At 68.4% G+C, this 55,215-nt stretch carries 55 protein-coding genes and 2 pseudogenes (1 of these 57 only partly in view); 31 read left to right on the top strand and 26 right to left on the bottom strand.

Annotated elements, in window-relative coordinates; all coding sequences use genetic code 11:
- The 4 genes in view from MKK55_RS18715 to MKK55_RS18700 are tightly spaced (at most 46 nt apart) and all read right to left on the bottom strand, a layout consistent with a single transcriptional unit that may run on beyond the window.
- A protein-coding gene (locus MKK55_RS18715; protein ID WP_243937089.1) for a hypothetical protein crosses the window boundary here: on the bottom strand, nt 1-170 show its 5' portion. The gene continues 37 nt to the left of window position 1, outside the view; only the first 170 of its 207 coding nucleotides appear in the window; the start codon lies at nt 168-170; its stop codon lies beyond the left edge, outside the window.
- A 1-nt stretch (nt 171) separates the two neighbouring features.
- Entirely contained in the window at nt 172-405 is a 234-nt protein-coding gene (locus MKK55_RS18710; protein WP_243937088.1) for a hypothetical protein, read from the bottom strand.
- A 1-nt stretch (nt 406) separates the two neighbouring features.
- The gene (locus MKK55_RS18705; RefSeq protein WP_243937087.1) at nt 407-817 is read right to left on the bottom strand and encodes a hypothetical protein; all 411 of its coding nucleotides are present in this window, start codon (nt 815-817) and stop codon (nt 407-409) included.
- Between the two features lie 46 nt (nt 818-863).
- Entirely contained in the window at nt 864-1,505 is a 642-nt protein-coding gene (locus MKK55_RS18700; RefSeq protein ID WP_243937086.1) for a hypothetical protein, read from the bottom strand.
- Between the two features lie 313 nt (nt 1,506-1,818).
- Here MKK55_RS18700 and MKK55_RS18695 point away from each other — a divergent pair, with 313 nt between their 5' ends.
- From MKK55_RS18695 to MKK55_RS18670, 6 genes are all read left to right on the top strand, one after another.
- Complete coding sequence (locus MKK55_RS18695; protein WP_243937085.1) at nt 1,819-2,076, top strand: hypothetical protein; 258 nt, start codon at nt 1,819-1,821, stop codon at nt 2,074-2,076.
- 76 nt (nt 2,077-2,152) lie between these two features.
- Nucleotides 2,153-2,701 (top strand): hypothetical protein, encoded by a 549-nt coding sequence (locus MKK55_RS18690; RefSeq protein WP_243937084.1) that lies wholly within the window; start codon nt 2,153-2,155, stop codon nt 2,699-2,701.
- Nucleotides 2,702-2,773: 72 nt separating this feature from the next.
- Entirely contained in the window at nt 2,774-4,405 is a 1,632-nt protein-coding gene (locus tag MKK55_RS18685; protein WP_243937083.1) for an AAA family ATPase, read from the top strand.
- Nucleotides 4,405-4,647 carry a hypothetical protein gene (locus MKK55_RS18680; RefSeq protein WP_243937081.1) on the top strand — a complete coding sequence of 81 codons (243 nt, stop codon included), beginning with the start codon at nt 4,405-4,407 and terminating at the stop codon, nt 4,645-4,647. The genes MKK55_RS18685 and MKK55_RS18680 overlap by 1 nt, the downstream gene beginning before the upstream one ends.
- A complete protein-coding gene (locus tag MKK55_RS18675; RefSeq protein WP_243937079.1) occupies nt 4,644-4,970 on the top strand; it encodes a hypothetical protein in 327 nt (108 codons plus the stop codon). Before MKK55_RS18680 ends, MKK55_RS18675 begins: the two co-directional genes overlap by 4 nt.
- On the top strand, nt 4,970-5,395 hold the full coding sequence (locus tag MKK55_RS18670; protein WP_243937077.1) for a hypothetical protein: 426 nt from the start codon (nt 4,970-4,972) through the stop codon (nt 5,393-5,395). Before MKK55_RS18675 ends, MKK55_RS18670 begins: the two co-directional genes overlap by 1 nt.
- 89 nt (nt 5,396-5,484) lie before the next feature.
- Here the strand turns inward: MKK55_RS18670 and MKK55_RS18665 are convergent, their stop codons facing one another.
- The 7 genes from MKK55_RS18665 to MKK55_RS18635 all read right to left on the bottom strand — a co-directional run bounded on the left by MKK55_RS18665 (nt 5,485) and on the right by MKK55_RS18635 (nt 11,466).
- Nucleotides 5,485-6,027 (bottom strand): hypothetical protein, encoded by a 543-nt coding sequence (locus MKK55_RS18665; RefSeq protein ID WP_243937075.1) that lies wholly within the window; start codon nt 6,025-6,027, stop codon nt 5,485-5,487.
- Between the two features lie 112 nt (nt 6,028-6,139).
- A complete protein-coding gene (locus MKK55_RS18660) occupies nt 6,140-6,940 on the bottom strand; it encodes a phage regulatory protein/antirepressor Ant (RefSeq protein ID WP_243937073.1) in 801 nt (266 codons plus the stop codon).
- Nucleotides 6,941-7,662: 722 nt separating this feature from the next.
- Nucleotides 7,663-8,037: a hypothetical protein gene (locus tag MKK55_RS18655; protein ID WP_243937072.1), complete on the bottom strand. Its 375-nt coding sequence runs from the start codon at nt 8,035-8,037 to the stop codon at nt 7,663-7,665.
- A complete protein-coding gene (locus MKK55_RS18650; protein ID WP_243937071.1) occupies nt 8,034-8,498 on the bottom strand; it encodes a hypothetical protein in 465 nt (154 codons plus the stop codon). Before MKK55_RS18650 ends, MKK55_RS18655 begins: the two co-directional genes overlap by 4 nt.
- Nucleotides 8,495-8,845: a hypothetical protein gene (locus tag MKK55_RS18645; RefSeq protein ID WP_243937070.1), complete on the bottom strand. Its 351-nt coding sequence runs from the start codon at nt 8,843-8,845 to the stop codon at nt 8,495-8,497. Before MKK55_RS18645 ends, MKK55_RS18650 begins: the two co-directional genes overlap by 4 nt.
- Before the next feature lie 406 nt (nt 8,846-9,251).
- Entirely contained in the window at nt 9,252-9,818 is a 567-nt protein-coding gene (locus MKK55_RS18640; RefSeq protein ID WP_243937069.1) for a hypothetical protein, read from the bottom strand.
- A 1-nt stretch (nt 9,819) separates the two neighbouring features.
- Complete coding sequence (locus MKK55_RS18635; RefSeq protein ID WP_243937068.1) at nt 9,820-11,466, bottom strand: hypothetical protein; 1,647 nt, start codon at nt 11,464-11,466, stop codon at nt 9,820-9,822.
- 589 nt (nt 11,467-12,055) lie between these two features.
- Between MKK55_RS18635 and MKK55_RS18630 the strand changes: the two genes are divergently transcribed.
- From MKK55_RS18630 to msrA, 5 genes and pseudogenes are all read left to right on the top strand, one after another.
- Entirely contained in the window at nt 12,056-12,430 is a 375-nt protein-coding gene (locus tag MKK55_RS18630) for a hypothetical protein (RefSeq protein ID WP_243937067.1), read from the top strand.
- A 427-nt stretch (nt 12,431-12,857) separates the two neighbouring features.
- Nucleotides 12,858-13,118, top strand: a pseudogene (locus MKK55_RS18625) (transposase); the annotation flags it as partial.
- Between the two features lie 48 nt (nt 13,119-13,166).
- Nucleotides 13,167-13,565 (top strand): hypothetical protein, encoded by a 399-nt coding sequence (locus tag MKK55_RS18620; protein WP_243937065.1) that lies wholly within the window; start codon nt 13,167-13,169, stop codon nt 13,563-13,565.
- Nucleotides 13,552-14,424 carry a hypothetical protein gene (locus MKK55_RS18615; RefSeq protein WP_243937064.1) on the top strand — a complete coding sequence of 291 codons (873 nt, stop codon included), beginning with the start codon at nt 13,552-13,554 and terminating at the stop codon, nt 14,422-14,424. The genes MKK55_RS18620 and MKK55_RS18615 overlap by 14 nt, the downstream gene beginning before the upstream one ends.
- 34 nt (nt 14,425-14,458) lie before the next feature.
- Entirely contained in the window at nt 14,459-14,959 is a 501-nt protein-coding gene (gene msrA, locus MKK55_RS18610) for a peptide-methionine (S)-S-oxide reductase MsrA (protein ID WP_313898974.1), read from the top strand.
- Between the two features lie 37 nt (nt 14,960-14,996).
- Here the strand turns inward: msrA and MKK55_RS18605 are convergent, their stop codons facing one another.
- Nucleotides 14,997-16,151 (bottom strand): SDR family NAD(P)-dependent oxidoreductase, encoded by a 1,155-nt coding sequence (locus tag MKK55_RS18605; RefSeq protein WP_243937062.1) that lies wholly within the window; start codon nt 16,149-16,151, stop codon nt 14,997-14,999.
- An 89-nt stretch (nt 16,152-16,240) separates the two neighbouring features.
- Between MKK55_RS18605 and MKK55_RS18600 the strand changes: the two genes are divergently transcribed.
- Nucleotides 16,241-17,041: an SDR family NAD(P)-dependent oxidoreductase gene (locus MKK55_RS18600; RefSeq protein WP_243937061.1), complete on the top strand. Its 801-nt coding sequence runs from the start codon at nt 16,241-16,243 to the stop codon at nt 17,039-17,041.
- A 21-nt stretch (nt 17,042-17,062) separates the two neighbouring features.
- Here the strand turns inward: MKK55_RS18600 and MKK55_RS18595 are convergent, their stop codons facing one another.
- The 5 genes from MKK55_RS18595 to MKK55_RS18575 form a co-directional block, all read right to left on the bottom strand.
- Nucleotides 17,063-17,950 carry an alpha/beta fold hydrolase gene (locus MKK55_RS18595; protein WP_243937060.1) on the bottom strand — a complete coding sequence of 296 codons (888 nt, stop codon included), beginning with the start codon at nt 17,948-17,950 and terminating at the stop codon, nt 17,063-17,065.
- On the bottom strand, nt 17,950-18,855 hold the full coding sequence (locus MKK55_RS18590; protein ID WP_243937059.1) for an alpha/beta fold hydrolase: 906 nt from the start codon (nt 18,853-18,855) through the stop codon (nt 17,950-17,952). The genes MKK55_RS18595 and MKK55_RS18590 overlap by 1 nt, the downstream gene beginning before the upstream one ends.
- Before the next feature lie 51 nt (nt 18,856-18,906).
- A complete protein-coding gene (locus MKK55_RS18585; protein WP_243937058.1) occupies nt 18,907-19,989 on the bottom strand; it encodes a catalase family protein in 1,083 nt (360 codons plus the stop codon).
- A 109-nt stretch (nt 19,990-20,098) separates the two neighbouring features.
- On the bottom strand, nt 20,099-20,863 hold the full coding sequence (locus MKK55_RS18580; RefSeq protein ID WP_243937056.1) for an SDR family NAD(P)-dependent oxidoreductase: 765 nt from the start codon (nt 20,861-20,863) through the stop codon (nt 20,099-20,101).
- A gap of 58 nt (nt 20,864-20,921) precedes the next feature.
- The gene (locus tag MKK55_RS18575; RefSeq protein ID WP_243937054.1) at nt 20,922-21,491 is read right to left on the bottom strand and encodes a type 1 glutamine amidotransferase domain-containing protein; all 570 of its coding nucleotides are present in this window, start codon (nt 21,489-21,491) and stop codon (nt 20,922-20,924) included.
- 166 nt (nt 21,492-21,657) lie between these two features.
- On the opposite strand from MKK55_RS18575, the gene MKK55_RS18570 reads away from it, so the two are divergent.
- From MKK55_RS18570 to MKK55_RS18535, 8 genes are read left to right on the top strand one after another with little or no spacing between them, the layout of a single operon-like run.
- Nucleotides 21,658-22,734 carry a catalase family protein gene (locus tag MKK55_RS18570; protein WP_243937144.1) on the top strand — a complete coding sequence of 359 codons (1,077 nt, stop codon included), beginning with the start codon at nt 21,658-21,660 and terminating at the stop codon, nt 22,732-22,734.
- Between the two features lie 14 nt (nt 22,735-22,748).
- Nucleotides 22,749-23,045, top strand: a complete 297-nt coding sequence (locus MKK55_RS18565) for a hypothetical protein (RefSeq protein ID WP_243937053.1) — start codon at nt 22,749-22,751, stop codon at nt 23,043-23,045.
- 25 nt (nt 23,046-23,070) lie between these two features.
- Complete coding sequence (locus MKK55_RS18560) at nt 23,071-23,487, top strand: ester cyclase (protein ID WP_243937052.1); 417 nt, start codon at nt 23,071-23,073, stop codon at nt 23,485-23,487.
- Between the two features lie 47 nt (nt 23,488-23,534).
- A complete protein-coding gene (locus MKK55_RS29075; protein ID WP_279596273.1) occupies nt 23,535-24,143 on the top strand; it encodes an alcohol dehydrogenase catalytic domain-containing protein in 609 nt (202 codons plus the stop codon).
- Nucleotides 24,143-25,831 (top strand): circadian clock protein KaiC, encoded by a 1,689-nt coding sequence (gene kaiC / locus MKK55_RS18550; protein WP_243937051.1) that lies wholly within the window; start codon nt 24,143-24,145, stop codon nt 25,829-25,831. Before MKK55_RS29075 ends, kaiC begins: the two co-directional genes overlap by 1 nt.
- On the top strand, nt 25,828-26,151 hold the full coding sequence (locus MKK55_RS18545; protein WP_243937050.1) for a circadian clock KaiB family protein: 324 nt from the start codon (nt 25,828-25,830) through the stop codon (nt 26,149-26,151). The genes kaiC and MKK55_RS18545 overlap by 4 nt, the downstream gene beginning before the upstream one ends.
- On the top strand, nt 26,148-26,483 hold the full coding sequence (locus MKK55_RS18540; protein ID WP_279596272.1) for a circadian clock KaiB family protein: 336 nt from the start codon (nt 26,148-26,150) through the stop codon (nt 26,481-26,483). Before MKK55_RS18545 ends, MKK55_RS18540 begins: the two co-directional genes overlap by 4 nt.
- Complete coding sequence (locus tag MKK55_RS18535; RefSeq protein ID WP_243937049.1) at nt 26,473-28,263, top strand: ATP-binding protein; 1,791 nt, start codon at nt 26,473-26,475, stop codon at nt 28,261-28,263. The genes MKK55_RS18540 and MKK55_RS18535 overlap by 11 nt, the downstream gene beginning before the upstream one ends.
- 79 nt (nt 28,264-28,342) lie before the next feature.
- Here the strand turns inward: MKK55_RS18535 and MKK55_RS18530 are convergent, their stop codons facing one another.
- The 5 genes from MKK55_RS18530 to MKK55_RS18515 form a co-directional block, all read right to left on the bottom strand.
- Nucleotides 28,343-30,334, bottom strand: a complete 1,992-nt coding sequence (locus MKK55_RS18530; protein WP_243937047.1) for a PAS domain-containing sensor histidine kinase — start codon at nt 30,332-30,334, stop codon at nt 28,343-28,345.
- A gap of 55 nt (nt 30,335-30,389) precedes the next feature.
- Complete coding sequence (locus MKK55_RS29375) at nt 30,390-30,629, bottom strand: type II toxin-antitoxin system ParD family antitoxin (protein ID WP_409566088.1); 240 nt, start codon at nt 30,627-30,629, stop codon at nt 30,390-30,392.
- A gap of 101 nt (nt 30,630-30,730) precedes the next feature.
- Nucleotides 30,731-31,129 carry an MAPEG family protein gene (locus MKK55_RS18525; RefSeq protein ID WP_243937045.1) on the bottom strand — a complete coding sequence of 133 codons (399 nt, stop codon included), beginning with the start codon at nt 31,127-31,129 and terminating at the stop codon, nt 30,731-30,733.
- 54 nt (nt 31,130-31,183) lie between these two features.
- Nucleotides 31,184-31,681 (bottom strand): cupin domain-containing protein, encoded by a 498-nt coding sequence (locus MKK55_RS18520; RefSeq protein ID WP_243937043.1) that lies wholly within the window; start codon nt 31,679-31,681, stop codon nt 31,184-31,186.
- A gap of 66 nt (nt 31,682-31,747) precedes the next feature.
- Nucleotides 31,748-32,215, bottom strand: coding sequence for an SRPBCC family protein (locus MKK55_RS18515; RefSeq protein WP_243937041.1), 468 nt, complete (start codon nt 32,213-32,215; stop codon nt 31,748-31,750).
- Between the two features lie 156 nt (nt 32,216-32,371).
- On the opposite strand from MKK55_RS18515, the gene MKK55_RS18510 reads away from it, so the two are divergent.
- The 4 genes from MKK55_RS18510 (at nt 32,372) to MKK55_RS18495 (ending at nt 39,516) form a co-directional block, all read left to right on the top strand.
- Complete coding sequence (locus tag MKK55_RS18510; RefSeq protein WP_243937040.1) at nt 32,372-32,809, top strand: MarR family winged helix-turn-helix transcriptional regulator; 438 nt, start codon at nt 32,372-32,374, stop codon at nt 32,807-32,809.
- A 183-nt stretch (nt 32,810-32,992) separates the two neighbouring features.
- Nucleotides 32,993-33,817, top strand: coding sequence for a Crp/Fnr family transcriptional regulator (locus MKK55_RS18505; RefSeq protein ID WP_243937039.1), 825 nt, complete (start codon nt 32,993-32,995; stop codon nt 33,815-33,817).
- Nucleotides 33,814-36,999, top strand: coding sequence for a PAS domain S-box protein (locus tag MKK55_RS18500; protein WP_243937038.1), 3,186 nt, complete (start codon nt 33,814-33,816; stop codon nt 36,997-36,999). The genes MKK55_RS18505 and MKK55_RS18500 overlap by 4 nt, the downstream gene beginning before the upstream one ends.
- Before the next feature lie 78 nt (nt 37,000-37,077).
- Nucleotides 37,078-39,516, top strand: coding sequence for a PAS domain-containing protein (locus MKK55_RS18495; RefSeq protein ID WP_243937037.1), 2,439 nt, complete (start codon nt 37,078-37,080; stop codon nt 39,514-39,516).
- Between the two features lie 117 nt (nt 39,517-39,633).
- On the opposite strand, the gene MKK55_RS18490 is transcribed toward MKK55_RS18495, so the two are convergent.
- Nucleotides 39,634-43,038 carry a PAS domain S-box protein gene (locus MKK55_RS18490; protein ID WP_409566090.1) on the bottom strand — a complete coding sequence of 1,135 codons (3,405 nt, stop codon included), beginning with the start codon at nt 43,036-43,038 and terminating at the stop codon, nt 39,634-39,636.
- A gap of 7 nt (nt 43,039-43,045) precedes the next feature.
- Nucleotides 43,046-43,210, bottom strand: a complete 165-nt coding sequence (locus tag MKK55_RS18485) for a type II toxin-antitoxin system ParD family antitoxin (RefSeq protein WP_243937035.1) — start codon at nt 43,208-43,210, stop codon at nt 43,046-43,048.
- Between the two features lie 326 nt (nt 43,211-43,536).
- On the opposite strand from MKK55_RS18485, the gene MKK55_RS18480 reads away from it, so the two are divergent.
- The 4 genes and pseudogenes from MKK55_RS18480 to MKK55_RS18465 all read left to right on the top strand — a co-directional run.
- Nucleotides 43,537-46,707, top strand: a complete 3,171-nt coding sequence (locus MKK55_RS18480; protein ID WP_243937033.1) for a PAS domain-containing sensor histidine kinase — start codon at nt 43,537-43,539, stop codon at nt 46,705-46,707.
- Between the two features lie 216 nt (nt 46,708-46,923).
- A complete protein-coding gene (locus tag MKK55_RS18475) occupies nt 46,924-47,772 on the top strand; it encodes a GGDEF domain-containing protein (RefSeq protein ID WP_243937032.1) in 849 nt (282 codons plus the stop codon).
- A gap of 127 nt (nt 47,773-47,899) precedes the next feature.
- Complete coding sequence (locus MKK55_RS18470) at nt 47,900-50,911, top strand: PAS domain S-box protein (RefSeq protein WP_243937031.1); 3,012 nt, start codon at nt 47,900-47,902, stop codon at nt 50,909-50,911.
- Between the two features lie 183 nt (nt 50,912-51,094).
- Nucleotides 51,095-51,532: pseudogene (locus MKK55_RS18465) on the top strand (sensor histidine kinase); the annotation flags it as partial.
- A gap of 54 nt (nt 51,533-51,586) precedes the next feature.
- Here the strand turns inward: MKK55_RS18465 and MKK55_RS18460 are convergent.
- Nucleotides 51,587-52,138 carry a PAS domain-containing protein gene (locus MKK55_RS18460; RefSeq protein ID WP_243937029.1) on the bottom strand — a complete coding sequence of 184 codons (552 nt, stop codon included), beginning with the start codon at nt 52,136-52,138 and terminating at the stop codon, nt 51,587-51,589.
- 499 nt (nt 52,139-52,637) lie between these two features.
- Nucleotides 52,638-52,871 (bottom strand): hypothetical protein, encoded by a 234-nt coding sequence (locus MKK55_RS18455; RefSeq protein WP_243937028.1) that lies wholly within the window; start codon nt 52,869-52,871, stop codon nt 52,638-52,640.
- A gap of 597 nt (nt 52,872-53,468) precedes the next feature.
- Here MKK55_RS18455 and MKK55_RS18450 point away from each other — a divergent pair.
- The 3 genes from MKK55_RS18450 to MKK55_RS18440 form a co-directional block, all read left to right on the top strand.
- Complete coding sequence (locus tag MKK55_RS18450) at nt 53,469-53,690, top strand: hypothetical protein (RefSeq protein ID WP_243931997.1); 222 nt, start codon at nt 53,469-53,471, stop codon at nt 53,688-53,690.
- A 141-nt stretch (nt 53,691-53,831) separates the two neighbouring features.
- On the top strand, nt 53,832-54,656 hold the full coding sequence (locus MKK55_RS18445) for a cytochrome b/b6 domain-containing protein (RefSeq protein ID WP_243937142.1): 825 nt from the start codon (nt 53,832-53,834) through the stop codon (nt 54,654-54,656).
- Nucleotides 54,653-55,215 (top strand): molybdopterin-dependent oxidoreductase (locus MKK55_RS18440; RefSeq protein WP_243937026.1); only part of this gene is annotated, 563 nt, incomplete at its 3' end. The genes MKK55_RS18445 and MKK55_RS18440, both read left to right, overlap by 4 nt.

Below are 55,215 nucleotides of genomic sequence, written 5' to 3'. Positions count from 1 at the left end.
CTGGTGCGCGCCATGTGGGTGGCGGTCTCGGCATCGCAGCGGGCCTGAGCCGTACGGGCGCGCTCCCGGACGAGCTCGTCGTGGAGCTCCAGCACGCGGCGGGCGAGCTCGCGCTTTTCGAGGGAGAGCAGGCCCTTCAGGTCGGGCTTGGAGATCGAGAGGTTGGCCATGTCAGGCTGCCAGCTTGGTCTTGAGAGTGAAGGACACGACGTCGCCGAGCAGTTGGTATCCCCACGGCGGCAGTAGGCCCGCCTTCCGCTTGCCACGCAGGCGACGCCGGCGACGGCGGCTCATCTTGGGATCGGGCGGTACGATGGGGCGGACGAACGCCTGCCCGTAGACGATGCTGTAGGGGCTTGATTCGACGGCGACGTAATCGATGTCCGGGACGACCTCGGGCTCCATGTCAGGCGGCCTTTCCGAACAGGCGGTCGAGGATCGAGGGCTTAGATTTCCGGGCGGCCTGGTGGCGAGCGAGGGCCCTGTAGGCACCCATCTTCGTCTCCCAGACCTCGTCCTCGCGCTCGCGGCGCTTGTCCGTGAGGGCCTGCATGCGCCGGTTGAGCTCGCGGCTCAGGTCTCTGCGCTCCTGTTCGGGCACAAGGCGGATGACTTGGTGGAAGAACAGCACCGGGTTCTGGTTGACGCCCAGGTCACCGAGCATGTCGCGACCGACCTCGGCCACGCGGTCGAGGAAGGCGTCCCACGAGCCGTAAATCGCCTCCACATCAGACCGGAGGCGGATGTCGTGGCCATCGAAGCCGAACAGTACCGGCGGCCTGAGCGGGCGGCGGGGCGGCGTGGGCGGGAGCGGCATGGCGAGCCCTCGGGCCCGGCGGACGCGTTGCCAGTGGAGGACCATGTCAGGCGGCCTCCTCGACCATCGAGAGGTTCACCGCCGCGTCCATGATCAGCCGGTCCGACACCGCGATGAAAGTCTGGTCCGGCGGATCGGCCAGCTTCGGAATCTGGCCCACGATTCGGCGGAGGACTTCTTCGAGGGTGACGTGCGCCGACCGGAGGCGCCGGAGGTCGGCTCGCACGAACCCGGCGTCCCGGAGGACCTGCAGGGCGGTTGCCGCCTCGTAGTCCCAGGCCCCCGGGGCGGCCTGTGAGAGAGCCTCGTTGACGACTTGGATGTCGTCCATCGCTCCGAGGTCGACCTTGCGCTTGGCATCCACGGCGATTGCGTTGGCGTCCTCGACGGCGCGCTCGGCCTTGTAGCGGCGCACCCAATCCTCGTGCCGGGCGATCTGGTCCGCGGTCATGCCGAGGTAGAGGCGCGCCTTGGATTCGTATGCCCGGAGGACCTCCGCCTGCTCCGGTGTCGCCACGCGGGCGCGCTGCCCGTGGACCAGCGGCGACGGCGCGCCCACGGGGACGGAGGCGTGCTCGGTCGTCGGGTCGGCCAGCAGCGCCGTCAGGGCCTCTTCGTCCTCGGCGTAGAAGCCGGGCGCGATCCCGTCGGGGCCGCATCCCTCCGGTACGTGCCAAACCTGTCCCACGGGCCACCTCGAATCGTCGTCTTCGAGGATGATCGCGAGCGACCAGGTGAAGAGAAAACCCCGGCGATTACTTCAGCCGGCTAAACACAACCCGTATAGGAGTCATTTCGCCTTTAAGTGCGGTCATCGACCCTTGTGTAGGTCGCGTCCCGAGGCGGAGGGCGGGCAATCTGGGGACGGCGTGACCTGGCCGCAAAATCCCGCTTGACGGGAACCCGCCGAGTCTCACTTATAGCGACACGGACCCTTCGGGCTAACTCGGGGGGGCCCCTCGCCTTGCTACAGCAGGGCGCTGTTCCTGGAGGACACGTACATGGATGAGTATCCGAAGCTGCAGAGCTACGACCGCAAGTTGATCTTCAAGTCCGCCTGGGATGGCGCGCGAATGCTGGAGGGCCTCTTAGGCATCCCGGCCAGCGAGCTCATCGGCACCGCACTGAAGACGACTTGGGCGATGCATCGCAATATGGTCCTGGCGGATCGGGAGCGGGAGTTCTTGAAGCTGCGCGTCGAGATGGGCTTAGGGCTAATCCGCCGCGCCATGGAAGCCCGCGACAAAGCCATCGCCTAACTCCCTGCCAACCGCCGATCAGAACACCGGGGCGTCCTCAGAATGGGGGCGCCCTTTAGATTCCGGGAGCCCTCCAGTGCGCATCGTCCTCCACCAGAACATCAAAGATGGGACCCCCCACGTCGGGCAATTCGTCGGCACCATCGACGGCAAGTTGCTCAGCTTCGTCGAGCGTGTCCCCTACATCGACGGCGAGCCAGCGACGCAGGAGCACATCGCCCTGGCTTTGAGCGATGCCGTCACGGATGCCGCGAGTCAGGTATTCGGCGGCGAGTGGTCGACCGATCTAGCCCGGGTCACCGGCCTCAACCGGAGGACCGTCACGAAGGATCGGATCGAGCGCTACGGCCTCGCACCCTGGGTTCTCGCCATGCTGGGGCGATGGGCGACGTCGACGTGCCCGAGGGCGCGGGGTTACCTGCTCCTCGCCGGTGCTGAGCTGATCGACCGGGGGCCGTACGCAAAGAACACCGGCGAACCGTACGCCGGTGCAACCAAAGAGCAGCACCATCACCTCTGGACCATCGGCGAACGCGAATTAAATCGGTCCATGGATGACGTGGATTATTCACGTCGCGAGACCTACAAGTACAAGAAATCAAAGTCTGCGGTAAGCAACGCTTAACACTTTACCTGTACACCCGACTCCCTACGCGTCTGCGGTCTTAACCCGGGCGCCGGTCAAAGGACACCGATCATGAAGCCAGCGCTCACCCGCGGCCTAGCGGCCGCCCTGTCGCTCGACGCCTACCTGCGCGGCGAGCAGAACCCGCCAGCCCGCCACGAGAGCCCTTTCCGGGCGCTCGCCCGCGTCGTCTACGCTCGGTGCCCGGAAGGCCGCCCGCGCCGGCGCGATGCCGGCCGCTTCGACGACGACGGTGTCCTCGCCCTGTGGCAGGCCGCGTGGACGACGGTCGAGGAGGTCTCGCTCGAACGGTGGCGCGACGTCAACGCCGCCCAGACAGGGCGCATCCGGGCCTCCGCGCTGCTGGATGAGGTCGAGCGCCGGACGCGCGAGCTCGACCTCGACATGACCTTCGATGCCGACGACATCGAGTACGCCGCGGGCCTGCGGCAGGACCTCGACTCGCTCGCGACCGCCGCGTTGGTCCTATGCGAGATGGGCGACCCCCGTGGGCGGGAGTCCTGCCGCCGGCGCGCGCTCGACAGGCTGCAGCACGCCCCGGACGGTTACTCCTACGCCCGGGCGTTCCTCGGCCTGAGCATGATGAACCCCTACGCCTGGCTCCCGGGCAACGCGGCGCCGGGCATCCTCGCACACGCCCTCGAACAGGGCGTGGAGGTACTGGCGGACGCCTGGCGGCCCTCCGTCCTGCAGCAAGTGGAGGAGCCTCACGACCGGGCGAGGGAGATCCGTGAGAAGGCCGCCCGGGAAAGCGCGGAGGCGGCTGTGCGGGCGGCCGGGCCGAGCCTCGTCGTCGTCCGGTCCGTCGAGCACCTCCCGGGCTCGGCCGAGGACGGCAAGGGCAAGCCCGGCAAGAGCACGGCGCCGTCGGCCCGTGGCGAGTGGGCGCCCTTCGCTGGGCGTGCCTGGCCGCTCACGCCGGTGCCCGATCTCGCCGCGGCCCGGGCCGAGCTCGTCGCCGAGTTCCCCTACGCCGTTGACCTGATCGACGCCGTGCTGCGTGATCTCGTCGGGCGCCCCCACGTCCAGGTCCGACCGCTCCTGCTCGTGGGCGGCCCGGGCAGCGGCAAGTCGCGATTCGCCCGCAGGCTGGCCGAAGTCCTTGGCCTCGGGTGGCAGGTCTACGGGGCCGCTGGTGTCGCCGATGCCAGCTTCACCGGCACGTCGCGGCAGTGGTCTACCGGGCGGGCATCGGTCCCCCTGCAGATGCTCAAGCGCCTCTCCGCGGCCTCGGGCCTCGTCATCCTCGACGAGCTCGACAAGGCGGGGACGGGCACGAACAACGGCGCGTTGTGGGACGCGCTGCTGCCCTTGCTGACCGCGGACGCCGCGGCGTTCTTCGACCCGTACCTGGAGATCGCGACGGATCTCTCGGCCGTGTCGTACGTCGCCACGGCGAACGACGTCTCGGCCCTGCGTCGGAGCCACCCAGCCCTCGTCGACCGGTTCAGGGTCTACGGCATGCCGGCGCCGCGGTTGGAGGACCTCCCGACCGTGCTCCGGACCGTGATGGCCGACCTTCGGGCCGAGCGGGGCCTCGACGAGGCCTGGTGCCCGGATCTCGACGGCGAGGAAGTGGGCCTGATCGAACAGCACTACCGGGCCGGGGGCAGCCTCCGGCTCGTCCGCCGGCTGGCCGAGACGCTCGTCGCCGGCCGCGACGCCCTGGCTGGGAGGCACTGATGACGTCCCAGCTAGAGCCCGCCACGCCCGAGGCGATGCTCCGCCTCGCTCGCCGTCTCCTGCGCAGCGCCGTCGACCGCGGCGAAGGGGACGGTCCCCTCTGCCTGGAGGGCATCTACTATTGCGGGGCGCTCCTCCGTCGCGTCGAGACCGGCGAGCTCGATGCCGTCCGGACCGCCGACGAGGCGTGCCGCGTCGCCCGGTTCCTGATCGGAACGATGTCCCGGGAGGCCCGGTCATGACGGAGGTCTACCGGAATCTGAACCGGCGGAAGTGGAGCATCCGCGAGGGCGGCCGCGTCGTCGGGCACGTGGACGTCTGCTGCCTCCGGGACGTGAGCTTTCACGTCTCCGTGGCCGCCCGGCAGCGGGCGATCCGCATCGGGCAGCGGGCGGTCATGGCGTGGGCCCGGGGCGTCCTGTGCGAGGCTCACCGCTGGCCCAGCGCCGAGCGCATCCGCTTCAGCCCGTTCGAGGGTCCGAGCTTCATGGCTGGCGAGTTCGAGATCGACAGCGCCAAGCTGGTGTTCTTCGACGCCGACGGCACCTGCTGGGGGATCCTGTAATGCGTACCGCCCTGATCGCGATGGCCCTGCTCGGGGCCGCCCCCGCCGTCGCGGCCGAGAGGTTCCCGACGGCGTCCGACGTTTGGCATTACGAGGGGCGCGCCCCGGACGCCGGCGGCGAGGCGCGATTCCTGCGGCTGGACGCGACCCCCGACGGCAGGGGCGGCTGGGTCACCGTCGTCGTCTGCGGCCGGGTTTCGCTCCGGACCGGGCACGAGGTCATCACGTACACCGGCCGCGGCTCCGCAGCGCGCTCCCGTGGGGGCTGGCTCGGCGGGACGACGACGTTGCCGGGCATGCCCACGACGGGCTGGCTGATCGCCCAGACCGGGGACGGGCTCCTCGACCAGGCTGTCCAGACCGCGGCGCCCGGGGAAGACAGGGTCTGCCCGAACGCCCGAGGCGACCTCAGCAGCGGGGACTGATTTGGCGCGTCACGGGACAGAACGCGTTTTTGGGCGGTGTCAAAGCTCTCGCGGCGGTGTCAAACGGCACGATTCCCGGGCCGTCTGCGTCAAACCTTATGATCGCCGGCCTTCTCCGCCATCCGGGCCGCCTTGGCCGCGCGGCGTGCCTCGGCCTTGGCATCGATGGCCGCCCAGCCGTCTCGGCCCTGCTCGGCGTCGGCCGCCAGCTTCGCGTCGACCTTGGCCGCCGCGGCGCCCCAAGCGATTGCCCCGCGCTCCAGGGCGACGGCTTCCCGCCGTGCGACCACGCGCCCGACCTCGTACGCCAGGTCGTCCTCCCCGACGGCGGCGAGGAGGCGGTGCGCGGTCCGGAGCGCCCACAGCCGCACGTTGCCCTGTTGGCGCTCGCTGGGCGATGCCTCGCCGAGGCGCCACCGCGCGATCTGGCGGGGATGCTCGTGGACCAACGGGGCGAATTTCCCCTCCCAGCGGGGGCCGAAGATCGGGCGGACCATCGCGGCGACGGCGGCGTGGTCGAGGCGCAGGCCGGGACCGCCGTTGTCGCCGGCGGCCGGGGGCGGCGGGTCGGTGGCCACCGAGGTGGCGATGAGTTCCTCGATGTCGATGATCTCGTGGTCGGCGAAGGTCATGGAGGGTCACCTGCAGGCGGAAATCGGATGCCGGCGGCCCGGCTCCCGCGCGCGGGGGAACCGGGCCAAACGGTAGCGAAGGGGGGCATCGCTACCGTTTGCTTGCAGGGGGTCAGATGCCCGGCAGCAGGGCCTGGGACGGTGCCTGGGGAGGCCGGACGCCGAGGGCGTGGGCGTAGTGGACGATGCCCTTGCCGGTGAGGCGGGTCGTGGGTCGGTTATTGTCCCCGAACTTGCGCCAGATCACGATGAACAACCCGCGGTCGATCAGGGGCTGCTTTGGCACCGGCCCACCATCGAGGTTGAACAGGTCGCCTCGGTCGCGAAGCCAATCAACGAACCGGTTCGGGCCCTGGTGAAGCGCCTTGCCAGCGGCCTGGAGGCCCCAGGTGTCGTCGGAATCCGCGAGGGCCTCGCAGAAGTCGACCGCGGGCTGGGCGGCCTCGACCCGGGCCTCGGCGACCTTCGCCCGCTGGGCCATCGTGGCCAGCAGCGGGATCAGCACGTCGACGTCGTAGAGCATCGACATCGGATCGGCCGCGACGGGGAGCGACCGGCGGGCGAGCTCGCTCTCCATGCGGTTGAAGGCGTCGATGTAGGCCAGCTTCCAATGGAACGCCCGCTCGCCGGTGAACCCCATGACGATGAGCCTGAAGGCATCCCGGTCGAGGCGGTACGCCATGACCTCGCGGACGGCGCCGTTGGCGATTGCCACGTCCTCGAACATCGGCACAATTTTGTGCCCAAGCAGATCGGGGCCACGCGCGAGGGCGGTGCGGACCGCGACGAGGACCGCCTTGTGGCTGCGGTCGAAGAACGCGGCGATGTCGCGGGTGTCGGCCACAGCCTTGTCGCCGACGAGGGTAACGGTGGGCGTGGGAGTCGTGGTAGACGTGGTGGCAACCTGGGTCACGGCGCACTCCGAAGATCTAGGCGAGGCCCTCGACGCTCGGTGTCTCACCACCGGCCGAGGGCCGCCCCTCGTGGGGCTCCCCAAGTGTAGCGATTCGTTTTTCGACTACATCGGGTTCGTCCGAGATTTCGGACGTGATCGCGAAAATACTTTCAGGCCGTCGCGTACATACGCAATTGACCAACGATTTAACCAACAGAGTGTTGGTGAAGCCGTTGGTTAAAAGGCGTCCGTTGTTGGGAGCGTAGCGAGGCTTCGGTCAGGCGGTCCCGCGGGTGATGGTTGCCGCCGACAGGCCGAGGACCTCCGCGGCGGCCGGGACGTCCAGCCGGCCCAGCGCGATCCCGTCCCAACCGTGGTGCAGGTAGCGGTGCCGGGCCTTCTCGGCCAGCTTGCCGGTTGAAGGCGTCCGCCCCGCAGCCTGGCGGCCGGCCCGGGCCAGTCGGGTCAGCGTAGTCTCGTCGAGCCAGCCCCACCGCTCCCTTGCGGTCGCCAGCGACGAACTGTCGATCAGGTCGGCGACCCTGCGGGGCGACGGGGTCTGCCGGAACTGCGCCTCGTTCGACGGCCGGCTCCACGGCGGACGGCATGCCGGGTTTCCGACAGCTTGCGGAAGGCGGTCCGGACGTCGGTGGGCGTGTAGCTCGGGATCGTGTCGGCCCGGTAGACGCCGAGACGGAGGAGCGCCGCCGTGACGAGCAGATCGGTGCGGTCGCGGTCGGTCACGCCTCGTACTCCCTGCCGATGCCGCGGAGGTCCTGGTACCGGCGGACCAGGGCGACGAGCTCGCTCGCCCGGGCGCCGACGAGCTGAACGGCGACGGTGCCGTCGCAGGCCCGGTCGCCGGTGATGAGGATGAAGCCGAGCCCGCGGTTGCCGACGACCTGCACGATTCTGTCGGCGGTGTGGGGCGCGCCTTCGGATTCGAGCCACGCCAGGACGGTGGGCACGAGCACGGCCGGGATCTCGGCGACCACGGCGCCGGTCGGGTAGACCGCCTGCAGGCCGGCGATGGTCTCAGGGACCGTGCGGCAGGCCGCGGCCGCCGGCGTCGCCGCCAGCAGCCCGAGGGCGAGGAAGGCGGCGACGCGGTTCATGGCTTGGTCCCCGGGGAGACGATCTCGGGCAGCGGGATGGCGAGCCGGTAGATGCGCATCGGGCTCGGGTAGTAGGCGATCCACGAGACCCGGACGTCGTCGACGGGCACGACACCCAGCGGCAGGGTTAGGCAGTACCGGGTCCGGACGGGGCCCACGGCCGGGGACGCGGAGGCCCTCCAGGGCTGGCCGCTGTCGGCCCGGAACACGGAGGCGACGAACGCCTCGCCCCCGTTGACGCGGACGAAGACGTCCAGGTTGTCCGAGGCCAGTGGGCGGACCTTGCGGCCGCTCCAGTCCCAGCACATCCGCGCGCCGGAACGCTCGATCCGTTCTACGGCCTGGTCGACCCGGACCGGAAGGAATCGTGCCTCGATGCCGGGGCCGAGGTCCTGCGTCAGCGAGAACGCCACGTAGCAGGCGACGCCGACGAGGTAGGCCGGCATGAGGCGCCGCATCATGACATGGCGCCCCGGCGACGGGCCGCGGTGGAACCTGGCGCGGCGTTGAGCAGGCCGACGACCTGCATCGGCACCTGCTTCACGCTGTGCTCAACGTCCGAGATCCGGCTGTTGAGCCGGGTCTCGACTTCCTTCAGGTCGCTGCGCTCGACGCAGTTGCGGTCGACGTGCCGCTGCAGAGTGTCGAGCGCGGCGTCGGTCCTGTCGATGCGCGAGCCGAGACCCTTCGTTGCGTCGCTGGTGGTGGCCGCGTTGGCGCGCAGCGTAAACCAAGCGCCGAGCGCGCCGATGGCCAGCACAAGCAGCGGGATGAGTTGGCCGACGGTGACGTCGGGGGAGAGGCTCATGGCGTCGGCTCCTTTAGCCGTGCCGCGACCGAGCCGAGCTTGCGCCGGCAATCGCGGCCGGCGGCCGCCAGGTCGAGGGCGTAGGGGGCGATGTCGCCCTAGGTGGCTTCGGGACCGAGCGGGGCCGGCTCCGGCTTGCAGTGGAGGAGCGAGGGCGCGACGTGGGTGTGCTCGACGACGACGCGGTCGACGTAGACCGTGTCAGTCTGGCATCCGAGACTTGGGGGCGACCACAACGCTCGGGGACGCGGTGGGTTCGATAAAAATAATGGAAGCCCCGCACCCCGGATTCGGGAAGGCCGGAACAGAACAAAAACACGTGCAGAACGTGTAGCGCGACGGTTTGCTTAAAAAACACAGGCAAACGAGGGGCTTGGAGGCCCCGTAGGACCGTCCAAGCCGTCCTTCAGGTCGCCCAGACGACCGGGGGCGGGTCGGACGTTAGGTCCGTCGCGCCGCACAGGTCGACGCGCCACGACCCCTTGGGCAGGGCTGCGAGCTGGCCGATGAACCGGTCAGCGTAGGCCGGGTCATCGCAGAGGACGTTCCCGGAAATCAGGGATGCGGCCTTCTGGACGAGGGCGTCGGCCCGCTCCCGCCCGTCGTCGTTGGAATCTCGCAGCGCCATGCCCGCCGCCACAAGCAGACGTCGGACGCCGCCGCGGTTGGCGTCGTCGGCCTTGGATGCGGCTGCCCAGACCGGCGTCCGCCACGCCTCCAGGATCGCGCGGAGCCGGGCCTGCCCGACGTCGTGCGGGGGCGGTACTGGCAGCGGGGCCGAACCGGGGTCCGAGTGGAAGATCCGCGGTCCTGGCGTGTAGCGACGGCGACCGCCCGGGGCGCGCTCGATCCGGGCCTTGGACGGCTTGTCGCCAGGCTCGTAGCCGTACCACGTCGCCCGGAGGCGCTCGGCGGCCTCGCGCTGCAGGACCTGCTCAGCGCGCTGTGCGGGTGTCAGGGGGATGCTGGGCATGTCACGCCTCCGCCATGGCAGGAGCCGGACACGTCGACGCCCGCCGGGCCGTGGGGCGCGCAGCGGGCGTCTGTCCTAGAAGAGTGCTGCCCTTCGTCGTGACCCCTTCATCATACGGCGTGGCGAGGATGGCGACAAGCGTGCTCCATTCGTTCTTGCTGATATCCCGTAACACTTCGTGCGTGACCTGGGAGGTGGCAGCGAGAGGGAGGTCGAGGGTGTCGGCGACGTCGTCGACGGTGACCACCACCGGCTCCGGAGCGGGGACGGGATCGGCCTTGGCGGTCACGGTGCCGGCGACGGCGCGGGCGTCACGGAGCGCGTTGTCGAGCCACCGGCTGGAGACGCCGTAGAGCTCGGCCACGGCCTTGACGGTCATGCCCTCGGCGAGGAACTCCAGGGCCTGCTGGCCGACTTCCAGGCGATGCGTCTGCTGGACGCCGCGGGCCTTCACGCCCTTCTCGCGGCGGCCCTTGACCACGCGGCCGACGGCGTTCTCGGACCGGCGCGCCTGGTCGATCAGGATGCGCAGGTCGGCCCGACGCATCTCCCGCGGCGTGACGACGAGCAGGTCCCTGAGGTGCGCGGGGCTCGGCTTGTAGCGGGGGTCGACGGTGAACCCGCGGTACGTCCGGCGGACGCCCCGGGCGGACTCCTTCGACCGGCCGACGATGGAGCACGCCTTGGACCGGGCGGAGGCGTGGTCGAGCCCGAGGCGGTCGGCGGTCTCGATGACGAAACCGTCGAGGTCGGACGCCGGCAGGCGCCAGGACGCCACGTACGTCATGGCGACGAGCCAAGCGTTCCGGCCGGCGCCAGTGTCCTCGCGGGCCGCCGTGTCCTTGATCCCGGCCTTGCCGTGCCGGAGGGCGTAGAGCCGGTCGAGGTCGGAGGCGATTGTGTCCCAGTACGAGCTCCCGGTCAGGCGGGCTCCGTGGTGGCCTTCCCGGGGGGCGCGGTTGGCGAGGCGGGCGGCGTCGCGCTTGGCCTTGGCCTCGGCCTTCGCGGCCTCCCGCTGGGCCTTCGTCTGCCGCTGGAAGGGCAGGACGACACGGCAGAGCTCGTCGAAGTCGACCCGCTCGATCTCGGCGGTCAGGTCCGGGTAAATGACGGCGACCGGGCGACCGCTCTTCTCGTTGTAGGTCCCGGGCATGCGGAACTGCTTCGTGATGGCCTTGGCGGTCGCGTCGGAACCGAACGGCAGGAAAGTCTCGTGAAGAATCTGCTGGAGGGCGCGGTGTCGGGCCATGACGCGCTGGGCGGGTTGGGAGACGGTGTAGAGCCAGACCACAAGGATGCCGCGCCCGGAGAACGTGGCGTAAGACGGGGCGGGCCAGCCCTTGTCCTCGCACACGTTCCGCACCGCTTCCATGACCTTGCGGGGGGAGACACCTGCCCACTCGGGGCGGTTGTAGAAGTCCAGGTCGAGCCAAGAGGCGCCGATGCTAAGGACGTTGGCCGCTTCCTTGGCCAGGCGGGGCTCGCCCGGTTTCGAGTACGGGTACGTCGCGAACGACAAGAAGCGCCGGCCCTGAAGGTCGACGTCGCGGGTCGCGAGGGAGTGCGAGGAGAACCGAAGGTCGGACCAGCGGGGCTCGCTGGAGCCGTCCTTGCGCGGCTTCCGCGGCGGGACTCGGTCACCGAACATGGCGGACCCGGTGCCGCCCTTGGGGTGGATGAGACGGGCGTAATCGAGGGGGCGGAGCTCGCAGCAGTGGGCGGGTACTGGACGGACCAGGGAGGTAGGCTGGGGCCAACGCATGGCGGCCGGGGAGATGGGGGAGGTTGTCACGACGGTCCTCTACTGGGGCCTGTCGCGGGGCAGCACGTCCGCAACTCAGGCCGAGGTCAACGTCATCAGGATACGTACGGCGAGGCTTAGGTCAACCAAGGGCATGACCTTCCGTAACACGAGGCAATACTTGATGAAGGGGCTCGGATGATCCCGGGGTCGAGGGGGTATCGGCCGCCTGTGAGGCACAGGGAGGTAGGCTGTGGCGGTCTGTTGGGGGTGGCGTGGGTAAGGACACATCCTGCCCGGGACGGTGCCCTAGTGGCCTTCCCTGGAGGTGGCTGCGGTTCAGGGAGGAGGATTGACGCGGGATCGGTCCAGAACTTTTTTTTTGCCTCCTGACCTTGGCTACGCCAAGCCCCCATACCCCGTAACGGAACGTGCGTGATCGCGACGCCACCGGAAGGAACTGATCGACCGTCCTTCACACCATGCGCGATATCCCATGGTGGATTGCTGGACCCGCTGGCACTCTACCGGCATGAGCACCGTCACAACCGCCGAGCTCCCCGCGGAGCACCCCGCCGCCCGGTCCGCCCGCGTTCGTCGCGATGCCGCCGACCGTGCCCGGCGCTGGCGCGAGACGCAGCGCGAGACGGCCGAGACCGACGCCGCCCTGGTGGCGGCGATGCTCGCCGATGTCGACGCGTTCATCACGCCCGATCACCGCCTACTTGGCAAGGAGGCTAGGGTCGACATCGCCTTCGTCGTCGGCCGGGCCGCGTACTGCCTTGGCGGCAAGGCGAAATTCGAGGAAGCCAAGAAACGGGTTTTCGCGAGGTTGATTGAGCTCGCGCCCGTCCCCAAGGGCAACGCCTGACCGAACGAATCGACGGCGTTAGGTAGGCTGGTGTGATCGAGCGCCACCACCACCGGCCAAGGGCCCGATCACCCTGGAGCGCCCCTTGTGGCAACGGCGCTGTGAAGCATTCTGAGCTACGTCATCTCTCTAACCTATCTATGGTTAGAGCCGACCGCTCATAACGGTCCGTCCAAACCATGCATCCCCTGGGCGGGACTCGGCTTTTTTCCGGTAGGGCACGAGAAACGGCACGAAGAAGAGTACGGCCCACCCGTCTTCGCCCTCCTCCCTACGGCCTTGGGCCGTAACTACGCCGTAGACGTTGGCGTACCGCCCTGGGCTTTACGACCCCGCACCGTTGCGGACGTGCCCCTGACCCATCAAACTGGTCCGCACTGCGTGCAAGTTTTTCGGGCATCCTGAACCTTGAATGAGGGTGGATGCCATGCCTCGCAAACGCTTCACGAACGAACAGATCGCCTTCGCCCTGCGGCAGACGGAGAATGGCGCCACGGTGGACGAGGTCTGCCGGAAGATGGGTGTGTCCGAGCCGACGTTATACCGCTGGAAGAAGCAGTTCGTCGGCATGGGCGTGCCTGAGATCCGACGGCTCAAGCAGCTGGAGGACGAGAACAGCAAGCTCAAACGACTGGTGGCCGACCTGACGCTGGACCGCTCCATGCTGCAGGACGTGCTCAAGCGAAAGTGGTGAGGCTCGCCGCGAGGTCGCCGATTGCTGCATAACCGATGGACGATGTTTGATCTGCTGGCGTATCCCGGTTACAATACCATAACCGGGAGACGGTCGATGGATGCGCGGGAACGAGTTCGGAAGTACCGAACGGTCGGTGGCGGTGCTCAAATGGTAAGGGTCGAGGTGTTGGTGCCGGCTGAGGCACGACAGCACATGATTGACGAAGCGGCGCGGCTTCGAGCTGCACGGCGCGGCCAGCGCGCCCTCTCGCACGAGGAGGGACGGATGTTCGACGAGGCCATCGAGCGCTATGGCGCCCGATGCTTATGGAACTGCAAGCCGAGCCGCACGGTGGCCGGGTTGCTGACCGTGGCCGAACAACTGAAGGCGCATGGCGACATGCGTGCCTGGAGACTTGCCCTGGGGATCGAGGAATCCGTCGCGAATGCCACTCGATGAGTTCCAGAAATCTGTCCTGCGGGTGCTGATGCCTTTACGTTCCCCCGAAAGCGTCGTCGCAGGTGGGAGTGTACTACAAAGGCATGGCCACAGGCTTTCCGACGACCAGGATCTCTTCCACCACACCGCAAGCGATATACTCGAAATCGCCCGACGCGACTGCGGTGCCCTGGCCGCGGAGGGCATGGAAGTCGATATCGAGGTTCGCCACGATGGATTGGTGGAAGCACTCGTAAGCCGTGGGGAGGAAGGTTTCACCAAGGTCCAATGGGTCTCGTCGGGCGCCTGGAACTTCTTCCAGCCGGTTCCCGACCCTACCTTCGGATACCGTCTTCACATGGCCGACTTGGCTGTGAACAAGGTATTGGCTGCGGGAGGCCGCCGGGCAGTCCGGGACTACGTCGATCTCGCCTTGATCCACGAGCACGTCATGCCGTTGTGGCACGCAGTCTGGGCGGCACCTGCCAAGGACGAATCGTGGACCCCCGTCAAACTCCTCGAACAGATCGCCGCGACCAATCAGTTTCGTCAAGCCGAGTTAGATGAGAAGGTCCTCTCCACGCTCGATCTGTCCATTGGGGAAATCGGAGCGCGAATACGCGAGGCGGTCGAGGAAGCTCGCGACATCTTTGCCCGTCTACCAGGTAGGTCGGCGGGACGACTGTTCGTCGACGCAACCGGGCAACCGGTCAATGACGTCGCTCGCATCCTCTCCGGGGGCGATGACGTGAGATCGCTGGATACGGTCATCGGGGGAGCATGGCCCTCCGGGCCGGACATTGACGCCGCACTGATAGAAAGCCTCGTCCAGCAATACGGCTGGGACGGACAGGGTTCGAGTTCGACGTACGGGCGCTAAGGTCTTCCCTCACCGGGTTCTCAACGAGAGAGCGGTGCTGGCGGGCGGGTGCTTCTGGGGCATGCAAGACCTGATCCGGCGGCAGGAAGGCGTGGTGTCGACCCGGGTCGGGTACACCGGAGGCGACGTGCCGAACGCGACCTACCGGAACCATGGCACGCATGCCGAGGCCATCGAGATCACCTTCGACCCGGCTTGGACGAGCTTCCGGCGCATGCTGGAGTTCTTCTTCCAGATCCACGACCCGACCACCCCGAACCGGCAGGGCAACGACCGGGGCCTGAGCTACCGTTCGGCGATCTACTACACCGACGACGACCAGCGTCGGGTTGCGGAGGATACCATCGCCGACGCGGACGCCTCGGGCCTTTGGCCGGGCAAGGTCGTGACCGAGGTGGCACCGGCCGGTCCGTTCTGGGAGGCGGAACCGGAGCACCAGGACTATCTGGAACGCCGCCCCGACGGGTACACCTGCCACTTCGTCAGGCCGGGCTGGGTATTGCCCGCACGGTCCGCCGCCACGCAGGACGCATGAGCCTTCCTAGCCGAGGCTGTATGACCGTGGGTGCTGCCTACGCTCCCATGGTCATGACGGAGCCGCCGTCGACACGCAGGAACTCGCCGGTGATGAAGCTGGCCCGCTCCGAGCACAGGAAGACGACAGCCGCGGCCACCTCCTCGGCCTTGCCGCGGCGCTTGGCGACGATGCCGGGGCGCTCCTCGTCGAGGGTCTGCTTGACCGCCTCGTCGAACGAGATGCCCTTCTCCTTGGATTTCTTCTCCATCTGCGCATCGGTCATCGGCGTGGCGATGAAGGCAGGCCCGACCGCGTTCACGAGCACCCCGTCCGGCCCGTATGCCTTCGAAAGGCCCTTGGCGAGGTTCAGCACGCCGGCCTTGGCCGCCGCGTAGGGCAATTCCTCGACGTAGGGCTGAACGGCATCCTCGGACGAGAACAGCACGACGCGGCCCCAGCCCGCCTTGCGCATGCCGGGGATGAAGGCCCGCGTTGCCCGCACGCCGGTCATCAGGTCGGTCTGGATCGCCTCCAGCCAGTCGTCGTCAGTGAGTTCGAGGAAGTCCCCGGACGCCCCGGTGATGCCGGCGGCGCAGACCAGGATGGTCGGCTTGTCGTCGAAGGCCATGTTGGCGAAGGCGGCGAGCACCTCGATGCCCTTGGACCGGCTGAGGTCGGCCGCCACGGCCCTGACCTCACCGTAAGCGGCGAGTTCCTCCGCGGCTTTCTGAAGCTGGGCGTCGTCGATATCAGTGAGGACGACCTTCACGCCCTCGCGAAGGAGGAACTCCGCCGTCTTGAACCCCATGCCGGAGTCGCCGCCCGTGACGACGGCCACCCGCCCATTGATTCCGAGATCCATCTGGTTGGCTCCGTGATTGTTGTTCAGCGGGCCGGCGCTCTCCTGAAAGGACGCGAACCCTGGCCTCGGGGACAAAAGCGTTTGCTTTTCGTGGTTCCCGGGCGGCGTCTCGGTCGACCCGGAACCACGCAGCCGGTCGTTCAGGTGGCGAACCACTTTCGCGCAGCAGTCCTTGTTCCCGGCCCGGTCATGCGCGCCGATCCATGCGAAGCGCGTGCCTGTCGAGCCCGGCACCGATGCCGAGCCAAGCCGCTTGACGGTTTTACCGTCCTTCGGGTCCTCAACCTCCGTGAGGGTCGGGCCATCACCAAGTCGTGACGCCTGCCTCCGTCCAACCGCTGCCCGCAACGCGTGCCTCTGGCGCGGGCCGCCTCCGCTTTGGGGTGGGGAACTCCGAATCGCCGCATGAGGTTGGGGCGGGCGAACCGGAGACAGACATGACCGACAACACCGTCCGCCCCTTCGCCGTCGTGACCGGCGGCTCGAACGGCATCGGCTTCGAGCTCGCCCGGCAGTTCGTCGAGAATGGCCACGACGTGCTCATCGCCGCCCAGGACGAGGCGCACCTTGCGGACGCGGCGCAACGCCTGTCTGGCAGAGGTGCCAAGGTGCTGACCCACGCCTCCGACCTCTCGCGCGAGGACGGCGTGGACAGCCTGTTCGAGACGGTCCGTGCCACCGGCCGATCCGTCGACGTACTTTGCCTGAACGCAGGCGTCGGCCTGGGTGGTCCCTTCGTCGAGACCGACCTGCAGCGCGAGCTCAAGATGATCGACCTGAACGTCCGCGGGGCCGTCCAGCTGACCAAGCTGGTGCTGAGGGACATGGTCGCTCGCGGCGGCGGCAAGCTGCTGTTCACGTCCTCGGTCGAAGCGTCCATGCCCGACCCGTTCGAGGCCATCTACGGCTCGACGAAGGTGTTCCTGCGCTGGTTCGGCGAGTCCCTGCGCAGCGAACTCAAGGATACCGGCGTCGGCGTGACGATCCTGATGCCGGGGGTGACCGACACGAACTTCTTCAACCGCGCCGAGATGCTCGACACCAAGGCCGGCGCGATGGAAGGCAAGGACGATCCCGCCGTGGTGGCGAAGGCAGCCTTCGAGGCGCTCCAGGCCGGCAAGGACAAGGTCGTACCGACGGTGAAGAACAAGATCATGAGCGCGGTGGCGGAGGCGCTGCCCGAGCCGCTCGTGGCGGCGGCGCACCGCGCCTTCTCCAAGCCCGGCTCCGCCAACTGACCCTGGCCGAACCCGGTACGGTCACTTCGGACCGACGAAGCCGAGTATCTCCCCGACGAGACCCTCGGCGTTTTCCTCCGGTATCCAGTGGTTCGCCCGCTCGACCGTCCGGAACGTCACGTCCTTCGCGACCTCACGCATCATCGCCTCGGTGAACGGCGCGAAGGCGCTCTGAACGCCGGCCAGGGCGAGAACCGGCATCGTGAGCTTCCCGTCGCGCTTCACCTCGGCCCTGTTGTGCGAGGCGTCGGCCGGGAAAGCGCGGTAGAGCTCGAACCCGGCCCGCATCGCGCCTGGCCGCGAGAAGGCTCGCACGTAACGCTGGATCGCGTCCGGACCGATGGCCTCCGTGTCGTAGGCGAGATCCTGGTAGAAGCGCTCCAGGTAAAGCTGTTCGCGCCCGGCGGTGAGCAACTCGGGCACGTCCGGCGCGCGATGGAACTGGAAGTGCCAGAGCCTGTCGGTGTCACCCAACGCCGTTTGGTAGGCATCGGTGCCCGGCAGCGGTGCCTCCATCACGACGAGCCGTTCGGTCAGCTTCGGGTAGTGGCGGGCGAAGGCGTAGGCGACCATCATGCCGATGTCGTGCCCGATCATCGTCACCGGCTGCGTCAGGCCGAGATGGCCGTAGAGCACCGCGTGCAGGTCACCGGCCATCGTGAGCTTGTCGTAGCCTCCCGGCGGCTTCGAGGAACCCCCAGCGCCGCGGTAGTCCGGCACCACGACACGAAAGCCGGCGCGGACCAACAGCGGCACGACACGACGCCACGCGTAGGCCGTTTCGGGATAGCCGTGGACGAGCACGATCACACGCTCGCCTTCGCCGGCTACGCCGTAGTGCAGGCGCATGCCGGGTTCGATCTCGGCCGAATCCCACTCGACCGCCGCGCCGTCCCATACCTCACGCATCACCGTGCTCCCTCGTTACCTTCCGTGGACCGGAAGTGCCGGACGAGCGCCGCCGCGACGGCGTCCGGAGCCTCCCGCGGGGCGAAGTGGCCTACCCCGTCCAGGGTGATGAACTCGAAGGGTCCGGAGAACTTCGACGGTACGTCCTTGCTCGCCTCCGGCGGGTTCACGCCGTCGGCGGCGCCCTGGATGTAGAGGGTCGGCGTCGACAGGGTCTTGGTCGCCTTCACCTTCGCCTCAAGCTCGGCCGAGCGCGGGTCCGGTTCGGCCTCGTCCCAGCGCGCCTGGTAGGAGTGCAACGTGACGTCGACGAAGTCCGGGTTCTCCCAGGACGCGGCGACCGCCTCGAACGTCGCCTGGTCGTACCAGCCGGGAGGGCTCCAGTTGTCCCACATGATGCGGCCGAACCCCTTGGGATCGGCCCGCACGGCGTCCTGGCCGCGCTTCGTCGCCTGGAACCAGTGGTACCACTGGCGCTGGCACTGCGGGAACGGCGGCGTCGGCATGCCGCCGAGCCGGGACGGGGTCGACAGCATCGCCATGCGGGTCACGCGCCCGGGCCAGCCGACCGCCATGGCCTCGGCGGCGTTCGAGCCCCAGTCGTGGCCGGCGACCATGAAGGTTCCGACCCCGAGGGCGTCCAAGAGGTCGACGGCGTCATGGGCCAGGATGCCGGAGTTGCCGGTGCGCGACGTGTCGGACGAGCGGAACCGCGTACGTCCGAAACCCCTCAGTTCCGGCGTCACCGTCCGGAAGCCAGCGTCGTTCAGATGCCCGGCCACGTTCGTCCAGGTCGTGGCGTCGTCCGGCCAGCCATGGAGCAGAAGGACGGCAGGTCCGCCCGCCGGCCCCGCCACGTCGACGTTCACATCCAGAAGCGTGGTTTTGACCTGTTGCTCGCTCACGCGAAGCCTCCTTTGGCAGGGCTATGCACGCCGGTGCCCGAAACGCCGGTCCTAGGCCGGGATGCGGTCGATGCTCGCGGTATCCTCCTCCGCCACGCCGTTCTCGCGATGGCGGAAGGCGCTCAGGGCCTGGTAGACTTGGAGCCGCGCGCGCATCACCGAACCGAGCGGCCGGTGCGCCGCCAAGCTGTGGGCGGGACGAAAGGTCATCACCTCGTCGAAGTAGCGAACCCGGTCCGGCGCGTAGGCGTCCTGGCGCGGCAGGCGCAGCGTCGCCACCGTGCGGTAGGCGCTGATCGACACCGGCCAGTCGACCGAGGCGTCCTCGATGGGCTGCCGCTCGGCATCGGCCCAGAGCTGGGCCTTCAGTTCGAAGACCACCTCGTGGTCCCGGAAGAAGGCGACCGTCGCATGGCGAAAACCGTCCTCGTCCTGGTGCGGGTCGAGGCGCCATTCGGACAGGGCGCGCTGGCTTTCCGTCGACGGAACGGCCCCGAGCTTGGCGACGTAGTCGCCGTAGCGGACCGGCGCCTGGCTGAAGTAGCTGTCGGCCAGGGGATGGCTGTAGGGATGGCCGAAGAAGTCGGCGAGCGCGCTCTCCGTCCCAAAGGCATGCAGGGCACGGTTGAGGTTGCGCATGGTCGACGAGACCGCGCTCTTGACCCCTTCCGGCAGCCCGGTCGACTTGCCGATGACGGTGCCGTCGCGCAGGAAGCCGGCCGCCGTACCCGAGGGGAAGGTGGTGCCGGTCGCGAGGACGAAGTCCTGGGTCTCGACGGCGTGGCCGGGCAGCTTCTCGCCGGGGACGTCGAACACCTTGATCGACATGCCGCGATGGGTCGAGACGCGGTCGCCCAGGGTCTCGCCCGGCCCCTGCGCGAAGCGCACCGCAACGGGGTGGGTGCCGGGGTTGGCGAAGATTCCTTGTGCTAGTTCGGGCGGCAGGCCCGCTGCAATCGTCAACTCGCCGGTGACGCAGGCCGAACTCTTGGCGTGGCTGGCGCGCACGGCATGGTGCTTGCGGGCCTCGACCGTCTCGGATTGCTGCGTCATGCCCTTGATGATGCCGTCGATGGTCTCCTGCTCGCCCTCGGCGGGCTTCTCGATGTCGGGGGCGTATCGAAGATAGGTCATGGTCACCTCGCTGGGTGTGAGGATGGAAGTTGTCCGAGTCGATGGATCGTCGGCCGGTGCTCCGCGCGATCCCGCTCCGGTGGGATGGGAAACGCGCCGCGGAAGGCCATCAACTCAGCTTCGGCTGACCGTTCGACGCCGACAGCCCACCGTCGACCGGCAGGTTCACACCGGTGACGAAGTGGGCGTCCTCGCTCGCCAGGAAGGCGATGACGCCGGAGATGTCGTCGGGCTTCGCCCCACGCCCCATCGGGATGCGCTCCTCGAACTTGGCGACGAGTTCGGGCTGGTCCTGCATGCCGGCCGTGAACGGCGTGTAGACCAGCGACGGGTTGACCGCGTTCACCCGGACACCGTTCCGCGCCTCGTCGAGCGCGACCGCACGGGTGAAGTTCGTCACCGCGCCCTTGGCCGCGCAGTAGAAGCTGTGGTTCCAGTCCCCGCCCAAACCCGAGACGGACGACACGTTGACGATGGACCCTCGACTCTCCCGGAGATGAGGTAGCGCGAAGCGCGTCATGTAGAAGACGCCGTAGAGGTCGGTCTCGATGATCGTCGAGAAATCGGCGATGTCGCCCTCGTCAACACGGCCCAGATGGTCCTTGCCGGCATTGTTGACGAGGACGTCGAGGCACCCGAACCGTTCGATAGCCTGCGCGACGACGTCCTGGCATCGGTCCGCGTTGGACAGGTCAGCGACCACGGTCAGGGTGTCGGCCGCCTCGATGCCGCCGGCCACCTTGTTCAGTCCCTCTGCATTCTTGTCGGCGAGGACGAGCGTCGCGCCCTCCCGCCCGAACCGCCGCGCAGCGGCCTCGCCGATGCCGGATGCGGCGCCGGTGACCAGCACCACCTTGTTCGTAAATCGTCCCATGATGTCTCCTGGATGGGGCGCGGCCCACCGGCAGGCCGCGCAGGAATGCGTGACCCCCTCAGACGCTGCGGGCCTGGTCGGGATGGCGTCCCTCTGCGAACTCCTCGACGATCTTGGCGCAGAAGGCGGGCAGGTCCTTCGGGTTGCGGCTGGTCACGAGTCCCTTGTCCGTGACGACCTCCTGGTCGACCCAGGTGCCACCGGCGTTCCGGATGTCGGTCTGCAGCGTCGGGAATGAGGTCAGGGTGCGGCCCTTCACGACGTCGGCCTCCACCAGCGTCCACGGCCCGTGGCAGATCACGCCGACCGGCTTGCCCTGGGCGAAGAAGTCCCTAACGAACGCGACCACATCCTTGCTCGCCCGAAGCTTGTCGGCGCCGACGGTGCCCCCCGGGATGACGAGCCCGTCGTAACCGGAGGCCGAGGCGCCCTCTATGGTCGCGTCAACGGCGTAGCGTCCGGCCGGGTCCAGGTCGTTGTTGACCGTCTCGGCCTCACCGGCCTCCAGCCCGATCACCGTCACGCTCGCGCCGGCCTTCGTCACCGCGTCGCGCGGCTGGACGAACTCCGGCTCCTCAGTCCCGCGCGGGGCGATCAGGATTGCGATCTTCTTTCCCTGTAGGCTCATGGTCTTCTCCTGCTGCCGGCTGGATTGGCCGCGGTTCCGGACTGGCGGTCGACGCCCCGAAAATACGCTTCCGGAAATGGCGTTCCGCCGTTTCATTCACGCGTGATGGAACGGAGGACAAAGGAGGAGGTTCATTTCCGAATTGCACAAAACGGAGCCCCGAGCCCTGCAAGCCCCTGTCCGCTACAGCCCCGACGTCGAGGTGGAGAAGCCTGACGAAGCCAAGACAATCGAGGGACTGAACGAGACCTTCGACACGATCCTGCAGACGGTCGCGGACGACTCGGGCCATGCCGTCCGCTCCGTCCACGCCAAGGCGCACGGCATCCTGGAGGGCGTGCTGCGGATCGATCCCAGCCTGCCGCCGGAACTGGCACAGGGGCTGTTCGCCAAGCCCGGCGAGCACAAGGTCTACATGCGGCTGTCGACCAACGCCGGCGACATCCTTCCCGACGCCGTCTCGCTGCCGCGCGGCCTCGCCCTGAAGGTCTTGGATGTCGAGGGCGAGCGCCTGCCCGATGCCGAGGGCACCACCCAGAATTTCATCATGGTCAACGGCAAGGTCTTCCAGGCGCCGAACGCCGAGAAATTCCTGGGCAGCCTGAAGATGCTTGCCGGCACGACCGACCGGGTCGAGGGGCTGAAGGTCGCCGCTTCCACCGTGCTGCGCGGCGTCAACAAGGCCCTGACGGCGGTGGGCATCGAAAGCCCGACCATCGGCTCGCTCGGCGGCGCGCCGAACGTCGATCCGCTCGGCGAGACCTACTACAGCGTCACGCCGTTCCGGTACGGCGACCACATCGCCAAGTTCTCGGTCGCCCCCGTCGCCCCGGGCCTGACCGCGTTGACCGGCACCGAGATCGATGCCTCCGGCCGGCCGAACGCGATCCGCGAGACGGTGCAGTCCGAGATGGAGGCCATCGAGGGCGTCTGGGAGTTCCGGGTGCAACTGTGCCGCGACATCGAACGCCAGCCCGTCGAGGACCCCACCGTCGAGTGGAAAGAGGACGAGGCGCCGTTCCAGCGGGTCGGCCTGATCACCGCCCGTCCCCAGGACAGTTGGGACGAGGCCCGCGTACAGGCGGTCGACGAGGAGATGCGCTTCTCGATCTGGACCGGGCTCGCCGCCCACCGGCCGCTCGGTAACATCAATCGCGCCCGCAACGCCCCTTACAAGCACTCGGCCGAGTTCCGCCAGCGCTTCAACGGCTGCCCGATCCACGAGCCGGGCGCCGGGCGTTGAGAAGGGAGACGACGATGCGCGGCCTCATCTCGGGCGCGGTCCTGGCGGCGCTTGCCGTCATCGGGTCCACGCAACTTCAGGCAGGGGACATCATGAAGACGGAGCTCAAGCCGTACAGCGTCACCATCCGCGTCTTCGACCCGACCAAGGGCGTGGAGAGCGGCCAGGACTACGTGCTGCCGGTCGATAGCCCGGACATCGAGCACGCCATCGCCTCGACCACCGCCAACGCCGCCTCGTTCACACGGAAGGCGGAGGGCGGCAAGGCCCTGCCGGTCGCCTTCACCTGCATCAGGGTCGAGGCGCGCTGAGGCGACGATGGGCGGGGAGAAAACGATGTCGATGGAATCGAACAAGGATCTGGTGCGGGCGTACTTCGTCGCGTTCCGCGACCGGGACCAAGCATGGTGGGACCGCTTCATCGCGCCGGACTTCGTGCGGCACGACCCCGGCCTCGACTTCGAGGTCCGCGGGCCGGCCGGCGTCGCCAAGCTCGGCGAGGTGCTGCATGGCGGCCTGTCCGATATCGAGATGCCCATCGACGAGGTCATCGCCGAAGGGGACCGCGTGCTCGCCCGCCTGCGCTTCCAGGGCCGACACACCGGTGAGTTCCAGGGCATCCCGGCGACCGGCAAGGCGGTCGACATCGTGGTGATTGACTACTTCCGCGTCGCTGACGGCAGGCTGGCCGAGCACTGGGCGCTGATGGACAACCTGACGATGCTCAAACAGATCGGCGCCGTCGACGCCTGAGGCCCGCCTTCCCCACGGGGCCACGAACCGTCACGAGTGAACGAAGCTTGATCAAGGGCCTGGGTTACGCCACCAGGCATTCCTTCACCGGGCTGAAGCCGCTGGCGTTTGAGCGTGAGGAGGCGGGGCCGAGCGAGGTCCTGTACTGGGGCGTCTGCCACTCCGACATCCACCAGGCCGAGAACGAATGGCGCGACACTGTCTACCGGTGCATGCCCGGTCACGAGATCAGCGGACGGGTCACGAAGGCAGCGTCGCACGAGCCCTACTCGGCCGAGCGACCGTCGCGCATCCTGCGCAGGGTCACCACCGTGCAGCGGCAACCACCGAAAGCGACCTCCCGTCCGAGCGTCCTGGGTTCACAGGGTAATCCGGCTGGGCCGGGATTCCGGTCGGAGACGCGACGCCAATGTGTATTGCATTTCGCAGGGCGCGACCCTAGGCGTGATCGGTGTCGCGGCGGGGAAACCCGAGTGAAGAAACCCCTCGCGATCCGCATCGACGCGGATCTGCTCGCGAACGTCCGGGACTGCGCACGTCACGATAACCGGACGCTGACCAATCTCATCGAGACCGTCCTGCGACGCCGCGTCGAGGAGATGGCCGGGCAGAGCCCCGGATTGCGCGCGGTGCTCGGGAAGGAACATGAGGCGTGATGCCCGAACCATCCACCGGCAAGACACTGGCTAAGGCGCCGACCGGCATTTCCGGTTTCGACGACGTCACCTTCGGCGGCCTGCCGGTCGGTCGGCCCAGCTTGGTCTGTGGTTCCGCCGGCTGCGGCAAGACGCTGTTCGCGGTGACCTTCCTCGTCAACGGCGCAACGAAGTTCGACGAGCCCGGTGTGTTCATGAGCTTCGAGGAACGCGTCGAGGACCTCGGTGCCAACGTCGCCTCGCTCGGTTACGACCTCGACGGCTTGGTCGCCGAGGGCAGGCTCGCCATCGATCATGTCAGGGTCGAGCGCAGCGAGATCGAGGAGACCGGCGAGTACGACCTCGAAGGCCTGTTCATCCGGCTCGGTTACGCCGTCGACACCATCGGCGCCAAGCGCGTCGTGCTCGACACCATCGAGACCCTCTTCGCCGGCCTGTCCGACGCCGCCATCCTCCGGGCGGAACTGCGCCGCCTGTTCGGTTGGCTCAAGGACCGGGGCCTGACCACGGTGATCACCGGCGAGCGCGGCGATGGCGGCCTGACCCGACAGGGTCTGGAGGAGTATGTCTCCGACTGCGTGATCCTGCTCGACAACCGGGTGGAGGAGCAGGTCACCACCCGGCGCCTGCGCATCGTCAAGTACCGCGGCTCGGCCCACGGTACCAACGAGTACCCCTTCCTCATCGACGAGGACGGCATCAGCGTCCTGCCGGTCACCTCGGCGGACCTTGATTACGGCGTCTCGGACGACATCGTCCCGACCGGCATCGAGGGACTCGACGCGATGATGGGCCCCGGCGGATTCTTCCGGGGTTCGAGCGTGCTCATTTCGGGCGTCGCCGGCACGGGCAAGACCACGATCAGCTCCTACATCGTCGATGCCGCCTGCGCCCGCGGCGAACGGGCGATGTCGTTCGTGTTCGAGGAGAGCGGCGCACAGATCTGCCGGAACGCGAGCTCCGTGGGCCTCGACCTCACGCGCCATGTCGAGAGCGGCCTTCTGCGGTTCGAGGCGGCGCGCCCGACGCTGTACGGGCTGGAGACCCATCTCGCGCGGATGCATCGCGACATCGAGCGCTTCGACCCGAGCGTGGTGATCATCGATCCCATCTCCGCCCTGCGCGGACCGGCGACCGAGCTGCAGGCGACGCTGCTGCGCATGGTCGACATGTTCAAGGGCCGCGGCATCACCGCGGTGTTCACGAGCCTTCGCACCGACGGGGGCTTCGACGAACGCGGCGACCTCGGCCTGTCCTCTCTCATGGACGCGTGGATCAAGCTTCTCGACGTCGAGGCCAACGGCGAACGCACGCGTACCCTCTACGTGATCAAGGCCCGCGGCATGAGCCACTCGAACCAGGTCCGCGAGTTCCAGATGTCCGCGACGGGCGTAAGGCTCCTCGACGCCTATGTCGGCTCCGCCGGCGTGCTGACCGGGACCGCCCGCGTGGTCCAGGAGGCCCGCGAGGAGGCCGAAGCCCTGCGCCGCGGCCAGGAGAGCGAGCGTCGCAAGCGCGAGGTGATCCGGCGGCGTCAGGCCATCGAGCGGCAGATCGCCGAATTGCGGGCCAGCCTTGAGGTCGCCGAGGAGGAGGAGACGGTCCTGCTCGGCGAAGACGAGAGCCGCGAGACCTTGCTGGCGACGGAACGCCGGGCGATCATCCAGCGACGGAGCGCAGCGGAATGACCGAGGATCCGTCCACCGGGGAGGAGATCGACGGCGGTCCCTACCACATGCGCCTGTACGTCGCCGGTCACACCGCGAAGTCGATGGCTGCCATGGCGAACCTGAAGCGCATCTGCGAGGAGCATCTGCCCGGTCGCTACGACATCGAGGTGATCGACCTCATGAAGAATCCGCAACTGGCCGCGGGGGACCAGATCCTCGCCATCCCGACCCTCGTGCGCCGCCTGCCTGAGCCTCTCAAGCGGATCATCGGCGACCTGTCGAACACGGAGAAGGTGCTGGTCGGCCTCGACATCCGACCGAAAGCGAAGACCGCTTGAGTGCGGGCGAGGCTTCTGTCCCGTCGCCGGGGGAGGCACGCTACGTCCTCCGCCTGTTCGTGGCCGGCATGACCCCGCGGTCCCGCCGGACCATCGAGAACCTTCGCCGGATCTGCGACGGCCCGCTGGCGGGCCGCGTCGATATCGAGACCATCGACATCTACCAGCAGCCCCATCTCGCGGAGGTGCATCAGGTCGTGGCTGCACCAACCCTGCTTCGTCTGGAACCGCTCCCCCAACGTCGCCTCGTCGGCGATCTGTCGGACGAGGCCAGGGTCCTACGGGGCCTCGATCTCCCTTCTGGCATCGGCGTCAAACAAGATGACGGCTGAGGCTTCTCGCGACGACCTTGTGGCGCACCTCGCGGAATGCCGCGACCGCCTGCGCGCCACGGAAGCACGGCTGGAGGAGGCGGAGGAGACCGTCTCCGCGATCCGCCGCGGCGATTTCGATGCGGTCGTGGTCGAGGGGCCGGCGGGAGAGCGCTTCGTCTACACGCTGGAGGACGCCGACCGACCCTACCGGGTCCTGATCGAGCAAATCCAGGAAGGCGCCTTCACCCTCGGCGCCGACGGCACCGTACTCTATTGCAATCTGCGCCTCGCCGCGATGCTCGGCGTTCCGCAGGAGCGGGTGATCGGGATACCCCTCCAGTCGTTCCTGCGCTCGGGCGACATCGCCGCGTTCGAGGGGTTGCTGGGTGATGCTTCCGAAGGTGTCGTGCGTGGCGAGTTGACGTTGGGATGCGCCGGCGGCGACGGACGACCGGTCAACCTCTCTCTCAGTCAATTGAACCGCGAGGAGATTACCCCGCTCCTCTGCGGCGTGCTCACCGACCTCAGCGAACAACGTCTCCACCTGCGCGATCTCGCCGAGGTGAACGACCGCCTCCGGACCGAGGCCGCCGAACGCGAGCGCGTCGAGGAAGCCCTGAGGCAATCCCAAAAGATGGAGGCGGTCGGCCAGCTCACGGGTGGCTTGGCGCACGACTTCAACAACTTGCTCGCGGGTATCTCCGGCTCGCTTGAGCTGATGCAGACCCGGATGCAGCAGGGGCGGTTCAACGACGTCGAGCGCTACATGGCGGCGGCCCAGGGCGCCTCGAAGCGGGCGGCCGCCCTGACCCACCGCCTCCTCGCCTTCTCCCGACGCCAGACCCTCGACCCGAAACCCACCGACGTGAACCGCCTCGTCTCCGGCATGCAGGAGATGATCCAACGCACGGTCGGACCGGGAATCCTGATCGAGGTCGTCGGTGCGTCAGGGATCTGGCCGGCCCTGGTCGATCCGTCCCAGCTGGAGAACGCCCTGCTGAACCTGTGCATCAATGCGCGCGACGCGATGCCGAGCGGTGGCCGCATCACGGTGGAGACGGCGAACAAGTGGCTGGACGAACGGGCGGCGCGTCACCTGGACATGCCGGAAGGCCAGTATCTCGCACTGAGCGTCACCGACACCGGGACCGGCATGCCGCCCGAGGTGATCGCGCGGGTGTTCGAGCCGTTCTTCACCACGAAGCCGCTCGGCGAGGGCACGGGCCTCGGCTTGAGCATGATCTACGGGTTCGCGCAGCAATCGGGCGGACAGGTCCGCATCTATTCCGAGGTAGACAAGGGCACGACCGTGTCGATCTACCTGCCGCGTCACTACGGCGAGATCGACAGGGAGGACGGACGGACAGCGACGGCGACGCTCCCCCGCTCCGAGCAGGGCGAGACGGTGCTGGTCGTGGACGACGAACCCACCGTCCGCATGCTGGTGACCGACATCCTCGAAGACCTCGGCTACACCGCCATCGAGGCGAGCGACAGCGTGGCCGGTCTCAAGGTGCTGCAGTCGGACGTCCGCATCGACCTACTCGTCACCGATGTGGGTCTTCCCGGCGGCATGAACGGCCGCCAGATGGCCGATGCCGCGCGGACGTCGCGGCCGGACCTCAGGGTGCTGTTCATCACGGGGTACGCGGAGAACTCCGTGCTCGGCAACGGACATCTCGCGCCGGGGATGGCGGTGCTCACCAAGCCCTTCGCCGTCGACACCATGGCCGCGCGCATCCGTTCGATGATCGAGGCATCCCGTGCGTCCGTCGCGCCTCGTGACGGGTCTGGCTAGTCCGGTCGCGAGGACGACCATCATGCGAGGGGAACGCACCACCGACGCCGGGCCCGGCCGCGATGACCGCGGGTCGAGCCTATCGATCCAGGATGCGCCTGCGGCGCTGCCAAGTCGCCACCTTGCGGAGCAGGCGCGAGAGTTGCTCGACCGAGTACGGCTTATGCAGGAGTTCGAAGCCGTAGGTGCCGTTTTGCGCCAGCACGTGGCTGTACCCGGACGCCAGCAGCACCGGTAGGTCATGGTGCTTCTCGCGGATGCGGTGCGCGAGGTCGATGCCGTTCATGCCCGGCATGACCACGTCCGAGAACACGACGTCGAACCGGTCGGCGTCCTGCGCGAGCTCGGCCAGCGCCTCTTCCGCGTTGTTGGCCAATACGGTGACGTAGCCCATGTCGGACAGGGTTTGGACGGCGAACGTCCCGACCTCGGCGTTGTCCTCCACCACCAGCACGCAGGTGCCGTGCCCGTCCATCAGCGGCTCGGGCTCGCCCGCGTCCGCCGTCCTCGCCTCCTCGGCGACGCGCGGAAGGTAGAGCGTGAAGGTGGTGCCGCGCCCGACCTCGCTCTCGACGGTGACCTCGCCTCCGGACTGCTTGGCGAAGCCGAACACCTGGCTGAGGCCGAGGCCGGTGCCCTGGCCGACGCCCTTGGTGGTGAAGAACGGCTCGAAGATCTGCTCCAGGCGGTCCGCGGGGATTCCGGTGCCGGTGTCGCTGATCGACACCGCCACGAACCCGCCCGTGACGGCCGCGTGCGCCCGGATCGCGGGCATGCCCTCGACGGCGCGCACGCGGACGACGAGCCGGCCCTCGCCGTCCATGGCGTCGCGGGCGTTGACTGCCATGTTGACCAATGCGGTGTCGAACTGGCTCGGATCGGCATGCACGAAGCAGGTGGTCTCGGGAAGGTCCGTCACGATCTCGATGCGCGACCCGGTCAGGGTGCCCATCATGTCGGAGAGCGAGCGAACGCTGTCGCAGGCGGCGAACACCTCGGGCTTGAGCGCCTGCCGTCGTGCGAAGGCAAGGAGCTGCCCGGTCAGTTTGGCGGCACGGTCGACGGTGTCGGAGATGGCCCCGACGTAACGGGTACGCCTTTCCTCTGGAAGCCCCGGGCGCTTCAGGAGATCGGTCGAGGACTTGATCACGGTGAGCAGGTTGTTGAAGTCGTGCGCCACGCCCCCGGTCAATTGCCCGACCGCCTCCAGCTTCTGCGACTGCCGCAGGGCGTCCTGCGCGGTGGCGAGCTCTTCCTGGGCCGCTACCCTCGCGGTCACGTCCCGACCGATGGCGTACGTCACGCCATCGTTGGGCGCGGCCACCCAGGACAGCCAGCGGATCGAGCCGTCCTTATGGCGGTAGCGGTTCTCGATGACGGGCAGGCCGCCGCCGGCCGCCATCTCGTACGCATCCCTGGTCCTGGCATCGTCCTCGGGCAGGATGAATTCGGACACGTGCCGACCGACCAGTTCCTCGGGCGCGTAGCCGAGCAACGTCGTCCAGGCCGGATTGACCTTGCGGAACACGCCCAGGAAATCGATGACCAGCAACAGGTCGGGGGACGTGTCCCAAAGGTGCTTGAACTCGCGCGACCGGTCCAGGACCTGCCGTTCCAGGTCGACGTTGAGGTCGGCGAGCTCGGACCTGGAACGCACCGCTTCCGTCGTCTCGACGCAGGCACAGAACATCCCCCTCACCGTCCCGTCCACGTCTCGGATCGGCGAGTAGGAGAACGTCCACGAAGTGTCCTCGGCGAACCCCTTGCGCTCCATGCGCAGCGGCAGGTCCTCCTGGTACGTCGCCTCGCCGCTCATGGCCCGTTCGATGAAAGGCAGGATCTCGTCCCAGATCTCCGGCCAAACCTCCCGGAACGGCCTGCCGAGCGCGTCGGGGTGCCTCGCCCCCAGCATCGCGGAATAGGCGTCGTTGTACAGGAACCCGAGCTCCGGTCCCCAGGCCGCGAACATGGGGAACGCCGACCCGAGCATCAGGCCGGCGACCACGCCCAGCGGCGGCGGCCAGGTCCCGGGCTCTCCGAGAGGGGAAGCAGACCAATCGTGCGCACGCATGCGCGCGCCCATCCCGCCTCCGCCCACGAGGAAGGGAAGTGTACCGGCTCCGCGCTCACCCACGGGCATCATGCCCGTCCCGTACCAGGGCGCGCCGTCCCATGCCGGGACCCCGCCGTGGGGAGTCCCGGCGCGGCTCGTGGATCCGGCGCGCCGCTTCCTCGTGCCGGAGCAGCCCCAGGTCCGCGCGCATCGCCTCGCTCGCATTCGCGTACCCGCCTGCCGCGACGAGCTCGTTCAGGAAGGCATGCAACTCGGGGGTCAGCGAGGCGCTGACGGCTTTCCGTCCGATCATCCCGACACGCTACTTCGTAGGACAATATCGCACAATTCGTTCGGGACCGGTGCGTGCACATGACATGCTCGTACTCCGGCGTCCGGGGATTCGGACGCCGCTTAGCCGGCACGCAGCAGCAGGAAGACGGCGGCGACGGCGATGACCCCGAGGGTGGCGAGGATGCCGCCGCCGCGGCAGGCGAACTGCATCGGGGAGTTTTTGGCGGTGAACATCCCGAACGGGTGCAGGACGCGGCCGACCAGCAGGACGATCAGGAGCGTCCTCTCCAACGTCGGCCCGCCGCCACCCGCTTCGAGCAGGGCGACGAGGATAAGGGCGAGCGGCACGTACTCGCCGAAGTTGCCCTGGGTGCGGATGCGCTTCTCCAGGGCCTCGTTTCCACCGTCCCCGTGGAGGGTATCGGAGGAGACCCGGCTCGCCACGACCCATGCGGAGAGGCCGACGTAGATGAGCGCGAACAGGCCGGCGTAGAAGGCGGTGAGGGTGGGATAGGCCATCGGGAGTCCTGGTTGGGGTCGTGACCGTCGAGGGCGTGTCGGCGGTCGACTGCCTCACTCGGCCTTGCGGCTCGGGTCGTCGGCCGGGTTGACGTAGTTGAGCCCGAAGGGTCCGGAGCCGTTAACCTGCAACTCGACCGGCTCGTCGGTGGTCCAGAGCGAGTGCGGCATGTCCTGCGGCAGGTAGACGAAGCCGCCGGCCCTCAGGATCTTGCCGGCCGCCTTGTCGATGGTCTCGCCGTGCTGGTGATAAATTGAGCCGGACAGGATGGTCAGCGTCTCGGCCAGTGAGTGGGTGTGGGGCGCGATCACGGTATTGGCCGGGAGCTTGATGCGCAGCACGAATGGACCGGGCTTGGCCGGATCGCCTGCGAGCTTGCTCAGCTGCGTGCCCTTGGGGAGGTTCGCCGGACCGGCGCCGTAGACGACGGCGGAGGCGTCCTCGATGGCGACCATTCCCTTCGCATCATGGCCGTCCTCCGCCGCGGCGCAGCCGCTGCCGGCGAGCAGGACCGTGACCGCGAGGATCGGGCTTCGTACGAGATGTCTCATGGGGGCTCCTTCCTCCATTGCTTCACCCCGCCCGCGACAACAGCCACCACGGGCGGGAACGTGGTGCTACCTGGCCTTGTCGGTGATACCCTTGAGGCCACCGTCGTAGATGCCGTAGACGATCTCCTCGGCCTTGGCGTCGGGTGCGCCCTTGGCCTCGAAGCTGCCGGTCCAGGCCAGCTTGGAAACCTTGCCGTCCGATGCCACGGAGAGGGCCGATTTGTAGCCCTCGACCGACAGCGGGCTCTCCAGGATGGCGTAGGTGTAAGCCATCGTCTTCTCGTCGCGGGCGACCTGCTCCTCGACGATGGTGCCGCCGCCTTTCAGGGACAGCGTGCGGACCTCCTTGCCGCCCTTCCCGGACAGGACGCACGTCTCGACGGCCGAGTGCCGGTCACCGATGCCGTAGAATCCGCCGACGGTCTTGCGGACGGTGACCGGTGGCGCCGCCGCCGTCGCAGTCTTGGTCTCGTCGAGGGCGAGTGTGGCGGACAGGACCGCGACAACGACGGCCGATCTCAGGATCGACCTCATGGCGTTTCTCCTCGTTGGCGGACCCTTGATCCGGGTCTCGCCGGGCCGGGCGGCCTTACGGTCCGGGTTACCGTCGCTTGACAGCTTCGTTCATGCGTGAATCATCCGGGCCTGAATGGAATTTGAGCGATGGCGTCCGGGAAGTCTAGGCTGCGGTTGGACGACCAACTCTGCTTCGCGCTCTATGCCGCGACCAACGCGGTGGTGCGCGCCTACCGCCCCCTGCTGGCCGAACTCGGCCTGACCTACCCGCAATATCTCGTCATGCTGGCGCTCTGGCAGGACGGAACGACGCCGATCCATGCCTTGGCCGAGCGCCTGCGGCTCGGTTCCAACGCCGTCACCCCGCTGGTCGACAGGCTAGAGGCCGCCGGCTTCGCGACGCGCGCCCGCGGTGCCGACCGACGCGTCGTGTTCGTCGCCCTCACCGAGGTCGGGATCGAGCTTGAAGGCAAGCTCTTGGCCGCGCAGCAGTCCGTCGTCTGCCGTACCGGTTTGGCGGATCGCGACCTCGCCGAGCTGCGTCGGGAACTGAGGGAGCTCACCGACCGCATCGCCGCCGACGGCGAGGTGCAGGAGAGCGGGTCCGCCTGAAATCTCGCTTGTATGACCTGCGAGCCACCGTGTTCCGGCGATTTCCGGTGACAGCGATGCCTCACTGTCCCAGGTGTTCGCCGCGGTGCTGCATCGTCCGACAAATGTAGGATTGTGAGCGGTGGAGGGCCGTGGCATGGATATTCTCGCCGACGATCCGCCGTCGGCCGGATTTCCCCTCCCATGTCCAGCGACCCCGGTCACCCGTTCGCGGGCAACCTGCTCCTCGCCGCGCTCGCGGCGCCCGACGTGGCCCTTCTCGCGCCGCATCTCGCCCGACGGGAGCATGCCCGGGGTGACGTGCTGTTCCGCGTCGGCGAGGACGTCTCGCACGTCACCTTTCCCCTCGACCGGACCGTCGCCACCCTGCTGGTGCCGATGGGCGGCGATAGAACCGTCGAGACCGCCACGGTCGGGCACGAGGGCGCGATGGGCGGCGTGGTCAGCCACGGCTACCTGCCCGCCTTCACCCGGTGCGTGATCCAGGTCGAGGGCGCGGTCCTGCGCATGGATGCGGAAAGGCTGCGCGAGGCCAAGCGCGCCTCCCCGACGCTGAACGACCTGTTCGTGCGCTACGCCGATTGCCTGCTCGCCCAGGTGCTGCAGTCGGTCGCCTGCAACGCCGCCCATCCCGTCGAGCAGCGGGTGCTGCGCTGGCTGCTCGGCCTTCAGGACCGGGTCGGCACCGACGCCCTGCCGGTCACCCAGGTCGTGCTCGCCGGGATGCTCGGCATCGGTCGGACCTACGTCACCACTGTGCTGACCAGGCTCCAGGACCAGGGCCTGATCCATGTCGGGCGCGGCCGCATCCACATGCTCGACCGGGCCCGGACGGAAGCCGCCTGCTGCGACTGCCACGCCCGGGTTCGGGGGCACTTCCGTACCGTGCTTGGGGCGATCTACGCGCCGGGGGGCGGGATCGTCGCCGTCGAGGCGACGGAGCCCGGAACGCCACCGCCGCCCCGGCCCGAAGCCATCCTTCCCGAGCTCCGGGAGGCCGGCCGATGACCGCCCAAACCGCCATCCCGTTCGAGGTCTCCCTCCCGTCCAGGCTGGCGGCGCTCGACGCCTACGGCATCCTCGACACCCCGCCCGAGAAGGGTTTCGACGACATCGTCGCACTGGCCCGGAACGCCTGCGGCACGCCCGTCGCGCTGGTGAGCCTCGTCGCCGGCGACCGGCAATGGTTCAAGGCCCGCGTCGGGTTCGAACCCTGCGAGACCACGCTCGACAAATCGGTCTGCGCGCACGTCCTCGGGCAACCTGATCTCCTCGTCGTCCCCGACCTCAGTCAGGACCCTCGCACCCGGGACAATCCGCTGGTCACCGGCGACCCATTCATCCGGTTCTACGCCGGCGCCCCATTGGAGGCCGCCGACGGCGCGTGCATCGGCTCCCTGTGCGTGATCGACGTCGAGCCGCGACCCGACGGCCTGACCACGGACCAGGCCGAGTCCCTCCGGGCCCTCGCCCGCCAGGTCATGGTGCAACTGGAACTGCGGCGGTCGCTCGACGAACGCGACGGCCTACTCGCCGCCCAACGCGCGGCGATGACCCAGCACGAGGCCCTGCTCGCCGCCCAGGCCGCCGTCATGGGATCGGGCGGGCGGTTCGACGACGTGCTCGACGCGGTCGTGGCCGGGGCGCTGCGGGCGCTGCCCCATGCCGAGGGCGGCGTCGTGGAGATGCGGGAGGGCGACGAGCTCGTCTACCGGCGCGGGGCCGGGAGCCTCGCCCGCCATGCCGGCCTGCGCCTTCCGCTCCACGGCAGCCTTGCGGGGGCGTGCCTGCTGTCCTTGGAGGCGCGGGCGGTGGCGGACGTGCTCGACGACCCCGACGTGAAGCCCGACCTGATCGACGATCTCGGGTTGCGGTCGTGCGTGGTCGTCCCGATCACCCGCGACGGCGACGGCATCGGCGTCCTCAAGCTCCAGTCCAGCAAGGCCGGCGCCTTCTCGCAGCGCGACGTCGAGGTCGTCTCCTTGTTCGCCGGTACAGTCGCCGCCGGCCTCTACCGGGTCGGCGAGGCCGAGGCCCGGCGCAGGGCCAAGGCCACCGAGGACCGCTACGAGGCTGTCTTCAACAGCGCCATCGACTACGCGATCATCGTCATGGGCCTCGACGGGCGCGTCGACGACTGGAACGAGGGCGCCACCCGCATCCTCGGGTGGTCGCCGGCGGAGATGGTCGAGCGGCCGGCCGACGTGTTCTTCACCCCCGAGGACCGGGCGAACGGCATCGCCGAAAAGGAGATGCGGGCCGCGCTCGATCACGGCCGCGGCGTCGACGAGCGCTGGCACATCCGCAAGGATGGCACGCGATTCTGGGCCAACGGCGAGATGATGGCGCTGCGCGACGAGGCGGGCACGGCCATCGGCTTCCTGAAGATCCTGCGCGACCGTACCGAGCAGCGCGACGCCGCCGCCCGGCTGCAGGAGAGCGAGGGCTTCCTGCGCAGCGTGCTCGATGCCTCCGCCGATTGCATCAAGGTGCTCGACCTCGATGCGCGCCTCGAATTCATGAGTACGGGTGGCAGGACGGTCATGGAGGTCGACGACTTCGACGGCATCGCCGGGGCGGACTGGACCGGGTTCTGGGACGCGGCCGGCAAGGCCGAGGCCCGGGCGGCCGTCGATGCCGCCTCGGCGGGCGGCATCGGGCGCTTCACTGGACCGGCCTGCACGATGAAGGGCAACCGGAAGTGGTGGGACGTCCAGGTCACGCCGATCCGGGGCGGCGATGGCGCGGTCACCAAGCTGCTGGCCGTCTCGCGCGACGTCAGCGCGAACCGGAAGGCCGAGGAGGCGCTGCTCGCCAGCGAGATGCGCTACCGCGACCTGTACGAGAGCATCGGCGCCGGCTTCTGCGTCATCGAGGTCAAGCTCGATGCGACCGAGCGTCCGCTCGACTACCGCTTCCTGGAGGTGAACCCGGCGTTCGAGAGGCAATCGGGGCTCCGTGGCGTCCTCGGCCAATGGATGCGCGGCCTCGCCGACGGCCACGAGGAGCATTGGTTCGAGATCTACGACCGCATCGCCCGCGGCGGCGCGCCGGAGCGGTTCGAGCACGTCGCGAACGCTCTCGGCGACCGCTGGTTCGAGGTCTACGCCTATCCCTTCGGCGCGCCGGGCTCCCGCCAGGTCGCGGTGCTGTTCAACGACATCACCGCGCGCAAACGCACCGAGGATGCGCTCCGGGCGAGCGAGGCGAGCCAGCGCTCGATCCTAGCGACGGTACCCGTGGGCATCGTGTTCGCCGAGGCGCCCTCGGGCCGCGTGATCGGCGGCAACGCCTTCATGGAGACCGTGATCGGCCGGCCGACCATCGAATCCCGCGACATCGAGGGCTACGGCGAATGGATTGCCTACCATGCCGACGGTCGCCGGGTCGCGCCGACCGAGTTCCCCGTGGCCCGGGTCATCCGCGAGGGGCTGGAACGCTCCGAGCTTGAGGTCGAGTTCGAGCGCCCGGACGGCAGCCGCGTCTGGTCCCAGATCGTCGCCACGCCGATGCGCGACGCGGCCGGGACCGTCAACGGGGTGGTCGCGGCCATCTCCGACATCGACGCGCGCAGGCGGGTCGAGAAGCAGCGCGACCTGCTGAGCGCCGAGCTCAGCCATCGCATGAAGAACCTCCTGGCGATGGTGCAGGCCATCGCCGCCAACACCCTTCGCGGGGCCACCGACATCGACGTCGCCAAGGAGGTGCTGGCCGAACGCCTGATCACCCTGGGCAAGGCGCACGACCTCCTGTTGGGCGGCGCCGCCGAGCACGCCCCCATTGAACCGGTCATCCGCGGCGGGGTCGGCCTCCAGGACGACGGCTCGGATCGCGTTCACTACCGAGGGCCGGCGGTCGAGATCGGCGGCAAGGCGGCGCTCGCCCTCGCGCTGATGACGCACGAGCTCGCGACCAACGCCGCCAAGTACGGCGCCCTTTCGACCCCGGAGGGCCGCGTCGAGATCGACTGGGCCTTGCGCGACGAAGCCCCCGGCCCGGTCCTGACGATATCCTGGCGCGAGCGCGGCGGGCCAGCAGTGGTGCCCCCATCGCGAAAAGGGTTCGGGTCGCGGCTGATCGAGCGCGGTCTCGTCGGCGCGGTCGACGGCAGGATCGCGCTGACGTACCCGTCCGATGGGGTGTGCTGTGTCGTCGAGGCACCACTTCGTAATTTCCAGGACGTCCTGTGAGACCGCGCCGCAACATGGGACGCGTCCCGCGGTTGTCGCTCCGGCCCCATTTTCCAGGACGGCCAAGAACCCTTCCGCATGCTCGCTGAACCGACGTCACGGATCGATGCCTTCCCGCGCGCCGGCGGCGAGACGGGCGCGCTCATGCGGGCCCACGACTGGGAGCGCACCGCCCTGGGCGCGCCGTCGGGATGGCCCGCCGCGCTGAAGGTTGCCGTCAACCTGGTCCTGGGCTCGCCGGAGAGCATGTTCCTGGCGTGGGGGCCCGACCTCGCATGCTTCTATAACGATACCTACCGTCCGATCCTCGGCCCGAGGCTGCCGCATGCCCTCGGCACGCCGTTGCGCGTCCTGTGGTCGGACGTCTGGGACCAGGTCCGACCTATCATCGAGATGGCCCTGGCGGGCACGGCGAGCCGGTACGACGACCTGCCCCTGACCATGGCCCGGCGCGGGGTCGAGGAACAAACCTGGTGGTCGTTCTCGTACTCGCCGTTGTTCGACGAGGACGGCGAGGTCGTGGGGGTGTTCTGCGTCAGCAACGAGACCACGCAACGCCTGCTGTCCGAGCGCGCCCTGCGGGCGCGCGAGGCCGAACTGCTGCTCATCACCGACACCCTGCCGCTGCTGATCGCCTTCATCGACCGCGACCTTGTCTACCGGTTCGCGAACAGGGCTTACGAGGACTGGTTCTATAGGCGCCCCGAAGACGTGGTCGGGTGCCATGTTCGCGACCTGTTGGACGACGAGGGCCTCGCGGCGCGCCGGGCTGCCTTCGACGCCGCCCTGGCAGGGGACCAGGTGCGACTCGAACTCGACTGGCCGCACCGGGACGGGCGTCCCAGGGTCGCGGACATCCGCTACCTGCCACGCCGGGCGGAGGATGGCGCCGTCGACGGCTTCTACGTCTTCGTCCTCGACGTGACCGACCGCAAGCAGGTGGAGCACATGCTGCGGGAGACAAACGAGACCCTCGAACGGCGGGTCGCCGAACGGACGCAGGACCGCAACGCCCTGTGGCAGCTTTCGTCCGACATCATGCTCCGCTGCGGCTTCGACGGCACCATCGTCGCCGTGAACCCGGCCTGGACGAGCGTGCTCGGGTGGTCGGAGGCGGACCTCGTCGGCCGCAACCTGTTCGAGCTGATCCATCCCGGCGACGTCGAGCATACCGTCGAAGGGGCACAATCGTCCTCGGAGGGCCACTCGTTCGCACGCTTCGACAACCGCTACCGCCACAAGGACGGCGGCTACCGCTGGATCTCGTGGTCGACCCGACCGGACGCCGGGATGATCAACGCCGTCGGCCGGGACTTCACCGTCGAGCGGGAGCGTGCGGAGGCGCTTAAGGTCGCCGAGGAGGCGTTGCGCCAGGCCCAGAAGATGGAGGCCATCGGACAGCTCACCGGCGGCGTCGCGCATGACTTCAACAACCTGCTGACCGTGATCAAGTCCTCGACCGACCTGCTCAAGCGGCCGGACCTGCCGGACGCGCGCAGGCTCCGTTACGTCGGCGCGATCTCGGACACCGTCGAGCGGGCCGCGAAGCTGACGGGGCAGTTGCTGGCCTTCGCCCGCCGGCAGGCGCTCAAGCCCGAGGTGTTCGAGGTCGGGCGAAGCCTCACCTCGGTCGGCGACATGGTGGGAACTCTCACCGGCTCGCGCATCTCGGTCGACGTCCGCGTGCCAAGTGCCGCCGGCTTCGTGAACGCTGACCCGAGCCAGTTCGACACCGCGATCGTCAACATGGTGATCAACGCCCGCGACGCGATGGGCGGCGAGGGCCGCTTGGTCATCGAGATGTCGGAGGTCGCGGGACTCCCGGGCCTCCGCGGACACAACCCCGTGGCGGGCGACTTCGTGGCGGTCGCCATCGCCGACACCGGGGCTGGCATCGCGGAGGTCGACCTGGAGCGCATCTTCGAGCCTTTCTTCACCACCAAGGGCATCGGGCACGGGACGGGCCTGGGCCTCAGCCAGGTGTTCGGCTTCGCCAAGCAATCGGGTGGGGACGTCGCGGTCGAGAGCGAGGTCGGACGCGGCACCACCTTCACCCTGTACCTGCCCCGCGTGCCCGACCCGGTGACGCCCTCTGCCGCGTACGCGGAGCCGGAGCCGCTCGTCGACGGCCACGGCACCTGCGTCCTGGTGGTGGAGGACAACGCCGACGTCGGCGCGTTCGCCACCCAATCCCTGGCCGAGCTCGGCTACGCGACGGTCTGGGCCGAGAACGCCGACCAGGCACTCGCCGAGCTTGCGAAGGACGCTGGCCGCTTCGACGTGGTCTTCTCCGACGTGGTCATGCCAGGCATGAACGGGATCGACCTCGGCCACGAGATCCGCCGTCGTCACCAAGACCTGCCGGTGGTGCTGACCTCGGGCTACAGCCACGTGCTGGCCAAGAACGGCACCTACGGGTTCGAACTCCTGCACAAGCCGTACTCGGTCGAGGAACTCTCCCGCATCCTGCGAAAGGTCGGGACCTGGAGGCGGCGCAAGGGACTGCTCGGTGCCTGACGCCACATGCGACCGCCGAACGTGGGGGCGGCCCGATATCGGTGTATCGACGGCTTCCGGGGTGCCGGAGCGTGATACCCGAACGGCTCAGCGAGCCCCGCGGGAAAGGCCGCCGTCCTATTCCGCAGCCGCCCTGCGGGGACGGCGCCGGGACGCGGCCCGGCGGAGGATTCGCGACAGGGCCTCGACCGAGTACGGCTTCTGAAGGAGTTCGAAACCGTGGTCGCTCTCCTGGGCGAGGACGTGGCTGTAGCCGCTGGTGAGCACCACCGGCAGTCCGGGATAGAGCCGACGGATCTCTCGCCCCAGTTCCACCCCGTTCATGCCCGGCATGACCACGTCCGAGAAAACCACGTCGTAGGCGCCCGGACTCTCGGCCAGGGTCGTGAGAGCCTCGTCGGCGTTGGTGACCCAATGCGTGCCGTAACCGAGTTCCTGCAAGGTCTGGGTCGAGAACGTGCCGACGTCCCGGTTGTCCTCGACCACCAGCACGCAGGTGCCGCGTCCGTCGACCACGGCATCGACCGATGCAGCCGCCTCCTCCGTGTCGGCACCCCTTTCCGTACGGGGGAGGTAGAGCGCGAAGGTGGTGCCATGTCCCACCTCGCTATCGACCACCACCTCGCCGCCCGATTGCTTGGCGAAGCCGAACACCTGGGAAAGCCCGAGGCCGGTGCCCTGGCCGACCCCCTTGGTCGTGAAGAACGGCTCGAAGATGCGGTCGACCTGATCGGGGGGAATGCCGGAGCCGGTGTCGGTCAGCGCGATCCGTACGTAATCCCCGACTTGCTCCGGGTGGGAGCGCATCGCCGGAACGATGCCGACCGCCTCGACCGCGATGGTTAGACGACCCTCGCCGTCCATCGCGTCGCGGGCGTTGACCGCCATGTTCACCAGCGCCGTATCGAACTGGCTCGGATCGGCGCGGATGTGGCACGGCTCGTCGCCGATGCGGATGGCCACCTCGATCCGGGCGCCGGTGAGCGTTCCGACCATCTCGCCGATGGCCCTCACGCTCCGGCCGACATCGAACACCTCCGGCCGCAACGCCTGGCGGCGGGCGAAGGCCAGGAGCTGGCCCGTGAGCTTGGCGGCCCTGTCCACGGTGTCCGAGATCGCCCCGATGTAGCGGGCCCGTCGCTCCTCGTAGAGGTCCTGCCGCTTGAGCAGGTCGGTGGACGACTTGATCACGGTGAGCAGGTTATTGAAGTCGTGCGCCACGCCCCCGGTCAACTGCCCGACCGCCTCCAGCTTCTGCGACTGCCGCAGGGCCTCCTCGGCCTGGAGGAGGCTGGCGGCGCGCTCCTTCTCCCGGGTGACGTCGCGGGAGACACAATAGAGCAGACCCTCGACCGGGACGGCCGTCCAGGACAGCGTGCGGTAGCCGCCGTCGCGCGCCCGGAACCGGTTCTCGAAGGCCAGCGTCAGGCCGCCTGCGGCGAGCCGCGCGACCTCGGCCCGGGTCCTTTCCCGGTCGTCGGGGTGTTCGAGCCACTCCGAGGTCTTGCCGATGATGTCCTGGTAGTCCCAACCCAGGATGCGCTGCCAGGCCGGGTTGATGCTGACCCAGACGCCGTTGGCATCCGCGACCCCGAGCATGTCCTGGCTCACCTGCCAGATCCGGTCGCGCTCCTTCGTGCGCTCGGCGACCTGGGCCGCCAGGGTCTCATTGAGCGCCCGCAAGGCCCCCTGCGCCCGCACGCGCTCGACCGCGTCCCAGATCCGGGCCGAGACCTCGCCGACCAGCGAGACCTCGTCGGGCGTCCAGATCCTCGGCTCGCGGTGGTTGACGTAGACGACCGAGCGAAGGCGTCCCTCGTGGACCTGGGGCACGGCGACGATGGCGGCGATGCCGAAGGCGCCCATCCCGAGGCCGGCCGTGTCAGGATCGGCCTCGACGTCCCCGTAGACCGACGTCCGCCCCTTCCTGAGGTTGGCGATGTTGCCGGGGCCGAACACGTCGAGCGGGTAAGTGCCGGCCAGCGTCGCCACGCCATCGACGTACTCGGTGCCGAGGGCGACGGACATGCCGTCCTCCTCGACGAAGCCGTAGCCGACACGGCTGACCCCGAGGTAGCGCCCGAGGGCGTCCGCCGCTGCCTGCATCCGGCCGCGCGGGCCACCCTGCTCGCGAAGCGTATCGGTCAGGTCGAGCAGGAATCGTTGGCGCGCCTCGGCCTCCTGTCGTTCGGCGACCCGCATCTCCAATTCGGCGTTCATCTCCCGCAGGCGGCGCTCGTCCTGCCGACGGCCAGTGACGTCCGAGACCGTGAGCACGGCACCAACGATTCTGCCGCCCTCACGGACGGGGGCGTTCGAGCAGATCACCTCGATGGGTGTGCCGTCGCGCCGAAAGAAGGTGGCGTCGCGTTGCCGAAGCGTCTTCCCTTCGCGGATGGCCTCGACGAACCCGCATTCGGATGACGGGAACGGGCGCCCGTCCGGATGGTGGTGGTGGGCGGCCTCGTGCAGGTCCTGTCCGACCAGGGTGTCGTCGTCCCATCCCAGCAACGTGTGCGCCGTCCGGTTGGCGAAGGTGACCGTGCCATTGAGGTCGAGCTGAAACACCGCCTCGCTGACGTGGTCGGTGACGGTCCGGAGCAGGTCGGTCTGGCGCTGCAGCGCCTCGGCCGCCATTCGCTGGTCGGTCCGGTCCCGCAGGATCTTGAGGTAGCCGACGTGGCTGCCGTCCTCGGCGTGCAGGGGCATCATCTCGCCCAGCGCGAAGAACCGGGAGCCGTCCTTGCGCTGGTGCCAACGCTCGTCGTTGCCGCGACCTTCCTCGCGGGCGCTTTTCATCTCGCGCTCGGGAATGCCGGCGGCGACGTCCTCCCCGGTGAAGAACACCCGGGCCGGCTTGCCGCACATCTCGGCCTCGGACCAGCCGAGGATGATCTCGGCGCCCGCGTTCCAGCCAGTGACGAGGCCGTCGAGGTCCATGGTCACCATGGCGTAGTCGACGGCGCTGTCGAGGATCTGGCGGTGCCGGGTGTCCGCCTCGCGCACCCGACGGAGCGCGTCGTCCCGGGCGACCATCGAGCGGCGCAGTTCCATCTGGGCCATGACCTGACGGGCCAGCGTTTCCAGGGCTTTGGCCTGTTCGGGCGTCAGTCCCTCGGGCCGTGGCTTCCCGTCGATCACGCACAGGGTCCCGAGCGCGATGCCCTCGGGCGTTTCCAGGCGGGCGCCGGCATAGAACCGCAGGTGGGGTTCCCCGGTGACCAGGGCGTTGTCCCGGGTGCGCTGGTCGAGCGTCAGGTCCGGGATCACCAACAGCCCCGGCCTCGCGAGGGCGTGCGCGCAGACCGATTGCGACAGCGGGGTCTGGCAGGGGTCGAACCCAACCCGTGCCTTGAACCACTGGCGGTCTCCCGCGACGAGGCTGACCAGGGCCACCGGTGTGGCGCAGATCCGCGAGGCGAGCAGGACGATGTCGTCGAAACCCTGCTCGGCCTGCGTGTCGAGGATGCCGTAGCCGTCGAGCGCCGCGAGCCGGACCGGATCGTCCGCGGCGTCCGACATGGCGTGATCAGGCGCGGTCACGGACGACCTCCGGATCGGCGGAATGACGTCGGGCCTTGGCCTCGTCCCGTTCGATCAGCAGGCGAAGCGCCGCACGGACGACCTCGCTCGCCGAGGTGTACTCGCCCTTGGCGACCTGGGCCTCGACGTACGCGATCAGCGGTTCGGTCAAGGCAATGTGTCTGGAATGCTTCGCGGCCATCCGGAGCCCGTAGCAGCTCCCGAAATCGGTGTTGCAGCCGCGACACCCCGTGTCCTGACGATTTCACGGGCCCACGCTGTCGCAGGCATCGGCGAGCGGTCGCGCGACGAGCCCATCGTCCACCCGGAAAGGGTGGGACCACGGCCGGTTCGCATCAAGTGCGATGCCTGCAGGGTGCTTCGCGTTGTCTGCTTTTCCCGGACGCGCGAATCCCTCACTTCGGACCCAGGGTTCGGAACCCGGGGGACGACCCCGGCGATGTGTCCCGGATGCCTAGGACCCGAACCGCCAGCAGCATGTCGATACGCGAGACGCTACCCCTCGATCCGAGCCAACTGACCCGCGAGGAACTTGAGGCCGAAGTCGTCCGCCTGCGCGCCCGGGCCGACGCCGCCGCGCCCAGCCGACGTCAAATGGCGGTCCTCGACAGCACCACCTCCTTCGCCATCATCCTGACCGACCGAGAGGGATTGGTCACCGACTGGAACGTCGGGGCCGAGCGCATCCTGGGCTGGTCGGCCGAGGAGACGTGCGGGCGCAGGCTGGATCGCATCTTCACGCCCGAAGACATCGCCATCGACCGTGCCGGCACGGAGATGCTCCTGTCATTGGAACACGGTCGCGCCGACGACGAGCGCTGGCACCTGCGCAAGGACGGCTCGCGCTTCTGGGCCTCGGGCGAGATGATGCCGCTGCGGGGCGACGGGGGCGAGGACCTGGGCTTCGTGAAGGTCCTGCGCGACCGCACCGCCGAGCACCGGGCCGGCGAGGACCTGCGACACACCGCGATCCGCCTTCGCGAGAGCGAGGACCACTACCGCCATACCGTGGAGTTGAACCCGCAGGTCCCATGGACCGCGGACCCCCAGGGCAACATCACCTCGTACTCGAACCGGTGGCTGGAGCTCACCGGCCAGGCCCCGGGCGAGCCGCTCGGGGCCGGCTGGGCCAGGGCGATCCACCCGGACGACGTCCCGCACACCATGGCGGCGTTCGGGGCGAGCCTCGCTAGCGGCGAGCCGGTCGACGTCGATTACCGCATCCATGTCGCGGCCGTCGGCGAGCATCGCTGGATGCGGGCGCGCGCCTACCCGCGCCGGGATGACCGGGGCGAGATCGTCCAGTGGTACGGCATCGTCGAGGACATCCACGACCGCAGGCTTGCCGAAGCCCAACTCACGAGTAGCGAGGAGCGCTACCGCAGCCTGTTCGAGAGCATCGAGGTCGGCTTCTGCATCGTCGAGATGCGGTTCGAGGGCGCAGTCACGGTCGACTACCAGGTCGTGGAGGCCAACCCCGCCTTCGTGCGGCAGACCGGGGCGGACGTCACGGGCCGGTGGGTGAGCGAGTTCGCGCCGAACCTGGAGCGGCACTGGTTCGACACCTACGGCCACGTCGCCCTGACCGGGAAGCCGGCCCATTTCGAGCACTACGCGGACGTGTTCGGGCGCTGGTTCGACGTGCGCGCCCTGCGGACGGGCGATCCGGCTGCGCACCGCGTCGCGATCTTCTTCTCCGACATCACCGAGCGCCGGCGGGTCGAGCGGCGCGCCGAGGCCGGCGAGCGCGAGCTACGCCTCATCACCGACGCCCTCCCGGTCCTGATCTCCTTCATCGGCGCGGATTACGTCTACCGCTTCGCGAACAGGGCCTACGACGAATGGTTCTCCGTGCCTGCGGAGGAGGTCGTCGGCCGGGATGTCCGGGATCTCCTGGGGCCGGCGGCGTACACCGCCCGAAAGCCCTTCATGGACCGGGCCCTGGCAGGCGAGGCCGTCACCTTCGAGCTCGACTGGCCGCATCGGGACGGTCGTCCCCGTGTCGCCGAGATCCGCTACCTGCCCCGCCGGGACGCGGACGGCGGCATCGACGGATTCCATGTGTTCGTGCAGGACGTCACCGACCGCAAGCGCACGGAAGCCGACCTGGCGCGCCAGGTCGCCGCCCGCACGGCCGAACGCGACCAGATCTGGCAGGCGTCCTCGGACCTGCTCTGCGTCGCCAGCCTCGACGGCTACTTCCTCAGCCTCAACCCGGCCTGGTCGGCGAGGCTGGGCTGGAGCGACGTCGAGCTGAAGGCCCGACCGTTCCTCGACTTCGTCCATCCCGACGACGTCGCGGCGACCGTGGCGGCCGCGGGCGGGCTCGCGCGCGGCGAGGCCCAGCTCACCTTCGAGAACCGCTACCGGCATAGGGACGGGAGCTATCGCTGGCTGTCCTGGAACGCGGTGCCGCGCGATGGGCTGATCTACTCATCCGTGCGCGACGTCACCGAGACCAAGGCCCAGGCCGAGGCACTCGCCAGGACCGAGGAGGCGCTGCGCCAGTCCCAGAAGATGGAGGCCGTGGGCCAACTCACCGGCGGCCTCGCGCATGACTTCAACAACCTGCTCGCCGGCATCTCCGGCTCGCTGGAGTTGATGCAGACCCGGATGTCGCAGGGACGGATGGGCGACCTCGACCGCTACATGACGGTGGCCCAGGGCGCCGCCAAGCGTGCCGCTTCCCTCACGCATCGGCTGCTCGCGTTCTCCCGGCGCCAGACCCTCGACCCCAAGCCCACGAACGTGAACCGCCTGATCACCGACATGGAGGAGCTCGTCCGCCGCACGGTCGGTCCGGCCATCCACCTGGAGGTGGTCGGCCTCGCCGGGATCTGGCCGGCCCTGATCGATCCGGGCCAGCTTGAGAATGCGCTGCTGAACCTCTGCATCAACGCCCGCGACGCGATGCCGGAGGGCGGGCGCATCACCATCGAGACCGCCAACAAGTGGATGGACGAGGCTGGCGCGCGGCAGCACGACATGCCGCCGGGACAGTATCTCAGCGTCTGCGTCTCGGACACCGGCACCGGCATGTCGGCGGACCTGATGGCCAAGGTGTTCGAGCCGTTCTTCACGACGAAGCCGCTCGGCGAGGGAACGGGCCTCGGCCTGTCCATGGTCTACGGCTTCGCCCGCCAGTCCGGGGGGCAGGTCCGGCTCTATTCCGAGGTCGGCGAAGGAACCACGGTGTGCCTGTACCTCCCGCGCCACTACGGCGATGCCGACGAGGACGAGGTCGGGCGCAAGCTCGCCGAGGTCGGGCGCGCCGGACAGGGCGAGACGGTACTGATCGTCGACGACGAGCCGTCCGTTCGCATGCTGGTGACCGAGGTCTTGGAGGATCTCGGCTACACCGCCATCGAGGCCGCCGACAGCGTCGCCGGCCTGAAGGTGCTCCAATCGGACGTTCGCATCGACCTGCTGGTCACGGACGTGGGCCTGCCCGGCGGCATGAACGGGCGCCAGATGGCGGATGCCGGACGCGAGCGCCGTCCCGACCTGAAGGTGCTGTTCATCACCGGCTACGCCGAGAACGCGGTCCTCGGGAACGGCTACCTCAGCCCCGGCATGCAGGTGCTGACGAAGCCCTTCGTCCTGGAAACGCTTGCATCGCGCATCAAGGACCTCACCACGGCGACATGAGGAAGTGCCAACCGTTGCGGCCGTCCGGGCGCCCGGATCACGGCTTTGGCGGCATGTTCCGGAAACGGACCCATCCGGGCCAGGGACCTGTTAGGGGATTGGCGTCAGAATCGGACCAGGAAGGCATATCCCGCGGGGTATAGGCCGGCTTGAGGGTCCTCCACGTCGATGATGCGGTTTCCCATTCCCCGAAACGTCGTGGACCGATTGGACGCCGTGTCACGCACGGCGACCTGGATCGTGTTGGCGGTGGCAAGCCTGGCCTTCATCGTCTTCGATTGGATGGTGCCCGAGGTGGGGACGGGTCCGCTCTATCTGCCGCTGATCGCCTTGGCGGGATGGCGGCTCGGTCCCCGGGAGGCGTGGGCGGTCGCGGTCGCAGCAGCCTTCCTCAACATCCTTCCGCTCCACGGGATCGACGCCGGCATGTCCCCCCTCGCGGCAACGGTCCGGGGCCTAGTTCGCTTTGGGGCCTACGCGTTCGTGGCCGTGACCGTATCCGGCCTGCGGCGCGCCTTCGACCGCGAGCGTCATGCGGCACGCCACGACACGCTGACCGGCGCCCTGAACCGCGCCTCCGTCGAGGCGCATGCCCGCACGGTTCTGGGATCGGCCGTATCGGGCGCCCCGGTGACGGTGTTGGCCCTCGCGGACATCGACGGGTTTAAGTCCGTCAACGACACCGCCGGCCACGCGGCGGGCGACGACGTCCTGCGCAGGTTTTCCGCTTCGGCCGCGACGGTGCTCGGCAAGGGCGACCGGTTCGGCCGCCTCGGCGGCGACGAGTTCGTCGTCCTGCTCCAGGCGAGCACCACGGCGGCCGCGGCATCCCGGGTCGAGGCGGTCCACCGCCGGCTTCGCAACGGCCTACGTGGTTCGGGACACCCCATCGGCGTCAGCATGGGTGCCCTCGTCGTGCCACCCGGGGCGACGACGGATTGGTCGGCTGCGCTTCGCGAGGCCGACCGCCTCATGTACGTCGCGAAGCGCTCGGGAAAGGGCGGGTTCCGCATCGAGATCTCCGCGACGACCGACCCGGTCCCGGGCGAACGGAACGCGGCCTGACGCCCGATCCCATCGGTTCGTCCGGATGGAGGTCGAAGGCTCGGGTTCGGTCCGAGCCGACCTGGCCTTCGTCCAATGGGGCGGGCATATCTTCGGAACGACCTCGACCGGACGATCTTTTCCCACGATGAATCGCATCTCTACGAGCGACAGGGAACCCGCACGGCTCCGTGCACTCGATGGCTACCGCCTGCTGGACACCCCGCGGGAAAGCGACTTCGACGAGATCGCCGAGACGGCGGCCGACCTGTTCGACGCCCCCATCGGGGTGGTCAACCTGATCGGTGACGGTCGCCAGTTCTTCAAGGCCGAGGTCGGCCTGGGCGTCCGCGAGACGCCGCTCGATTCCTCGTTCTGCCGCCAGGCCCTCCTGCAAGAGGACTTCCTGTACGTTCAGGACGCGACCCGCGACCCGCGGTTCGTGGACAACCCGCTCGTCACCGGGGACCCCGGGCTGCGCTTCTATGCCGGCGCCCTCCTGAAGACGTCCGACGGGCATCCCATCGGCACGGTCTGCGTTCTCGACACCAAGCCGCACGCGCTTTCCGAGCGCCAGCGCAACGGGCTGCTGCGCCTCGCCCGCCAGACCATGGCCCAGATGGAGCTGCGGAAATCCCTGCGGGAGCAAGCCGAGCAGCGGCTGCTGCACGAACGCATCCTCGACAGCGCGACGGATTACGCCATCGTCGCCACCGACGCCGACGGAAGCGTCACCCGGTGGAACGCGGGGGCCGAACGCATCATGGGGTGGAGCGAGGCGGCGATGCTGGGCCGCCCGGTGGCGACGTTCTTCACGCCGGAGGACCGGGAGATCGACCGGCCGGCCACCGAGATGTCGCTCGCCCTGAGAGACGGAAGCGCCCCCGACGAACGCTGGCATATCCGCAAGGACGGCAGCCGCTTCTGGGCCAGCGGCAAGATGATGCCGCTGAGATCGGACGCCGGTGAGGTCGTCGGCTTCGTCAAGATCCTGCGCGACCAGACCGGACAGCGCGAGGCGGGCGCCGTCCTGGAGGCGAGCGAGCTGCGCTACCGCTCCCTCGTCGAGGTCAGCCCGCAGGTGGTCTGGTTCGGCGACGCCGACGGCAACGTCACCTACTGCAACGCCTACTGGTACGACTACACCGGCCGCCCCGCCGGCGAGGTCGGCGAGGCCAGTTGGATGGCGGTCATCCACCCCGACCATCGCGAGGCGACGCGGCGGGCATGGCTGGCGGCTGCGAGATCGGAGGGATCCTACGAGGTCGAGTTCCTCCTCCGGCGGGCCGACGGGGAATACCGCTGGTTCCTATCGCGCGCGCAACCGGTGCGGGACGCGAACGGGACGCTGCGCAGCTGGATCGGCACCTCGCTCGACATCCACGAGCGCAAGGTCGCCGAGGGGCGCTTCCATGCCCTGACCGAGCTCGCCCCGGCCATCATCTGGTTCGGGAATCCCGACGGCAGCCTGAGCTACCTCAACGACCGCTGGTACGCCTACACCGGACAGACCCCGGAGCAGGCTTTGCCGCTGGGCTGGGGCGAGGTGATCCACCCGGACGATATTGAGGGCCTGATCCGCGTCTGGGACGATGCCCGTGCTCGCGAGGTGGTCTACGACACCGAAGCCCGGCTGCGCCGCGCCGACGGCGCCTATCGCTGGTTCCTGATCCGGGCCGAGCCGATGCGGGACGGCAACGGCGCCGTCGTGGGATGGCTCGGCAGCGACAGCGACATCCACGACCGCAAGGAAACCGAGGTGGCGCTGCACAGGGCCAGGGAGCAGTTGGGCCTCGCCGTCGAAGCGACGGGGACGGGCATCTTCGACTACGACCTCGTCGCGGATATCCTGGAATGGGATGGCCGGACGCGAACCCTGTTCGGCCTCCCGCCAGGCGCGCCCGTCAGTTACGACGTCTTCCTGGCCGGCCTGCACCCGGACGACCGCGCCTGGGTCGACGCCGCGGTGCATGCCGCGCTCGACCCGACCGGAAGCGGCGCCTACGACATCGCCTTCAGGACAGTGGGCATCGAGGACGGCGTCGAGCGCTGGGTGGAAGCCAAGGGGCAGGCCATCGTCGCTGGGGGACGGACCGTCCGCTTCATCGGCACGACCCGCGACGTCACCGAGAGCCGCAGGGCCGAGCGGGTCCTGCGAGAGACCGAGGAGCGCTATCGTCTCGCCTCCCGCGCGACCAACGACGCGATCTGGGACTGGGACCTCGCCACCAACCACGTCCTCTGGAACGAGGCGCTCCACGAGGCCCATGGACACGCCCCCGATGTCGTCGAGCCGACCGGCGACTGGTGGATCGACCACATCCATCCTGACGACCGTTCCCGCATCGACGCCTCGATCCACGCGGTCATCGACGGCACCGGATCGGCCTGGAGCGACGAGTACCGCTTCCGGCGCGCGGACGGGTCATTCGCCGAGATCCTCGACCGCGGATACCTCATTCGCGACGCCGACGGCCGTGCCGTCCGCATGATCGGCGCGATGCTCGACATCACCGAGCGCAAGCGGGCCGAGGAGCACCAGCGCCTTCTCACGGGCGAGCTCCAGCACCGGGTCAAGAACACCCTCGCCCTCGTCCAGGCGATGGCCAGCCAGACCTTCCGCAACGCGTCCGACCTGCAGGCCGCCCGGGAGGCGTTCTCCTCGCGCCTGATCTCGCTCGGACGCGCGCACGACATCCTGACCCAGTCGAGCTGGACCCAGGCACCCATCGCCGACGTCGTCGAGGGCGCCCTGGCTGTCCATCGCGGCGGGACCGGCACGCGTATCCGCGCGAGCGGGCCGGACGTGCACCTTTCCGCCAAGCCGGCGCTCGCGCTGGCGTTGGCGCTGCACGAGCTCGCCACCAACGCGACCAAGTACGGGGCGCTCTCGAACGACGTCGGCACCGTCGACCTACGCTGGCACGTCGTGCACGAGAACGATGCGCCGCGCTTCCGCCTGACCTGGTCCGAGCACGGTGGCCCGCCCATCTTGGCACAGCCCTCGCGCCGGGGCTTCGGCTCGCGGCTGATCGAGCGCAGCTTCGCGGCCGAGGTCGGCGGCGAGGTCAGGCTCTCCTACGATCCAACCGGGTTGGTCTACCGCCTGGAGGCATCGCTCGCTGCCATGCAGGAGGCCAACGAGGAGGCGGCGGCCTAGTGGTGATAATCCAACGGATGGAGCCCGGGCCTTAGGTTTGCTTTCGACCCTTTGGAGAAGGTCGGAAGGTCTGCTTCCGGGCCCTCACCGAAACAGCACCATATGACCGGGTTGGGTGGAGAGCAGTCCGGCTGCTTTCGGTGGTGTGCTGTGCTTATGCAGACATAGGCACACACCGGGGTCGGCATGGCGGCCGACAAGGTCGCCGACCTGGTCCAGCTCGACCGACGCACGACCACGAACGGGACCGCTGGCAAGCGAGGCAGCGGCCTCGGCCTCCTGCTCTGCCGAAATCTCGTGGAGCGTCAGGGACGCACTCTAACCGTCGAAGGCGTGCCCAGCCGCGGCACCACGTTCGACTTCATCCTGCCGAGGCCGCGGTGGTCGGGAGGAAGCGCCTCGCACTGCTCGGGACCTGAACCCGCATGGCGTATCACCGGCGCGGGCGCACGTTTGACCGCACCCTCACCCGGACTCGCTCACGCCGACGCTAACGGACATTTCCATCGCTGCAGCGGAGGGTCCGGTGAAGCTTCCACCCGGCGGCATCGCCTCCCTGATGTCGTTCACCGCCACCAAGACCAGGTTGGCGCCCCCCAACGCTGCGGGAGGCGGGGTTGAAGGAGATCCGACCCGCGCCGGGTGATGCCTCGCCACGGATCGGTTTCGCTGGGCTCAGTGGATGTTGCCCGACGCATCATCCCCGCCCTGCCGCCGGGCCAGGTCCCTGCCTACGGCGAACAGCAACGCGTCGACCATCGGCAGGAGATGGTCCGAGGCGCCTCCCAGGGCGAGCGACCTTGCCATGAGGATGTGCTCGGCGAGGGCGTCGAGTGCCGTGACCGGCGCGAACTCACCGGCGGACGGGGTCACCTCGAACCTTTCGAGCTCCGCCTGCGCGATCAGTCTTCGTCCTTGGGGCTTCACGTCGGTGATCTGCCCGAAAAAGCCGAGGAAGCCCCGTCGATTCGGCAACCATGAGGGGGTGGCGGAGTCGCTCACCCACACGTAGGTGCCGTCCTGGCGCCGGAGGCGATATTGCAGGGTGAACTCGCATCGCGCCGCGCAGGCATGCGGGAACGTCTCGACCATCAGGTCACGGTCGTCGGGGTGGATGACGCTCGCCCAGCCCGACCCCAGGCCGGCCGGGGACCGCAGCCCGGTGACGGCGTACCACTCCGGACACATGTAGGTTGTCCGTCCCTCGTCGTCCGTAACCCAGATCATCGTGGCCTCCCTGGCTGGGCCGGCTCAAGGACGTGCGCCCGCACCGAAGATGGCTCCAATCCGGGTTTGCCGTGATGTTGCGGCAAAATCCATCATCCTGCCAGGGGACCAACCAGTCCCCCTTGCATCCGCCATGGCCTATCCAGCCACGACCTGCCGCATCGGATCCGTGTCACCTGCCCACCTGGCCCAGCGCTTCAGCCTTCGGTGGGGTCTTAATGGAAGATCCCGCCGTGCTCCGGAGCTGAGCACAGCGATATTCCCACGTAGTTGCATGGCACGAACGCGGTGAACTCGGGCTAACTGGATCATTCCCTGGGCAACGAACCCTTCGCCGGCATCGACAGCGGCCATTGCGATGGCAGCGAGCTGGGACGCGCATGCGTCGTCGGTCGCGGCCGCATGAGCCAACGTGATCATCAGTTCCAGAACGGCCTCACCCATTGAGGCGAGATAGGCCTCAGCCCGAGCTTGGCCAGCGGCGCTGGCTTGATGCGCCTCAACCTCGCAGCGGGAAGCGCTCCATGAACCGCATGCCGTGCCATAGCTCGACCGCATGACCGGCCACGAACGCCTCGGCCTGACGCAGGGCGTCTTGATCGTCGAAGGCGGGTAGGTTTTCCAGTCTTACCACACGCCCGTCAGCGTTGACCAGGAAGGCATGATAACACGGTGGCACGGGTAGCCTGTCGAGATCGGCAAATCTCATGTGTTTCGAGTTCATCGGCATCATGCCTCTCCGTTCGTGAGAGCACGATGGGTCAGGTCGTCCGCTCGTATCGGAGGTTAGCGAAGATTTAACAATGCTCACCTAAATTTGATAAAATTATACCTATGCCAATTAAAAAGGCGCGCCGGGTCAGGGCGCGCCGAGGTGAGTTGAGAACGGTTCACGGGAAGAACCGAGTTGAGCCCTAGCACAAAGCCCGGGAACCGATTGCTCATTTGATCGACACGACGAGGAATGCGCCCGTCACCACCGGCCCATCCCGGAGCCGGCACCTGTTTGGTGGCGGCCTGCACGTCGGAGAGCAAAGCCAGTGGGCCCTGCATCGAGATGACGTGCGGGGATTGGCGCTCATACGGGCCGTCGACCGAAGGCGTTCTCCGGAACTTGATGGCGAGGCTGAAACTTGCGGCCTCTCGATCCCGTAAGCCTCCTCGAAGACCCCGCCCCAAGCATGTTCGAAGCATAAGCTTCCGAGCGTGCCTTAACTTGTCTAATTGGCAAGCTTGATGTTAAATCATTCGGCTTAGATCGGAACAAGTATGGAATTATTCTGTTTTCACGAAGGTTGAATGAGACATTCACCACTATAGGAGATCCCGCATGAAGAAGTTTACTCTCGCCCTCACCGCCCTGGCCGCCCTCAGCGGCGTGTCCCTGGCAGCCGGTGCCGCAACGGCCGCCCCGATGGCCGTCAACGGCCTGCAGTCCGATACCGGCGTGACCCAGGTCCGCATGATGCACGGCGACCGGATGATGATGAAGAAGCGCATGATGAAGCGCCGGATGATGAAGAAGCGCATGATGATGAAGCGCGGCATGTAATTCGAGGCGTCCTACGCTTCCGGAGGTCCCGATCCAGGGGCCTCCACCCTTTTCGAGGATCGCCCCGAGGAAGACCGTTTGCCCCGCACCTACCTAGCGCGCTCCGCGCCCGACACGGGCGAGGTCGAGACACGACGCTGGATGTTCCGGCACCCGGTCGTCATCCGCGTCGCGCACTGGGTCAACGCGATCTGCCTCCTCGTGCTGCTGATGAGCGGCCTGCAGATCTTCAACGCCCACCCTGCCCTGTACTGGGGCAAGGTCTCCGCCTTCGACACGCCGCTGATGGCGATGTCCTCGACGGAGGACGATCCGCCGAAGGGCGTCGTCACCATCCTTGGGCGGACCTTCGACACCACCGGCTGGCTCGGCTCCTCGGCAGGTGCCGACGGCGAGGCGGCCGACCGCGGCTTCCCGTCCTGGGCGACCCTGCCGAGCGACCAGGACCTCACCGGTGGCCGAAGCTGGCACTTCTTCTTCGCCTGGGCCTTCGTCCTGAACGGCCTCGCCTACCTATTCTACGGGCTGGTCAGCGGACAGCTTAGGTTCCGCGTGATCCCGTCGCGCGACCAGGTCCGACACTTCGGCGCTTCGGTATGGGAGCACCTGACGCTGCGTTTCCCTGAAGGTGACGAGGCCAAGCGCTACAACGTCATCCAGAAGCTCACCTACCTCGTCGTGCTGTTCGTGCTCCTGCCCGCTCAGGTCCTGGCGGGGCTGGCGATGTCGCCGGCCATGGATGCGGCCTTTCCCTTTCTGCTGACGCTGTTCGACGGGCGCCAGTCGGCGCGCACGGTCCACTTCGTCGTGGCGGCCCTGCTCGTCCTGTTCGTAGTCGTGCACGTCGCCGTGGTCGTCCTCTCGGGCTTCCGGAACAACATGCGTGGCATGATCACCGGCTGGTTCGTCATCGAGCGGAAGGTCGAGCCGTTACCGGAGCGGACGTCGACGGAGGCCGCCTCGTGATCCGGCAACCAAGCCGCCGCTCCCTCCTGCTCGGCGCCACCGCCGCCGCCGGTACAGCGATGCTCGGCGGCTGCGACCGCCTCGGCAACGCGGAGTGGTTCAGGCGCACCCTCAAGACCGGCGAGGACGCCAACCTCTTCGTCCAGCGCGTGCTGCTCACCGACCGGACGCTGGCACCTGAGTTCGCAGAGGCCGACATCTCGCCGTGGTTCAAGCCAAACGGTACCGAGGACCCGCCGGACAAGGATTACAAGGCCCTGGTGAAGGGTAAGTTCGCCAAGTACCACCTGGAGGTTGGCGGCCTCGTGGAAGCGCCCTTCAAACTGTCGCTGGCCGAGCTCCGCAAGCTTCCCGCCCGCACCCGGATCACCCGGCACGATTGCGTCGAGGGCTGGAGCGCCATCGGCAAGTGGACCGGGGTGCCGCTCGCCGACCTCCTCTCCCGGGCCAAGCTGAAACCGGAGACGCGCTACGTGGTGTTCCACTGCGCCGACACCATGGACCAGGGCAGTCCGCTGGAAGGCGGCGAGGAAGGCGCGGAGACCGACGAGGCGGCTCC

It is taken from the genome of Methylobacterium sp. J-059 (assembly GCF_022829485.1).
Taxonomy (GTDB): Bacteria; Pseudomonadota; Alphaproteobacteria; order Rhizobiales; family Beijerinckiaceae; genus Methylobacterium.
Note: the sequence above shows the minus strand (reverse complement) of the source record. Positions and strands in the feature narration are given on the sequence as shown.

Bases quoted from the DNA above. Each gene is read 5' to 3' on its own strand.
- MKK55_RS18665 (WP_243937075.1), bottom strand. From the start codon at position 6,027: ATGACCTTCGCCGACCACGAGATCATCGACATCGAGGAACTCATCGCC.
- MKK55_RS18680 (WP_243937081.1), top strand. From the start codon at position 4,405: ATGACGTCCCAGCTAGAGCCCGCCACGCCCGAGGCGATGCTCCGCCTC.
- MKK55_RS18685 (WP_243937083.1), top strand. From the start codon at position 2,774: ATGAAGCCAGCGCTCACCCGCGGCCTAGCGGCCGCCCTGTCGCTCGAC.
- MKK55_RS18565 (WP_243937053.1), top strand. From the start codon at position 22,749: ATGCGCGGCCTCATCTCGGGCGCGGTCCTGGCGGCGCTTGCCGTCATC.
- MKK55_RS18710 (WP_243937088.1), bottom strand. From the start codon at position 405: ATGGAGCCCGAGGTCGTCCCGGACATCGATTACGTCGCCGTCGAATCA.
- MKK55_RS18575 (WP_243937054.1), bottom strand. From the start codon at position 21,491: ATGAGCCTACAGGGAAAGAAGATCGCAATCCTGATCGCCCCGCGCGGG.
- MKK55_RS18470 (WP_243937031.1), top strand. From the start codon at position 47,900: ATGAATCGCATCTCTACGAGCGACAGGGAACCCGCACGGCTCCGTGCA.
- MKK55_RS18450 (WP_243931997.1), top strand. From the start codon at position 53,469: ATGAAGAAGTTTACTCTCGCCCTCACCGCCCTGGCCGCCCTCAGCGGC.
- MKK55_RS18495 (WP_243937037.1), top strand. From the start codon at position 37,078: ATGCTCGCTGAACCGACGTCACGGATCGATGCCTTCCCGCGCGCCGGC.
- MKK55_RS18505 (WP_243937039.1), top strand. From the start codon at position 32,993: ATGTCCAGCGACCCCGGTCACCCGTTCGCGGGCAACCTGCTCCTCGCC.
- MKK55_RS18445 (WP_243937142.1), top strand. From the start codon at position 53,832: ATGTTCCGGCACCCGGTCGTCATCCGCGTCGCGCACTGGGTCAACGCG.
- MKK55_RS29375 (WP_409566088.1), bottom strand. From the start codon at position 30,629: ATGATCGGACGGAAAGCCGTCAGCGCCTCGCTGACCCCCGAGTTGCAT.
- MKK55_RS18670 (WP_243937077.1), top strand. From the start codon at position 4,970: ATGCGTACCGCCCTGATCGCGATGGCCCTGCTCGGGGCCGCCCCCGCC.
- MKK55_RS18620 (WP_243937065.1), top strand. From the start codon at position 13,167: ATGTTTGATCTGCTGGCGTATCCCGGTTACAATACCATAACCGGGAGA.
- MKK55_RS18635 (WP_243937068.1), bottom strand. From the start codon at position 11,466: ATGTTCGGTGACCGAGTCCCGCCGCGGAAGCCGCGCAAGGACGGCTCC.
- MKK55_RS18645 (WP_243937070.1), bottom strand. From the start codon at position 8,845: ATGAGCCTCTCCCCCGACGTCACCGTCGGCCAACTCATCCCGCTGCTT.
- MKK55_RS18525 (WP_243937045.1), bottom strand. From the start codon at position 31,129: ATGGCCTATCCCACCCTCACCGCCTTCTACGCCGGCCTGTTCGCGCTC.
- MKK55_RS18490 (WP_409566090.1), bottom strand. From the start codon at position 43,038: ATGTCGGACGCCGCGGACGATCCGGTCCGGCTCGCGGCGCTCGACGGC.
- MKK55_RS18600 (WP_243937061.1), top strand. From the start codon at position 16,241: ATGACCGACAACACCGTCCGCCCCTTCGCCGTCGTGACCGGCGGCTCG.
- MKK55_RS18500 (WP_243937038.1), top strand. From the start codon at position 33,814: ATGACCGCCCAAACCGCCATCCCGTTCGAGGTCTCCCTCCCGTCCAGG.
- MKK55_RS18545 (WP_243937050.1), top strand. From the start codon at position 25,828: ATGACCGAGGATCCGTCCACCGGGGAGGAGATCGACGGCGGTCCCTAC.
- MKK55_RS18695 (WP_243937085.1), top strand. From the start codon at position 1,819: ATGGATGAGTATCCGAAGCTGCAGAGCTACGACCGCAAGTTGATCTTC.
- MKK55_RS18655 (WP_243937072.1), bottom strand. From the start codon at position 8,037: ATGAACCGCGTCGCCGCCTTCCTCGCCCTCGGGCTGCTGGCGGCGACG.
- MKK55_RS18675 (WP_243937079.1), top strand. From the start codon at position 4,644: ATGACGGAGGTCTACCGGAATCTGAACCGGCGGAAGTGGAGCATCCGC.
- MKK55_RS18640 (WP_243937069.1), bottom strand. From the start codon at position 9,818: ATGCCCAGCATCCCCCTGACACCCGCACAGCGCGCTGAGCAGGTCCTG.
- MKK55_RS18580 (WP_243937056.1), bottom strand. From the start codon at position 20,863: ATGGGACGATTTACGAACAAGGTGGTGCTGGTCACCGGCGCCGCATCC.
- MKK55_RS18460 (WP_243937029.1), bottom strand. From the start codon at position 52,138: ATGATCTGGGTTACGGACGACGAGGGACGGACAACCTACATGTGTCCG.
- MKK55_RS18630 (WP_243937067.1), top strand. From the start codon at position 12,056: ATGGTGGATTGCTGGACCCGCTGGCACTCTACCGGCATGAGCACCGTC.
- MKK55_RS18595 (WP_243937060.1), bottom strand. From the start codon at position 17,950: ATGCGTGAGGTATGGGACGGCGCGGCGGTCGAGTGGGATTCGGCCGAG.
- MKK55_RS18560 (WP_243937052.1), top strand. From the start codon at position 23,071: ATGTCGATGGAATCGAACAAGGATCTGGTGCGGGCGTACTTCGTCGCG.
- kaiC (WP_243937051.1), top strand. From the start codon at position 24,143: ATGCCCGAACCATCCACCGGCAAGACACTGGCTAAGGCGCCGACCGGC.
- MKK55_RS18455 (WP_243937028.1), bottom strand. From the start codon at position 52,871: ATGATGCCGATGAACTCGAAACACATGAGATTTGCCGATCTCGACAGG.
- MKK55_RS18520 (WP_243937043.1), bottom strand. From the start codon at position 31,681: ATGAGACATCTCGTACGAAGCCCGATCCTCGCGGTCACGGTCCTGCTC.
- MKK55_RS18480 (WP_243937033.1), top strand. From the start codon at position 43,537: ATGTCGATACGCGAGACGCTACCCCTCGATCCGAGCCAACTGACCCGC.
- MKK55_RS18650 (WP_243937071.1), bottom strand. From the start codon at position 8,498: ATGATGCGGCGCCTCATGCCGGCCTACCTCGTCGGCGTCGCCTGCTAC.
- MKK55_RS18535 (WP_243937049.1), top strand. From the start codon at position 26,473: ATGACGGCTGAGGCTTCTCGCGACGACCTTGTGGCGCACCTCGCGGAA.
- MKK55_RS18585 (WP_243937058.1), bottom strand. From the start codon at position 19,989: ATGACCTATCTTCGATACGCCCCCGACATCGAGAAGCCCGCCGAGGGC.
- MKK55_RS18515 (WP_243937041.1), bottom strand. From the start codon at position 32,215: ATGAGGTCGATCCTGAGATCGGCCGTCGTTGTCGCGGTCCTGTCCGCC.
- MKK55_RS18705 (WP_243937087.1), bottom strand. From the start codon at position 817: ATGCCGCTCCCGCCCACGCCGCCCCGCCGCCCGCTCAGGCCGCCGGTA.
- MKK55_RS18615 (WP_243937064.1), top strand. From the start codon at position 13,552: ATGCCACTCGATGAGTTCCAGAAATCTGTCCTGCGGGTGCTGATGCCT.
- MKK55_RS18530 (WP_243937047.1), bottom strand. From the start codon at position 30,334: ATGCGTGCGCACGATTGGTCTGCTTCCCCTCTCGGAGAGCCCGGGACC.